Here is a 57671-nt window from a genome sequence, read left to right as displayed (position 1 = left end):
GTGGGGAATTTAGTAATGAAAATTCTAAATTTTCCACTTTATTTTTGTGAAAATATAAAAAATATTTTAAAAATTAATTCAATCATTATGGAAATGTTACTACTTATTTTACATATAATAGGATAAAAGTTTAATGTGATAAAGTGAATGCATAAAGAAAATGAAAGATTTAAATGATTTTCTTGCTAAAATTAATTATTCTAATAGGTTATATCTATACTGAAGTAGTAAAAATGAAGGATTATCTATAAGATATGTTAATTTATGGTATAGAAAAAAGCTATGGCAAAAGTCTGAATTATCAGATATAATGAAAAGTATAAAAGAGGTTGTAGAAAAAATAACATAGTTTCTGGATGAAGTAAGTAGGAGAGACTTTGAAATTTTCAAAGCGCCGAAGGGGTAAGTTAACAAAGTCCTTGTTAATGATCTTTCAGGCAAAGGGACTACTTATGGACACAGCTCTTAAATTTGAGAGTGTAGGCGATACATTCTCTTTTTTTATACACATCTTTATTAAATATAGGGGGGTGGAGAAAGTAGTTATTGAACCTAAAGTTATCACAAACAACAAGATAACATATGAAAATCTTAAAGTTCACTTTGATGTTGAGTTCATAGATGGTTCTCTTTCAGATGTAATGATTAAAGCTCGAGATTACATACATAAGGGGCATAAACTTTTAACACATCCTCTTATGGGAAGTATTAAACCAAATGAAACTCCCTACAAATCAGTTGCTATATCCTTAAAGCCGGAGGTGTCAGTAGACTTTAATTCTGTAATGCTTATTGAAAACAGTATAGAAACATCTAATAAGCTTATTAGAAATAAAGCGCCTAGACAGTGGCCTCAAAGTGTTTTGGAGGATTTTAGTATTATAGATTATGATTTAATTAAAAATGCACTTATTTAATTACGAAAGTTAAGCTAACAACACATCACGTAGTATCTCCCAATTACTATATGTGAATCTAAAATGACACACATGACAAATTTCTTATTACACATTTTACACTTTAGACAGAATATTATGACTTGAAGATTCAGAAAAATAAAAAAAGTTAATAAACTTCTACTTGTATATAATTTTAGGAGGTGAAGGCTTTGCGCCTTGAATTAGGAAATGTATTCATTAAGGATGTTCAGTTCTCTTCAGAAACTAAGATTGAAAATGGTATTCTTTATGTAGATAAGGAAGAGCTTTTAAATGAGGTATCTGGAGATGAAAGATTATTATCAGTTGATGTGGACATTGTTCACCCAGGTGATGAGGTAAGAATAATACCAGTAAAGGATGTTATTGAGCCAAGAGTAAAGGTTGAAGGTAATGGGGGAGTATTCCCAGGATTCATTTCAGGAGTTGATACAGTAGGATCAGGTAAAACTAATGTTCTTAAGGGAGCTGCTGTTGTTACAACTGGAAAAATAGTTGGATTCCAGGAAGGAATAATAGATATGTCAGGAGAGGGAGCTAAGTATACTCCGTTTTCAAAGACTCACAATATCGTTATGATTTGTGAACCAGCTAGTGGAATTGATCAACACCAACATGAAGAAGCTGTTAGAATGGTAGGGTTTAAGGTTGCTACTTATCTAGGAAAAGCTGCTAAGGAAGTTGCTCCAGATGAAGTTAAAACTTTTGAAACACTTCCTCTTCAAGAGCAAGTTAAGGCTTATCCAGATCTACCAAAGGTTGTATATGTGTACATGCTTCAATCACAAGGACTTCTTCATGACACATATGTATATGGAGTTGATGCTAAGAAGATAATCCCTACATTCATTTATCCAACAGAAATGTTTGATGGTTCTATAGTAAGTGGTAACTGTGTATCAGCATGTGATAAGAATCCAAGTTATGTTCACATGAATCATCCAATAATCACTGATCTTTATGAAAGACATGGTAAGGACTTTAACTTCCTTGGATGTGTTATTACAAATGAAAACGTGTACCTAGCTGACAAGGAAAGATCATCAAGCTACACAGCAAAACTTGTTGAGTTCCTAGGAGCAGACGCAGCTGTAATTTCAGAAGAAGGTTTTGGAAATCCAGACGCTGACCTTGTAATGAACTGTAACAAGATTTCAGAAAAAGGAATAAAGACTGTTCTTTTAACTGATGAGTATGCTGGAAGAGATGGTGCTTCACAATCACTTGCAGATTCAACTCCAAAGGGAGATGCAGTAGTTACAGGTGGTAATGCTAATGAAATAGTTATCCTTCCTTCAATGAAAAAGGTTATCGGACACCCTGAGGCTGTTGATGCACTATCAGGTGGGTTTGCAGGTTCTCTAAGAGAAGATGGATCTATAGAAGCAGAAATCCAAGTTATAACTGGAGCTACTAGTGAAGTTGGATTTGGATATTTAACAGCAAAAACTTTCTAAGTTTTCAATAGAATAAATTTAATCAAAATATTTATAAATTATTAGGAGGTATTTCTTATGATACTTAGTGGAAAAAAAGTCATAGCAATAGGAGATAGAGATGGTATTCCAGGACCAGCAATAGAAGAATGTGTAAAATCAGCAGGAGGAGAAATTCTTTTTTCTACAACAGAATGTTTCGTCTGAACTGCTGCAGGAGCTATGGATCTGGAGATCCAACAAAGAGTTAAAGATGCAGCTGAATCAGTAGGCAAAGATAATCTAGTAGTTATACTAGGTGGTGCAGAAGCTGATTCATCAGTACTTTCAGCAGAAACAGTAACAACAGGAGACCCAACATATGCAGGACCACTTGCTGGAGTTGAACTAGGACTTACAGTTTATCATGTTGTTGAAGATGAAGTTAAGGCTGAATTTGATGAAGCTGTTTATGATGAACAATGTGGAATGATGGAAATGGTTCTTGACGTTGATGGAATTAAAGAACAAATGAGAGGCGTTAGAGGTTAGAGAACGAGCGTAAATTAATTTTAAATTAATCCACCGAATAAGGAGGGGTCAAGTTAGATGATTCGTGTAGTACACTATATAAACCAATTCTTCGCTAATATTGGGGGGGAAGAAATGGCTCATGTTGCACCTGAAGTTAGAGAAGGTGTAGTAGGACCAGGTATGGCTTTAACTAAAGCATTTAATGGGGAAGCAGAAATTGTTGCAACAGTAATCTGTGGAGACTCATATTTTGCTGAAAATCAAGAACAAGCTGAAAAAGATATTCTTGAAATGATTAAAGCACAAAACCCAGATGTTTTAATTGCAGGACCAGCATTTAATGCAGGTAGATATGGGACAGCCTGTGGAGCTATAGCTAAAAAGGTTCAAGATGAGCTTAACATACCAGTAGTAACAGGTATGTATGTTGAAAATCCAGGTGCTGATATGTTTAAAAAAGATATTTATATAATATCAACTAAGAACAGTGCAGCAGGAATGAGAGAAGCAGCTCCTAAAATGGCAGCTTTAGCTCTTAAATTAGCTAAAGGTGAAGCTGTAGCTTCACCAGATGAAGAAGGATATCTTGAAAGAGGTATTAGAGTTAACTACTTTGCTAGCGAAAGAGGATCAAAAAGAGCAGTTGACATGCTTGTTAAAAAGCTTAAAGGTGAAGAATTTGTAACAGAATTTGAAATGCCTAACTTCGATAGAGTAGATCCTGCAACACCAGTAGCTGATATAACAAAGGCAAGAATTGCTATTGTTACTTCAGGCGGTATTGTACCAAAGGGTAACCCAGATAGAATCGAGGCTTCAAATGCTCAAAAATATGGTCAATATAGTATAGCAGGAATGAAGGATCTTACTTCTGCCGATAGTGAAACAGCTCACGGTGGATATGACCCAACATATGCTAATCAAGATGCAGATAGGGTTATACCAGTAGATATTCTAAGAGAAATGGAAGCGAATGGGCAAATTGGAAGTCTTCATGAGTACTATTATACAACTACTGGTAATGGTACAGCTGTTAAGAGTTCAAAGGCTTTTGGAGCAGAAATTGCAAAGAAGCTACTAGAAGACAATGTAACAGCAGTTATACTAACTTCTACATGAGGTACTTGTACACGTTGCGGTGCAACAATGCTTAAAGAAATTGAGAGAGTTGGTCTCCCAATAGTTCATATGTGTACAATAGTACCTATATCTAAAACTGTAGGGGCAAACAGAATAGTTCCAACAATAGCTATTCCTCACCCACTTGGAAATCCAAACCTTTCAGCAGCAGATGAAAAGGCACTAAGAAGAAAGCTTACAGAAGTTGCTTTAAAGGCGCTTGAAACTCCAGTAACAGAACAAACAGTTTTTGAAGTTAAGTAAAAGATAACTTGATTTAAGTGGAGGTGGATGTCCACCTCCATTTTTAATATTATCTACTATTTTTGGAGGTGTAATTATGAATCCTGTAATTAAGGGAGCTAGCTATGTACTGGTAAATGCTCCAGACATGATTATCCATAACGGAACAACTCAAACTCTAGAGAGAGAAACTCATCCTGATTCAGAGTACTTAAAGGAACTACCTAAGCATATTAGAGAATTTAAGGATGTTGTTGAATATCCTGCATCTCAAACATATATAGGAAACTATAGTCCAGAGGAACTTGGAAAGCTTCCAAAGCCTTGGTTTGAAAAGAACATAGAAGGAGCATCAAGATTCGGAAAGTTTGGAGAAGTAATGCCACAAGACGAATTCTATGGACTTATGAAGGTATCCGACGCTTTTGATTTAGTTCTTATTGAGAAAGCTGTAATGTCTGATATTAAAGCTAAGTTTGAAGCTCATCCATTACTAAAAGATTTAGTATCAAAGCTTGGGGAAGGTTTTGATATTGAGGCAATTGAAAAGGCTGTAAATGAAACACATGCTGAAGCTTTATATATAGACGGAAAACTAATTGGATGTGTAAAAAGAGCACATGAATTTGATAAGAATCTAACTTCTCATATTATATGTGAAAACCTTGTTGTTAAGGCTTCAGGTATACTTGCTGCACTTAACCTATTTGCTAAAAATCCAGAAATTAAAAAAGAAGATATAGATTATATTATTGAGTGTTCAGAGGAAGCGTGTGGTGATATGAACCAAAGAGGTGGAGGAAACTTTGCTAAGGCTATTGGTGAAATAGTAGGAACTATGAATGCTACAGGAAGTGACGTTAGAGGATTCTGTGCAGCACCAACACATGCTATGATATATGCATCAGCACTTGTAGCATCTGGTATGTTTAAAAATGTAATGGTAGTAGCAGGTGGAGCATCAGCGAAACTTGGTATGAACGGTAAAGATCATGTTAAAAAGGGAATGCCAGTTCTTGAAGAAGTAATAGGTGGATTTGCTGTATTAGTTTCAGAAAATGATGGCATAAATCCAATAATTAGAACTGATGCTATAGGAAGACATACTATATCTGCAGGTGCTTCACCTCAGGCTGTTATGGAAGCAATAGTTGAGGCGCCTTTAACTGCAGCAGGACTTTCATTTAATGATATAGATGTATATGGACCGGAAATGCAAAATCCAGAGATGACTGAACCAGCAGGGGCTGGAGATGTTCCTACAGCTAACTACAAAATGATAGGTGCACTTGCAGTTAAGAAAGGACAACTTGAAAAAGCACAACTTAAAGACTTCTTTACAACTAAGGGTTGGGTAGGATTTGCTCCAACTCAAGGACATATTCCATCAGGGGCTCCTGTTATGGGATTTGGTAGAGAAAGAATTCTTAGTGGAGACATTAATAGATTCATGGTAATTGGAAAGGGAAGTTTATTCCTTGGTAGAATGACTAGGCTATTCGACGGTGTATCATTTATAGTAGAAAAGAACCCAGGAACAGTTAAGGCTGAAGCTTCTATTTCAAGAGAAGAAGTAAAGAGCATGGTTGGAGAAGCTATGAAAGATTTCGCTTCATACCTACTACAAAAGTAAGGAGTGGTACCATGTCAAAGGATAATGTAAAAAAACTAATTGGTGACGTTTTTAATGAAATTGCAGATGCTATTCAAAGCGGAAGTTTTGCACCTAAGGTAAAGGTTGGATTAACTACTTTAGGAAGTGAACATGGATTAGATGAAGTAATTAAGGCTGCAGAAATGGCAACAAATAAGTATAATGACTTTGAAGTTGTACTCATAGGGCCAAAATCTAACACTTCACTTACTACCTATGAAGTGACTTCAGAAAAGGAAGCTCACGAGAAAATGGAAAGTCTTTTAGACTCAGAAGAAATAAAGGGATGTGTAACAATGCACTATAACTTCCCTATAGGTGTTTCAACTGTAGGAAGAGTTATAACTCCAGCTCTTGGCCACGAAATGATAATTGCAACTACAACAGGTACTTCATCTACTAATAGAGTAGAGGGTATGGTTAAAAACGCTATTTACGGAATCATAGCTGCAAAATCAGTAGGAATAAAAGATCCAAAGGTTGGTATTCTTAATGTTGATGGTGCAAGACAAGTTGAAAGAGCACTTACTGAGCTTAAGTCTAATGGCTATGATATTTCATTTACAGAGTCAATGAGATCAGATGGTGGAATTGTTATGAGAGGAAACGATCTATTAACAGGAACACCAGATGTTATGGTAACAGATTCATTAACAGGTAATATATTAATGAAGATGTTCAGTTCATTTACAACAGGTGGAAGCTATGAAGCATCAGGATATGGATATGGACCTGGAATTGGAGAAGGATATAATAGACTAGTTAATATTATATCTAGAGCTTCAGGTGCTCCAGTTATCTGTGAAGCCCTTAGATACTGCGCATCATGTGCTCAAAATAATATAATCGATATATCTAAGAATGAATTTGCATCTTTAAATAAAGCAGGATTTAAGGAATTATGCGAAAAGATTACTTCTTCAGATAAGAAAGCAGCAGCATCAGAAAATGAAGTTGTGGCACCAACAAAGAAGGTAGTAACAAATGACATCCCAGGGGTTGATATACTAGACCTTGAAGACTCTGTTAAAGAGCTTTGGAAAGCAGGTATATATGCTGAAAGTGGTATGGGATGTACTGGTCCTATAGTGCTAGTAGCAACTGAGGATAAGGATAAGGCTATAGAAATTCTTAAAGAAAAAGAATATATAGGATAATAAAAGGTGTCTCAAAATGATTTTTTAAGTCATTTTGGGACATTTCTTTTTTATTTATACATATAAAAATTTATAAAAAATAATACTCTACAAGTAAACCTTAGAAGTTTATCTTCTGAGGTTTATTTTTGTATAATCATATGTAAGTAATTAGAAAAAATGGTTTATGATGATAGAAACATCATTTCTTTGACGTATATGTTTAGTGAAGGGCTATTCAAAGGAGGCGGTAAAGTGAATATTGACTCAAATAACTTTATTAATGAGTTGAAAAGAAAAAACGAAAAGGCTTTAAATTATCTATATGAAAAATACCTTGGCCTAGCCTATAAAATTGCCTTTGATAATTTAAGGGATATAGGCACTAAGGAAGATGTTGAGGAATGTGTAAGCGATATATTTGTTGGGGTTTGGAACAACATAGATAAGTATAGTGAAGAGATCACATCCTTTAAAACATGGTTTTCAGCAGTCAGCAGGTATAAGGCTATTGATTATAAGAGAAAACTTAAATCAAAGGATGTTAATGTAGAACTTGACGAAAATGAACTAGTTGAAGAGTTAACTATAGAGGATAAGATAGTAATTGCAGAGGATGTGGATTCACTAAGGAAAATTATAGATTCGATGGGTGATGTTGATAGGCAGATTTTTATCAAAAGATATATCTTAAACGAGAAAATAGAAGATATATCAAAGGCACTAGGCATTGCTAGAAGTGTAATTGATAATCGATTGTCTAGGGGTCGAAGGGAAATAAAAAATAAATGGTTAGAAATCACAGGGAGGCAGTGCTATGAAGAAAAATAGTAAAAATGATGGATACATATACCACGCTTTAAACTATTATCAAATAGAAGAAGACACAGACATTGATAATGTGGATAAGATAGATGAAATTACATCAAAGAGAATAAAAAAGCTATTAGATAATAAAATAAAAAGAAATAAGCCAAAGTATAGAGGGTTTAAAGCTATAGGACTTGGTCTTTTTATAGCTATAAATGTCATTTTATTATCTAGTGGAGGGGTTAAGGTATACGCTAATATTGGAAAGAGTATAGTGGCTTCGTTTGCAAAGCTAATAGGAGATGTAGGAGAGTATGATAAATACACGAGTATGGTTAATGCATCTGTAACTGATAAGGGAATAAAATTTGTAATAAATGAAGTAATATCAGATGGCAATCACTTAGTTGTATCATATTCAATAATATCAGATGCTAGTTTAAAGGATAAGTTAAAGGATATTAGTGAAATAGGTTCTTGGCCTAGTATAAATGGAAAGCAGTTTTCAGGACTTACTAGAGAAGGAAAGATGATAAGTGAAAATAGGTATGATGGATGTGATTGGGTAAAGGATTCAGAAGGTATTATACCTAAGGGGGATTTTTACTTGGATATTCAGATGAAGGATATAGGAAAGTTAAAGGGTAATTGGGATATTAGTGTTAAGGTAAATAGCGATAAAATAAAGGAGAAAGTTAAAGAGTATAAAGTTAATAAAAATATAAAAACAGTTAAAAATCAGAATATCACTATTAAAAAGATTATTACATCACCACTATCTGTAGGTGTTAAGTGTACAAGTAGTTATGGGAGGGATTCTTATACATTATTTGATGATAAGGGAAATCAGCTTGACTTTAAAGGTGTTCACACCTCGGATGGGAATATTACTATGGACTACTCAGGTTTACTCTCAGAGGACACTAAGAGTCTTACTTTTGTACCTTTTAAGATTAAAGAGGATTATGAGCCTAGGTTTGAAATATATAGTTTAGACAAACTTCCTATAAAGATAGACCAAGGGAAATATGGAAGCTTTACTGTCAAAAAGGCTGAATGGATTGAAAAAGATAAGCTTAAGATTAGTTATGAAGTAGATAGTAAGTATCCACTTACAGTGTCAGCGGCTCCTATTTTACTAGACCCTAATAATAAAGAGATGGATTCTGATAAGCTGACTAATTATCAGGTCTCTAGAGGTGATTTGAAAAACTTCGAGAAGGTTTTTAGTGGGTTAGATAGAAGCAAGATATATAAGCTTGGTGCTCATAAAATGTATGAATGGCACATAATGTATGAAGACAAGGCATTTACAATAAATCTTAAGAAGTAGATTTGAAGAATAGATGTTGAAAGTATTTTTAATGCTTTTAGCATCTATATTTTCGTGCAACGTTCCCTTGAATTTGCGTTTATTTTCCAATAAATTTATAATAGTTATTATGATTTAAATTTTAAGTATTATATTAATGTAGAATTTTATTGAGATACAATGCTATGGAAGTTACATATATGATAAAAACGGGGGAATAATTATGTTAGGGACATTTGTAAATGTTTTGGCTATTATTATTGGAGCGATAATAGGTTCAACATTAAAAAGAGGAATGAAGGAAAAATACCAGAATAATATAATGGTAGGTGCAGGTCTTGTTGCACTTTCTCTTGGAATCTCATGGGTAGCTAAAAGCATACCTCAGAGTAAGTATTCTGTGCTATTTGTAGCTAGTATGATTATAGGAGCCTATATAGGTGAGGTTATTGACCTAGACTCTAAGGTGAATAGCTATGGTGCTAGATTTAAGGAGTCTAATCTACTAGAGGGAATAACAACTACAGTATTATTATTTTGTGTAGGAACACTATCCATTCTAGGACCTATTGAAAGTGCACTTAAGGGAGATAATACCTTACTATTTACTAACGCCATACTAGATGGGTTTACATCTATAGTATTTGCTGCGAACTTTGGTATAGGAATAGTGATTACAGCGGGAATATTATTTCTTTGGCAGGGAGCCTTATTTATGTCTGCACAGTTTATATCACCAATTATAACACCTGATATGCTTAACGAGATATCCATTATAGGTGGAATACTTCTTATAACTACAGGACTAAATATCTTGAATATAAAGAAGATAAAGACACTTAATTTACTTCCTGCACTTTTAATACCTATAGTATTTTTCACTATTAAGGGAATACTTAATTAGGTAATTAAATCATTAATAGGATTATACTAAAATATATTATAAATGATTATAATTATTGAAAAATTTTCATCAAAATGATATATTGGTGTATAAGAAAAATATATAATTTACTTATAAAGGATATTACATTATTAATATATAATGTAGCACATATAGAATATTCTACATAGATGTATTATTTTGATACATTTAAGAAAAACTTTGATAATTAATAAAGATAAATGAAAGAAAAAGATAATTTAACATAACTTTGTTATACAACACTTCGTTAATTTGACAAATGTTATATACTTTACGATTATATTAGTATAGCATATTAATAAAATTGATATATATTAATGAACTTTTAGGAGGTATTATCATGAGTATTAAAGTTGCCATTAATGGATTTGGAAGAATAGGAAGAAACGCTTTCAAAATCGCTCAAAAGAATCTTAAAGAAGGTATAGAAATAGTTGCTATAAACGATCTAACAGACGTTAACACTATAGCACATCTACTAAAGTATGATTCATGTTTCGGGAAGTTCGATGGAACAGTTGAAGTTCAAGATGGAAATTTAATCGTAAACGGAAAAACTGTTAAGGTTCTAGCTGAAAGAGACCCTAAGAACCTTCCTTGGAAGGAACTTGGAGTAGACATCGTTATGGAATGTACTGGTCTATTCACTAAGAGAGAAAAAGCTGCCCTACATATTGAAGCAGGAGCTAAGAAGGTTATAATCTCAGCACCAGCTACTGATGAAGATGTTACTGTAGTTCTTGGAGTTAACGAAGGAGACTACGTAGCAGCTGAACATAACATAATCTCAAACGCATCATGTACAACTAACTGTTTAGCACCATTTGCTAAGGTTATAGACGAAAACTTTGGTGTAGTTAAGGGTCTTATGACAACTATCCATGCTTACACTAACGACCAAAACATCCTAGACCTTCCACACAAGGATCTAAGAAGAGCTAGAGCAGCAGCTGAATCAATAATACCAACTACAACAGGAGCTGCTAAGGCAGTAGGTAAGGTTCTTCCAAACCTAAAGGGTAAACTAAACGGATTTGCGCTTAGAGTACCAACTCCTACAGTTTCAGTTACTGATATAGTATTTGAAGTATCAAAGAGCACAAGTGCAGAAGAAGTTAATGCAGCACTTAAGGCAGCAGCTGAAGGCCCACTAAAGGGAATTCTTGGATTCTCAGAAGAGCCACTTGTATCAATCGATTATAGAGGTGACGAAAGATCTTCAATAATAGATGGACTTTCAACTATGGTTATGGAAGGAAACATGGTTAAGGTTGTTGCATGGTATGACAACGAATGGGGTTACTCATGCAGAATAGTTGACCTTGTTAACTATGTAGTAGATAGAATGTAATTATTGATCTTTATGTCCGGTTTTATAAGCTTAGGCTATAGGGCCGGACTTTAACTTCGTATAAGCTTGGAGGGATATTAATGAACAAGAAAACAGTTAAGGATATAGATGTATCAGGTAAGAAGGTTATAGTTAGATGTGACTTTAACGTACCTCAAGATAAGGATGGCAACATAACAGATGATAGAAGAATAGTATCAGCACTAGATACTATTAAATACCTTTTAGATAATAACGCAAAGGTTATACTTATGTCTCACCTTGGAAGACCAAAGGAAGGATATGATGCTAAGTTTAGCCTAAAGCCAGTAGCTGAAAGACTAAGCAGCCTACTTGGAAAGGAAGTTGTTCTTGCAGCAGATGAAGAAGTTGTAGGAGAAAACGCAATAAAGGCAACAAGTGAAATGAACAGTGGTGATGTTGTTTTACTTGAAAACGTTAGATTCGTTAAGACAGAAACTAAAAATGACCTTGAATTTGCAAAGAAGCTTGCAGACCTTGCAGATATATTTGTAAATGATGCATTTGGTACAGCTCACAGAGCACATTCATCAACTGAAGGTGTAGCTAAGTTTATACCAGCTGTAGCAGGATTCCTTATAGAAAAGGAACTTGAATTTATCGGTGGAGCACTTATGAGTCCAGAAAAGCCATTTGTAGCTATTCTAGGTGGTGCTAAGGTTTCAGATAAGATCGGTGTTATAAATAACCTACTTGAAAAAGTAGACAGACTAATCATAGGTGGAGGAATGGCTTATACATTCCTAAAGGCTATGGGAGTTAAAATCGGAAGTTCTCTAGTTGAAGAAGAAAAGGTAGACTATGCTAAGGAAATGCTTGAAAAGGCTGAAGCTAAGGGAGTTAAGGTATATCTTCCAGTTGATCACGTTGTAGCTACAGAATTTAAGGCAGATGCTGATAGCAAGGTTGTTGAAGGAGATATAGAAGATGGGTTTATGGGACTAGATATAGGACCTAAATCAATTTCAGAATTTGAAGGTGCTCTAAAGGATGCTAAAACAGTTATCTGGAATGGTCCTATGGGAGTATTCGAAATGGAAAAATTCGCAGCAGGTACTAAGGAAGTTGCTAAGGTTCTAGCTTCAATTAGCGGAACAACTATTATTGGTGGAGGAGACTCAGCAGCAGCGGTTGAACAACTTGGATTTGCTGATAAAATGTCTCACATCTCAACAGGTGGTGGAGCATCACTTGAATTCCTAGAAGGAAAAGTACTACCAGGAGTTGCAGCACTAGCTGACAAATAGGAGGAAGAAACTATGAGAAAGCCAATTATAGCAGGAAACTGGAAAATGCACAAAACACCAGCTGAAGCAGTAAGTTTAGTTAAAGAGCTTATGCCCCTTGTAAAAGATGCTTCATGTGAGGTTATAGTATGCCCAACATTTACTTCACTTTACCCAGTGCTTGAAGAAGTAAAGGGAAGTAATATTGCAGTTGGTGCACAAAACATGTACTTTGAAGAAAGTGGTGCATTTACTGGGGAAATTTCTCCACTTATGCTTAAGGAAATGGGAGTTAAGTACGTTATCCTTGGACATAGTGAAAGAAGAGAATACTTTAAGGAAGATGACAGCCTTATTAATAAGAAGGTTCAAGTATCATTTGATTATGATCTAATTCCTATACTATGTGTTGGAGAAACGCTAGAAGAAAAGGAAGCGGGAAATACTAAGTCAAAGATATCAGGACAAATCAAAGCTGGACTTAATGGACTAACATCAGAAAAGGTTGCATCAATGGTTATAGCATATGAACCAATTTGGGCTATAGGAACAGGAAAAACTGCAACTTCAGAGGATGCAAATGACGTAATTAAGTTTATAAGAGAAGAAGTTAAGTCTCTTTATGGAGAAGTAGCATCTGATGCTGTACGTATTCAATACGGTGGAAGTGTTAAGCCATCAACAATTAAAGAGCAAATGGCTCAAAGTGATATAGATGGTGCACTAGTTGGTGGTGCAGCACTTAAGGCGGAAGATTTCTCAGGTATTGTTAACTTCTAAGGAGGAAACAAATGAAGAAAGCCACTAAAATGCTTCTTATTCTAGACGGATATGGAATAAGAAACGAGGAAAAAGGAAATGCAGTTGTAGATGCAAAAAAGCCTAATCTTGATAAATACTTTAATACATATCCTAAAACATTTCTAAATGCTAGTGGTCTAAGCGTAGGACTTCCAGAGGGACAAATGGGGAACTCTGAGGTTGGACACTTAAACATAGGTGCTGGAAGAGTAATTTATCAAGAACTTACAAGAATAAATAAAGAAATAAGTGAAGGTGGCTTCTTTAAAAACGAAGCACTTCTTAAGGCAATAGATTACTCAAGAAGAAATAACTCATCTATTCATCTAATGGGATTACTATCAGATGGAGGAGTTCATAGCCACATTGACCATCTAAAGGCTTTACTTAAGCTATGCAAAGAAGAGGGATTAACTAAGGTATATGTTCATGGGTTCTTAGATGGTAGAGATGTACCACCTCAAAGTGCCCTTGAATATGTAGAGTCTCTTGAATCATATATTAAGGAAGTCGGAGTAGGCTCTATTGCAACTATTTCAGGCAGATACTATGCAATGGATAGAGACAATAGATGGGAAAGAGTACAAAAGGCATATGATGCTATGGTGAAGTCAGAGGGACCTACCTTTGACTCAGCAGCTAAGGCTATCGAAAGCTCATATAAAGATAAGGTTCTAGATGAGTTTGTAGTTCCATCAGTAATTGTTAAGGACGGTTCTCCAGTAGCGTCTATAAGTAATAAAGATTCTGTTATATTCTTTAACTTTAGACCAGATAGAGCAAGAGAGATAACAAGAGCTCTTACTGAAAGAAACTTTGATGGATTTAAATCCGATTACATAGAAACTTACTTTGTATCTATGACCCAATATGATAAGTCATTTAAGAATTTAAATATAGCATATAAACCAGAGAATATCGAAAACACTCTAGGGGAAACCTTAAGTAAAAAGGGAAAAAGACAGCTAAGAATTGCAGAAACAGAAAAATACGCCCATGTTACATTCTTCTTCAATGGCGGAGTTGAAACTCCATATCAAGGAGAAGATAGAATACTAGTACCATCTCCAAAGGTTGCTACCTACGATATGCAACCTGAAATGAGTGCTGGTGAGGTTACTGAAAGAGTGCTTAAGGAAATATCAGAGGGTATATATGACTTTATTTTACTTAACTTTGCTAATCCTGACATGGTAGGCCACACTGGAGATTTAGATGCGGCTATAAAGGCTGTAGAGACAGTTGATGAATGTACAGGTAAAATAGTAGAAGCTATACTTCAAAATGGCGGTGCTGTATATATAACAGCTGACCATGGAAACGCAGAGCAAATGATTGACCCTGAAAACGGGGAAGCATTTACTGCACATACAATAAATAAGGTTCCATTTGTAGTAATAGGAGAGGGAGATGTACACCTTCGTGAAGATGGTAAAATCTCAGATATAGCTCCAACTATACTAAACTTTATGGAGCTTGATGTTCCAGTGGAAATGACAGGTGAAAGCCTTTTAACTAACTAAAGAATTTAAGGAGGAATAACAATGAAAAGATATGTTGAGATAATCGACGTTATAGGAAGAGAAGTACTAGACTCAAGAGCTAACCCAACTGTAGAAGTTGAAGTTGTTCTAGCTGACGGAACAAGCGATTACGCTATAGTTCCATCAGGAGCATCAACAGGAGCATTTGAAGCTGTTGAATTAAGAGATGAGGACAAGGACAGATACCTTGGAAAGGGAGTTCTTAAGGCTGTTGATAACGTAAACACAATTATAGCTGAAGAACTAATTGGAATGAATGCATTCGACCAAACTCTAGTAGACGAAACTCTACTATGGCTAGATGGAACAGAAAACAAGGGTAAGCTAGGAGCAAACGCTATACTTGGTGTATCACTAGCTGTAGCTAGAGCTGCTGCAAAGTCACTAGGACTTCCACTATACCAATACATTGGGGGGGTTAATGCTAAGACTCTACCAACTCCAATGATGAACATACTAAACGGTGGAAAGCACGCTGATAACAATGTAGATATCCAAGAATTCATGGTTATGCCAGTTGGAGCAGAAAGCTTTAGAGAAGCTCTAAGAATGTGTGCTGAAATATACCACTCACTTAAAAAGACTCTATCAGACAAGGGATATAACACAGCTATCGGTGACGAAGGTGGATTCGCTCCAAACCTTAAGTCAAACGAAGAAGCTATCACTGTTATTCTTGAAGCTATAGAAAAGGCTGGATACAAGCCAGGCGAAGAAGTTAAGATAGCAATCGATGCTGCTGCAACTGAGCTATACAAAGATGGTAAGTACCACCTAGAAGGAGAAGGAAGAGTTCTTTCAGCTGCTGAAATGGTTGACTTCTGGGCAGACCTTGCTGATAAGTACCCAATAATCTCACTAGAAGATGGTCTAGATGAAGAGGATTGGGAAGGATGGAAGCTTCTAACTGAAAAGCTAGGATCAAAGATCCAATTAGTTGGAGACGACCTATTCGTTACTAACACTAAGAGACTTGAAAAGGGAATTGATACTCACACAGCTAACTCAATTCTTATAAAGCTTAACCAAATAGGAACACTAACTGAAACAATAGAAGCAATTGAACTAGCTAAAACAGCTAAGTACACTGCTGTAGTTTCACATAGATCAGGTGAAAGTGAAGATACAACTATCGCTGATTTAGTTGTTGCTATGAACGCTGGTCAAATCAAGACTGGTGCACCAGCTAGAACAGACAGAGTTGCTAAGTACAACCAACTTCTTAGAATAGAAGAAGAACTAGGTTCTGTAGCAAAGTATGCAGGACATGATGCATTCTACAACCTAAAGAAGTAATTTATTTCATTAAAAACAGAGGCTGATAACTTTTGGGTTATCAGCCTTTTTTACAATTATTTATCATTATAAAAGTTGGAATTTAAAGTTATATGTGCTACAATTATTTTATTGGAAACTTTAGGCTAGGAGGTGGAAATTTTGAGTACAGCAATAACAGTTATACATATAATTATATGTATTGCATTAGCAATAGTAATACTTGCTCAACCAGCTAAGCAAGCCGGACTAGGCGCAGCACTAGGCGGAAGTGGCGGAGGAGATAGTGATAATTTCTTTAGTAAGAACAAAGGAAGAACCTATGAAGGTAAAATGGAAAAGCTAACAATATTCCTTACCATCTTATTTGTTATAACAACTATAGGATTATCATATGTTGCAAATCTATAGTCTTGAAGTATACTCCTATCTTTAGTTTTATACTATTAGGTAGGAGTTTTTGTATATACTTTTATTATTTATATATTAAATATGTATAAAGTATGTATAAAGGTATAAGAATAATAATATAGAATAAACTAGATTGAGTTTTATAAATATATAGCTTGCTATATTCGAGGTGATATAAATGAGTAAAATTAAAGAACAAATAATTGCATTTATGAGAGAAGAGGCATATAAGCCACTTAAGGCACAGGAAATTGCCCTTATATTTGATATTGGAAAGAAAGATATGCCTATGTTTATTGAGATTTTAGATTCAATGGAGGCAGAGGGACTTGTTATAAAGACAAGAAAGGAAAAGTATGCCTCACCAGATAGACTAGGCCTTATAAGAGGTAAGCTACAAGGAAATGCAAAGGGATTTGGTTTCGTTATTCCAGATAGTGAAGAAGCAGATGATTTATTCATACCACTTGAGAACATGAACGGTGCTATGAATGGGGATGAAGTTATAGCGAAGGTAGTTCGTGATGCTTCGGAAACAGGAAAGAGAACTGAAGGAGAAATCGTTAGAATAGTAAAAAGAGCTAACACTAAAGTAGTTGGAACATTCGAAAAAAGCGGTTATTTTGGATTTGTTGTACCAGATGACAAAAGAATATATCAAGATATATTCATATCTAAGAACAACATCCAAGGTGCAAAAACTGGAGAGAAGGTAGTAGCTGAAATTACAGTATGGCCTGAGAATAGACGTAACCCTGAGGGTAAGGTAGTTGAGATTCTAGGTCATAAAGACGACTTAGGAGTAGACATTATATCTATTATTAAAAAGTATAATCTACCTGAGGAATTCCCGAAGAAGGTTGAAGAGTATGCTGAGAATATTCCAGAGCAGATTCCAGCAGAGGATTACAAGGGAAGACGTGACCTTAGAGACCTTAAGATAGTTACTATTGACGGAGAAGACGCGAAGGACCTTGATGACGCTATATCTATAGAAAGATTAAGTGGTGGAAGATTCAAGCTTGGAGTTCATATAGCAGACGTATCACATTATGTTAGAGAAAATAACGTACTTGATAAGGAAGCATATAATCGTGCTACAAGTATATACCTAGTTGATAGAGTTATACCTATGCTACCAAGAAAGCTTTCTAATGGAATATGTTCACTTAATCCAAGAGTAGATAGACTTACTATGACTTGTATGATGATCATAGACGAGAATGGTAGAGTACTTGAACATGAAGTATTCGAAAGTGTTATTAAGACATCAGAGAGAATGACATATACAGACGTAACTAAGATTCTTAGAGATGATGATCCAGAACTTAAGGAAAGATATGATTACCTACTTGAAGAATTTAATATGATGAAGGAATTATGTGAGATTCTTAATAAGAAGCGTATGGGTCGTGGGGCAATTGACTTCGATTTTGAAGAGTGTAAGATTATCCTTGATGAAGAAGGCAAACCAATAGACATTAAACCATATGAAAGAGAAATAGCAAACAGAATCATAGAAGAGTTTATGCTTGTATGTAATGAGACTATAGCAGAGTACATGTTCTGGACTGGACTTCCATTTGTATATAGAATACATGAGAAGCCAAATGATGAGAAGCTTCTAGCATTTGGTGAATTTATATATAACCTTGGATATTATCTAAGACCAGGTAAGGAAGTTCATCCAAAGTCACTACAAAAGATTCTAGAAGAGGTTAAGGGTAAAGATGAAGAGCAAGTAGTATCAACACTTCTACTAAGGTCACTTAAGAAAGCTAAGTACTTTGAAGAGTGTATAGGTCACTATGGACTTGCAGCTAAGTATTACTGCCACTTTACTTCACCGATAAGACGTTACCCTGACCTTGTTATTCATAGAATAATAAAGTGGTTCCTACATGGTGAAATAGATACTAAGAAGGAATCAAAGCTTAAGAAATTCGTTGTAGATGCATCTAAGCAGTCAAGTGAAATGGAAAGACTAGCTCAAGAGGCTGAAAGAGAAACAGATGACCTAAAGAAGGCTGAATATATGCTAGATAGAATTGGTGAGGTATATGATGGAATCATATCATCAGTTACTAGCTTTGGTATTTTCGTCGAACTTGAAAACACTATAGAGGGGCTTGTCCATATAAGTCATTTATCAGATGATTACTATATATATGATGAAAGCAAGCACCTAATCATGGGAGAAGCTACTAAGAAAACATACAAATTAGGCCAAAAGCTAAAGGTTAAGGTATCTAAGGTAGACGTAGAGACTAGATCCATTGATTTCTCACTTGTAAAAGAGACTGTAGAAGAGTAGTATAAGTTTTAGGGATACACTAACATTTGGAGAAGTAGGGGATAGAGATATCCTCTACGAACTCCAATTAAATAAGTCTCAATTCTTTTGAAATCCTTACAGGTGATTGACAAAAGAGTAAAAAAAGTTTATAATAAGTTACTACGTAAGGATTGTAGGTGATGTAATGAAAGGTAAGAGTAATACACTTGCTGAAAATAGAAAAGCAAGACATGAATACTTCATAGAGGAAACATATGAAGCAGGCATAGAACTATTTGGAACTGAAGTTAAGTCTGTGAAACTTGGCAAAGCCAATCTTAAGGACAGCTATGCTACAGTGAAGAATGGAGAGGTTTTTCTTAATAACCTACACATAAGTCCATATGAAAAGGGTAATATATTTAATAAAGACCCATTAAGAACTAGAAAGCTTCTTCTTCATAAAAGTGAAATAAGAAAGCTTGAACAGAATTTAACCCAAGAAGGCCTAACACTTGTACCACTAGCACTATATGAAGTGCGTGGACTAGTAAAGGTTAAGATAGCAGTAGCTAAGGGTAAGAAGCTTTACGACAAACGTCAGGATTTAGCTAAGAAAGACGCCAAGAGAGATATCGAAAGATCTCTTAGAGAAAAGTTTTAGCATGTAATCAGCATAGCTGATTCATATATACATGGGGGCGTCAAGGCATTCGACGGGGGTAGTAGGAGCTTAGGAAGCGAGTCGAGGACCTGTACCTCGTTAAAAACTGGGAACTTAAATATAAACGCAAAAAACGAAAATTACGCATTAGCTGCCTAGTTGCAGCTCATCCTGCCTAGGCTTCCCACAGCTTAGGACCAGGGTGTCAAATAAGTGGGGAAACGCGCCTGTCAAAGCTTTGAGATAGGAACGGAATTTATGAAGCTACCGAAATCTATAGCCTGTTCTTGGGCGATAGATAGGGGGAATCTCAAAACAAGAACTGCACTCGGAGATGCTTAAGTTTTTATGCTTTCGGACAGGGGTTCGATTTGAAAAGAGTCGCCTTATGAAGTAATTCATAAGTGAAAACTTGGCTTTATCGGTGAAACCGTAGTAGGTAATGCTACCGGCAATACCGAGGGGTATGTAGGGAAACCTAACAGCTCCTTATCGACTTATAGGTCTCTAAATCTTATGATATGAGATACTAGGATAGAAGGTAAAAACTATATTATACTTCTATAATACGCCAAGTAGCTACAAGTAAATATTTTGGAGCTAAAGATATAGTCAGTGCCATTAGAGATAGTGGAAGAACATGTCCCCTCGCCTCCACCATGAAACCCTCGACTAATTAGATTAATCGAGGGTTTTTTCCCTATGTTTAATTATAGAATTATTCAGAGTGAGCCGTATCAAAAGTAACGGAGGTTTTTACTATTTGAGTATGCTGGTATATTAAAGTAATTGGAGTATACTGACTTTTTAGGAAAACTACATCCATTTATATATAAACTTAAGTGACGATGAAACTTAAAATACTATTCGATGTTCATTCAATGATTCCATTATGCGAATTTTAGTATTATAATGAGATATACAAAAATAAATATTTTTTGATAAATATGCACAAATGCAAAAGTCTGAGTTAGAGTTTAAGCAATCCAAACTAAAATCAGATGATATAGCTCAAATGGTAACCGGAGCAGATGTAAGAATGTTATTAAATAACTTCAAGGGTTATGTAATAAGTAGAAACATACTAGAATGTAAAAAGTTTATACAGGACTTCGTAAAAGAAGTAGTAGTGCATAAAGAACACATTGAAGTAATCTTCAATGTGTCTTTTAATATGCTGAAAAATTGTCAAGGTGTAGAGATTTTAAGTAAAATTGATAGGCATGGTTTATTTGAAAGATATAGTAATAGCTTCTATATTAAGGTTTATTAATGAATACTTTATTTAAGAATTATAGTAATAATGCATTGTAAACTACGCTAAAGTTGTCTTTAATGTACAAAATATATTTTATTTTGCTGTCGTTTAAAATTGGTTATTTGGATTTTATTTTCAATACAATAAAATTATTCAATATTTTGTTTAAATATGTAAAAAAGGAGGAGATTGATGTATAATTATATTATCAGATTAACATAATGAGGTGATACATATATGAGTAGAGGGTCAGAATGGAGAAAATGGGATTTGCATGTTCATACAGCATCATCATATGATTATAAATATAAAACAGATGATTGTGATGAATTATTAGTAAAGTCTTGGAGAGAAAAGGAATTAGCGGTTGTTGCTATTACAGATCATTTTTTAATTGATGCTGAAAGAATAAAAAAACTACAATTGTTAGCACCAGAAATTACTATTTTACCGGGAGTAGAACTAAGGTGTGATAAAGGAACTTCAAATTTACATGTAATTTTAATTTTTTCTAATCAGGATTTGGATAAGCTTTCAACCAGATTTAGTGTAATCATGAAAGATGATAAAGCAAGAAATAAGGATAACCATGATAGCATTTACTGGGACTACAAAGATATTGTTGAATTTGCTAGGACTAATAATGGCATTGTTAGTGTTCATGCTGGTAAAAAAGATAAAGGAATTGATGATGGTATAACAAATTCTCTAGAAGTTAATATGGCTATTAAAGCTGAAATTGCAGAATATGCAGATGTTTTTGAAATGGGAAAGATAAATGATATAGATAACTATAATAAATTCGTTTTTAAAACTGTTAGAAGAAAGCCAATGATAATTTGTTCCGATAACCATGATCCTAGGAATTATCAATTGAAAGAGAACTTATGGATAAAGGCAGATGCGTCATTTGAGGGATTGCTGCAAGCAATTAAAGAACCAGAGTTACGATTTTTTGTAGGAGACATTCCTCCTAAGAAGAAAATTGTTAATGATAATAGTCATAAATTTATAGATAGCATTAAAATTAAAGGAATAACACCTTCAGATAAGTGGTTTGATGATGAAATACCACTAAATTATGACTTAGTTACAATTATCGGTAACAAAGGTAATGGTAAAAGTGCATTAGCAGATATAATTGGACATGCAGGAAATACTCATAATAATAAATTTTCTTTTTTAAGTACTGAAAAGTTTAATCAAAAACCAGATTATTTAGGTAAAAATTATGGTGTAGTACTCAAATGGAAGAATGGAATTGAAGAGGAGAAGTTATTATTTCCTACTGATAATACATTATTAGTAGAGAAAGTCAAATATTTACCTCAACAATATATTGAATACGTATGTAATGATTTAAAGGATGGTTTTAATGATGAGATAGAAAGACTTATTTTTGACTATTTACCACAAGAGGAAAAACTAGGTATGGATTCTTTATTTCACTTAATGGAATACTTAACAAGTAATGTAGTTAAAGATATTGATTCCAAGCAAGTAAAGTTAAAGGAAATAAATGCTCAAATTATAGAGAAGGAAAATAAGAGTTCACTTGGTGAAAAGCGAATTTTGAATGAAAAGTTAAATGATTATCAAAAGCAACTGGAACAGGAAGCAAATAATAAACCTATAGATGTTGTAAAGCCTAATATAGACACTCAAGTAGAAGAAACATTAAATATGCTTAATGTTCAAATGGAGGATTTAAAAAAGCAATTTGAAATTAAAAAGCAAGATTTAGACAATTTGAGTAAAAAACAACATTTGATAGAAAGTACTTTAGAACAAATTGAAAAAGCAAAGAATAGTGTAGAAGAATGGTTCGATAAATTAAATAATAATTTGCTAAGTAATGGAGTAAAAGAAATAGTTGCATGCAAGGTAGACGTAAATTGTGAAGATTTACTATCTTTAAAGAAACAAGTTGAAAGTGGGATAAATAGTATAAAGTTAGAAATAAGTACTATTGAAAATGATAAGAAAGATGGTACATTAGTGCTCAAGTTAAAAGAGACACAGCAAAGAATTACCCAAATAACAAGTAAATTATCATTAGCAGAGGTGAATTATCAAAATTATTTACAGGATTTAATAAAATGGAGAGAAAAAGTTGCTAAAGTCTCTGAGAATATTACTAAAATAAGGGAAGAACTTAGAGTATTAGAAGAAGATATTCCTATAAAACTAAATGAGCTATATGAATCAAGGAAGTTGATATGCAAAGAAGTTTATTTGTTAAAAAAGAGTATTGTAGAAAAATATGCACAAAAGTATTCATATATAAATAGCGCAATAAGTGAACTTGATATAAAAGAATCAGAAAAGCCTAAAATAGAGATTAATTTTTATTTAGATAGTAATAATATGGAAAGAAAGTTGTTTAATCATATTAATCAAAATGTAAAAAGTATATTTAGAGGAAAAGAACAGGCTAAGGAAAATTTATCTTTATTAGTAGAAACAATAAAAATAGATGAATTTGATAGCGTATTTGATTCTTTAAAAAAAATAGAAGATGAATTAAAAAATTCATCATCAGATTACGATAAAGTGTTTTTAGATAAGGCAGAATTTTTTAACAATCTTTATGGATTAGATTATATAAAAACAAATTATCAACTAAAATTAGGGGATAAATTATTAAGTAAATTATCTCCAGGTGAAAGAGGATTATTATTATTAATATTCTATTTATTATTGGATAAGGAAAATTGCCCTTTAATAATAGATCAGCCAGAAGATAATTTAGATAACCAATCTATTTTTGATAGATTAGTGAAATATATAATTAGAGCAAAAGCTCAGAGGCAGATTATTATAGTTACCCATAACCCTAATATAGCAGTGGCATGTGATTCAGAACAAATTATTTATAGTAGTATGAATAAAGAAGAATTACATCTTAAATATACTTATAATAGTATGGAAGCTTCAGAAATGAGAAAGTATATTGTAGACGTTCTAGAGGGTACTATGCCTGCATTTGAAAAGAGGAGTAAGAAGTATACGGAATAAGTAGGAGAAAAACTTTAATAATAAATATATTTTATCATCCATATAATATATAAAGACAAAATTGGAGGATATTTTATATGGATGATATAAAGAAAAATGTTAGTACAAAAATTAATCTGAGTAAAAAAGAAATAATAGATAAAATTTTAAATATGGATTATAAAAGAATAGAGGAGAAGGTTACTTTATATAAAAGATACGAAAGCTTGAATCTTTTCCAAGAGTTGTTTTATATTGCATGTAAAAAGAGTTGTAAAAAGGAAGAGGAAATATACAATTTGTTTGTACAGCTAACTAGAGATTTTGTTGATAGCTGTAAGGTACACCAAATTAATGAAAAATCTAGTTGGGGGATTCATATGGATACTTATGAAAAACTTAATCGAATTATTAAAATAGAAACTTCAAGCTATAAGTAGGAATTTATATATGTAATTTTGTTTATAGTTATCTATAAATTTAATTTTGGTGGGTTTTAAAGGTCGCGCTTCGCCTCCACCATTGAAACCCACGACAAAAATGTCGTGGGTTTTTTATATGAAAAATATAATATTATGTATAAATGTGGTATAATTACCATATTGAGTTATAGTGTATTTTTGTTTTGAAGGCATATATGGGGAGAGGTAAAAAAGAAGAAAAATGAAACAAAAGATAAAGAGAATGGAAGAAATTTAAAAAAGGTTAGTAAGATTTAATTTGCCTGCTTCTCCAGTGAAATATAAGGGATTTTAAGATAAATATAATTATCAAACCAATATACATAATTTAATTTGCAAAAATGCTAGTTTTGAAAACGTTAGATATCATGATTAGTCCTCTTGTCACGATGTTGAATTTACCTAAGGACGATATTACATACTTATCTGACTATATAAATCAAGTAGTATTAAAGCCCAAACAAGTTATGGTAATATATAGCTTAGAAAAAGATTTGAAATGCAACAAAAACAAATGGAGGGATGACTGTGGATACAAGCTTGTTAATAGGGGTAATACTAGGAGTAGCTGGGATATTAATTACTATTATTTATTCTGCAAAGCGATTTAATAATAAAAAAGTAATTAATTTAAATAAGAGTAACTTTAATATTATCAAAGATAATAATTTTGGTGATCAGAATGAGAGAAAATAAATATTTATTTAGACATATTATTGGAAACTTATTTGGGAGAATTAATAATAAAAAAGTTATAAACTTTGAGGATAGTAATTTTAACACTGTTGAAAATTGTAATTTTGGAACACAAGAAAATCACAGGCAAATAAATATAAACAATGGAATATATATAGAAAAATATATATATGGAAGTTCTATCAACCAAGATACTTCAAATGATGAACAAATCTTTTTTGTACCGCAGATAAGAAATATGAAATGCTGTGGAAGAGATAATGAACTATGGGACTTGAAAGATAGGTTATTGAAGAATAAAATTCAAGTAATAACTGGACTACCCGGGGTAGGAAAGTCGAGACTTGCATTAAAGTATGCTATTGATAATAAGCAACATTATAAGTTAGTTGCATGGATAAAGTGTAGCTCAAAAGAGGAAATTCTTAAAAGCTTCTTGGAGTTAGCTAAATATCTAAAGCTAGGCTATGAAAATAAAACTGTGGATACTATTATACAAGAGGTTATTTTCAAAGTATTAGATACAGAACGAGTATTGCTTATATTTGATGATGCAATTGATTATAAAATGATATATGATTACTTGCCTATCGAGTATGATAATATGCTAAGTATAATTATTACATCAAAAAATTCTAATTGGAATGAACTTACACCTCCTATGAAAATTAATCCGTTTGACGAAGAAACAGCGATAGATTTTTTATTAGAAAGAACTCAATTAGAAGATAGAGAATGGGCTAAGATTGTCGGGAATTTACTAGGAAATTTGCCAATAGCACTAGTACAAGCTGCATCATATATTGAATATAACAAAATAGGCTTTAGGGACTATGTAGAACTATATAATAAGTATAAGATGGATGTATTAGAAAGTGGAGAACCAAGTAAAGATTATGAATATACAATAAAATCTGTAGGACAAATTGGACTAGATGCTATATCAAAAGAGAATAATCTTAGCAAGAATTTGATGTATATATTTGCTTTTTTATCTCCAGACAGTCTCCCAAGAAGAATCGTTGAAAACAAGATTACTATCTTAGAAGAAGTGTTAGATACAAATGTAGATATTTTAAATTTAAATAATGCACTTGCTAACTTGAATAAGTATTCATTAATAGAATTATCTAAGTCCAATATATCTATACATTGTTTAATAATAGAATCAATAAAAGCTATTTTAAGAGATACTAATGAAAATAATGAGACTATGTTACTAGCCTTAAAGCTTTTTTGTAACATCTTCCCAAATAATTTTTTAGATGAAGTAAAAATTATAGATAGTTTTAGTCTAATTTCTCATTTTGAAGCTTTAGTGGATAATATAACAATATATGGAGATTGCCTGCAAGAAAAAAGACTTATTGCAGAGCTTTTATATAAAGGAGCAATTGCTTTTAAATTACTTTTGCAAACAGAAAAAGCCATGTCATATGCTCAAAAAGCATATGACATATTTAATCACTATGGTGATAGTGAAAATAATCATTTAAATATGGCTTCAGTACTTCTTGCAGGTATTATGATAGAATTAGGAGAAGATGATAAGGCTCAAGATATTTATCTAGGAACATTGGATAGATTAAGAGCGGATAACGATGAAAGAAATGTTTCTATAATATTAAATAATATTGCGAACTTATTCAAAAAAAGAGGAGATTACTTTCAGGCTATTATATATCTAAAGAAAAGTCTTAAAGAATTAGAAAAGTTCGATGATATGGAAAAATCCAAAATAACAATTTTATGTAATATTTGTGATTTAGAAACTAAAAGTGGGCAATATGAAGAAGCACGATCTCATATTGATGAGGCTATTAGTTTAGCAGAAAAGATCTATACTAAGAAAAGTCTACATTATTCAAAAGCTATAAACAATAAGGCTGTTCTTTTAAGTTCATTGGGAGAACATAATGAAGAATATAATTTATATATGGAAGCAATAAGTATTGATGAATCATTTTATCCTAAATCACACAAAGAATTACTAGTAAAAAAGATTAATCTAGGGATATGTCTACTTAATCTTAACGAGATAGATCAACTGGAAAATTTGATAGATAAGATAGAACCTTTAGTAATTAAGCATTATGGGACAGAAAATAAGCTATATGCAGATACATTAGAATTAAAAGCATATATTGCACTTAAGAGAAAGAGAGAAGATAAGTATATAATAAATATTAACGAAGCCTATCATTTAAGAAAAAAGCTATATGAACCAATGCATCCTATCATCATTGATAGTGAGTTCAATCTTGCAATTGCGCATGAAAAGGTTGGTAATAAAGGTGATGCAATACAGAATTATAAAGAAGCTATTAAGAAATATAAAGATATATATGGGAATAATTCTAAACTTACTATAGAAAAGACTAGAATTGTAATTGACGCACTAATTGATCTTGAAGAATATAGTGATGCTATTAACTTTTGCAAGGAGCTATTGTCTTCTAGTTCAAGTACTTTTGGAGAAAAGAGTATCGAGGTATCATGGTGCTACATGAAAATGGGATACATATATTATAAAAGTTCTAATTATAACAAGGCGCTTGATAAGTTAAACAAAGCTCATACAATTAATAAGAGCAATAAAGGAAGGAATAATGCAATAATTACTGAGAATTTGTTTTTAATCTACAAAACATTGGGGGATAACGGTAATATTATTAAAGCAATGGAATACTTAGGTAAAGCATTCCATGAAAGTCTAGAATTAGATAATGAACATATAGAGTTGAAAATGTTTGTGGAAAATGAATATTACAATTTTACCACGGAATATAGTAACTATACTGGTGAAGTTGTGAGTAGGCTAGATAGAAAGCGAATGAGTCAAGTCTTGAAAGATATAAATTTGATAACCTACAACATAGGAGACACTTTAATTATTGATGCTAGAAAAAATAAATCTTAGCAATGTTTAAAGACTTCTACAATAACTTCAAATATACTACTAATAATATTAAAGTTTTAGTGGATTAAGCCAGTCACGAGTCGTCTCTACCAAATAAGAACTAAGATTTTGATACAATGCAAACCTACTGATTTTAGTAGGTTTCGCTGTTTTTAGAAATTTTTGAGTGGTTAAGAATGAGCTGATAAGAAAACACAGTTAGAACCTTAAAAAATCAAGGTTCTTTTCTTATACCAAAAATCAAGGGTTTTTACTAATGTAATGCAATTTCCTTTGTTTTGAGATATAATTTTATTGTAAAAATATTAATAGACAATTGTTATTTTGAGATCTATGTTAAATAAACATCCAAAACAGAAGAAAAGATAAAGGATTTGAAATAGATATGAAAAAAATAGTCATTGGAATATTAGCTCATGTTGATTCGGGCAAGACAACCTTGTCAGAGGGTATGCTCTATATGAGTGGTAAGATTAGAAAATTAGGAAGAGTAGATAATAAAGATGCATATTTGGATACCTATGAGCTGGAGCGGGCAAGGGGTATCACTATTTTTTCCAAGCAGGCAATATTTGAAACCAATGGGTATCAGATAACCTTGCTGGATACTCCAGGACATGTGGATTTTTCCGCTGAAATGGAGAGGACACTGCAGGTATTAGATTATGCCATACTAGTTATAAATGGTGCAGATGGTGTTCAGGGACACACAAGGACTCTCTGGAGGCTTCTGGAACTGTATGAGATTCCTACTTTTATTTTTGTGAACAAGATGGATCAAAGTGGCACGGATAAGGATAGGTTAATAGAAGAATTGAAAAAGAAACTAAATGACGGATGTGTTGAATTTGAACAGGTAAAGACAGAAGGCTTTTACGATCAGCTGGCCATGTGTGATGAAAGCATGATGGAAACCTTTCTGGAAACAGAACATATTGAAACTGTTCAGATTAGGGAAGCTATTAAGGGTAGAAAGGTATTTCCATGTATTTTCGGGTCAGCTTTAAGATTGGAAGGCATTGAGCAATTGATACAAGTTATTGTTGATTATACTATAATACCTTCTTATCCAGATGAATTTGGGGCTAAGATATTCAAAGTAACCAGGGATGACCAGGGAAATCGCCTTACTCACTTGAAGGTTACCGGTGGAAAGCTAAAGGTAAAGGATGTTCTATCCAATCATGGCTGGGAAGAGAAAATAAATCAGATACGCATATATTCTGGAAATAAATTTGAAGCAATAAGTGAGATAGAAGCGGGCTCTATATGTGCAGTTACAGGGCTAAGTCAGGCCAGACCAGGAGAAGGCCTAGGGGTAGAGGAAGCTTCAAATGCTCCGGTGCTTGAACCTGTATTGTCCTATCAGATGATACTGCCCGAGGGATGCGACCCAAGAGCAATGATTCCTAAACTACGTCAGATTGAAGAGGAGGACCCAGAACTTAATATTGTGTGGGATGAGCAGTTGCAGGAGATTCAGGTTCGTATTATGGGTGAGGTTCAGATCGAAATCCTTCAGAACATGATACAAAGCCGTTTTGATGTTGATGTATCCTTTGATGCAGGAGGAATTGTATATAAGGAAACAATTGCAAATATAGTTGAGGGAGTAGGGCATTTTGAACCCCTTAGGCATTATGCTGAGGTTCACCTTTTATTGGAGCCAGGCGAGATAGGAAGCGGTTTAGTGTTTGAAACTAAATGCAGTGAAGATATACTAGGCAAGAGTTGGCAGAACTTAGTTATACACCATCTTGAAGAAAAAGTTCATAAAGGAGTTTTAACAGGTTCGGAGATTACTGATATGAAAATCACTTTAGTCTCTGGCAGAGCACACAATAAGCATACTGAAGGCGGTGACTTTAGAGAGGCCACCTGGCGTGCAGTACGTCAGGGCTTAATGGAGGCTAAATCTGTTTTGTTGGAGCCTTACTACTCCTTTCAGCTTGAATTGCCTGAGAAAATGTTAGGAAGAGCCATGACTGATGTTGACAAAATTCATGGTACCTGCGAAATAGCTCATTCAGACGGTGAAACCGCAGTTTTAGTTGGAAGTGCCCCAGTTAGTGGTATGAGAAATTATCAAAAAGAAGTGATTGCTTATACCAAAGGTACTGGCAGGCTCTTTTGCAGTTTAAAAGGATATGAGCCCTGTCATAATTCTGAGGATGTCATAGAGCGCATAGCATATGATCCTGAAAGAGACATTGGAAATACGGCTAGTTCTGTATTCTGTGCCCAAGGTTCAGGTTTTATTGTTGAATGGAATAATGTGAAGGATTACATGCATTTAGAAAGTTATTTTGATAAAAAAGAAGAGTTATCCTGCTCAGGAATGCAAAAACAAGCTGCATATACAGAAGAGAGTTTCATTAGCCCTGATGAGATTGATAAGATAATCAATCAAACCTACTATGCCAACCAGGGAAGGAAATCTGCATGGAAAAGTTATAAGCCAGCTAGGGCAGCTTATTACAAACCTGTTACATCAAACTTTGTTTCTAGAGATTATACAAATAAAGAAGAATATCTTCTTGTGGATGGTTATAATATTATCTTTGCATGGCCAGAGTTAAGTGAACTGGCAGAGGATAATATGGATGGTGCCAGAATAAAATTACTTGATATCCTAAGTGATTATAAAGGTTTTCACAATAAAGAAATTGTTGTTGTTTTTGATGCTTACCGTGTTGAGGGTCATCGTGAGGAAATAGTGGACTATCACAATATACATATGGTATTTACTAAAGAGGTAACCGAACAGTTACAAAATATCTATAAAAATCTAATAAAACATATAGATTTTTATAGATATTAAAATTGTCAACAGCCTCCCATGTTCATAAAGAGCATGGAGTGGTGGCAATGGCCATCCAAAATCCCTTGAATTGCTGGAAACCCTTAAAGCTTAGTACACTACAAAGTAATCTGAAAAGATAAGCTTGAATGTTGCGAAAGCAGAAAAAAGTACTAAGATAGCATAAGGTTAAATCCTAAGTGCTTTAAATAATAGGCAATCAGCAGGTAAGATTCTAAGTCCAATGGATATGAATAAACTTCAACGACTATTCCGAAGGGAAGTACACTATAAGTCAATAATGATAGTGGAAGTGGGGGATACCTAGAAATAGGTAATGATATAGTCTACGCTTATGTGAAAGCATAAGAAGTTCATAGGAGAACTGGTAGTATATGACGAATACTATTGAATAAAGTCAAAAATCTATAAATATATATAAATAACTTGTTTAAAAAATGTCTTTGTATTTTATAAGTAATCTAATATTAGAGATAATTTTATCACCTCAAAGTATTTATTACAAAAATTGGTTGTCAATAATGTGATAACTATTTGGTACAATAAGTATGCAAGGAGGTGAGATAATGATAAAGGCCATAAAAATTAGATTACTACCAACAAAAGAGCAAGAAGAATTAATGTTTAAATCTGTTGGTATAGCTAGATTCGCATATAACTGGGGACTTAACAAGTGGAGTGAATTATATAATCAAGGTTCAAAACCATCTAAGTCTACAATTAAGAAAGAATTTAATAATACAGTTAAAAAGCAACCAGAATATAAATGGCTTTATGAAGTAAGCGCTCAGGTTACTGCACAAGCATTTGGTGACTTAGATGATGCTTTTAAGAAATTCTTTAAAAAGGAATCTAACTATCCTAAATTTAAATCTAAGAAAAAATCCAGAAAAAGCTTTTATGTTAGATATGATGCTATTAAATTTGAAGATAATAAGGTGAATTTAGAGAAAATAGGTAAGGTAAATTATAAAACTAATTATAAGATACCTAGTTTATCTAAATATAATAACCCTAGGTGTCATTTTGATGGTAAGTACTGGTACCTAACATTAGGCTTTGAACAAGGTGAAAACCAAATCGAGTTAAATGAGGATTTATCAATAGGAATAGATTTAGGAATTAAAAACTTAGCTTTCGTTAGCTGTTTAGATAAACCAATTAAAAACATTAATAAATCATATGAAGTTAGAAGATTGAATAAAAGACTTAAAAGATTACAAAGACAAGTTTCGAGAAAGTATGAAATGAATAAAAACGGTTCTAATTTTATTAAGACTAATAACATTATTAAACTTGAAAAAGAAATAAAGTTAATATATAGAAGGCTAACAAACATTAGAAACAATCATATTCATCAAACAACGAATAAGATAGTTAAGTTAAAACCTTACAGGGTTGTTATGGAAGATTTAAATATTAAAGGTATGATGAAAAACAAACATTTATCAAAAGCTATTGCAAATCAATGCCTATATGAATTTATACGTCAAATGAAATATAAGTGTAAATTTAACGGTATAGAGTTTATTCAAGCTGATAAATGGTATGCATCATCTAAAACATGTAGTTCATGTGGAGCCACTAAAAAAGATTTAAAGCTTTCAGACAGAACTTATAGCTGCATAGACTGCGGATTAAATATAGACAGAGACTTAAATGCTGCTATTAATCTATCTAAGTATAAATTAGTAAGTTAATCACAAAAAAGATATTACTGATATGTACGATTCGTTGTATCGGAATTTACGCCCTTGGACTATTACATCAAACTAAAGTAGAATATTTTCGGATATTTGAAATAGGGTAGGTTGAATAGGGAATTAAACAGAATTTATAGATTTTTATAGATTTTTGGCAACGGCCCAGACAGCTGACCAATATATTGAAAAATTCGCTCATGACAATAGCAAAAAATACAATATAGTGGTTGCAACCTCAGACGGCTTGCAGCAAGTAATCGTCAGGGGCGAAGGGTGTTTGTTGATGTCCGCCAGAGAACTGAAGGCCGAGGTGGAGAATACAAATAAGAAGATTAGGGAGGAGCAAGAAAAAATTCAGGGAGTAAGCCGGAATTATCTTAGCGATGCATTATCTCAGGAATCGAAAAAGCAAATGGAAAACTTGTTTACAGAATAAGGCTAATTGAAACCCACGGCAAAAATATCGTGGGTTTTTACTAATGTGTTGAATTTTTTATAGGCCTATCAATATAGGTTTATATTTTTAGCTTTTGCAATATTAAAGTGTTATAATTAATTGAACTTTTATGATCTATGTTTTTTTATACAATAGATGTGAAGACAGTAATCTTATTAAAAAGCACAGTAAGAAGACTTGAATTGAGTCTTCAAGAGAATTAATTAATGGAGGATATATTATGAAGATTTCAAAGAAAGATGCATTGATATGGTTTGAATTTTTTTCAATGTTGCCTGAGGAAGAGGAACTGATGACAAAACAACAAGAAATCATTTACTCTACCTTTGCACAAATTGAGGCAGCTATCGATCATAGAAATGATATGTTAATATCGGAAATAAAAGGTTTCAAAACTTTGAAGAATAGAACTTATTTTGTGGGAAATGAGAGTAAATTCCCAAAGGGATGTTGTTCTTGTCTGTTAGGTACTGGTTTAAGTGCAATTAGGAAAACGAACAAATGTAACATAGAGTGTAATTTTTGTTACAATTATGGACAACTAGAAGATGTTCCACCAATTGGAGAAGGTATGTGGGAAATTGGAGGCACAAAATTTTATGAGAAGGATATTGATTTACTTCTTTCCACCTACCAGAAACCTACTGGCATTGCCTACGTTTATTTAGAGCCATTTATGGAAATTGAAAAGTACTATTCTGTAATAAAGAAATTTAGTGATGCTCAAATTCATCAACATCTATATACAAATGGCATTTTAGCGACTGAAGAGACACTAAAAGCATTAGGTGAAGCTGGTCTTAACGAGATACGTTTCAACCTAGGGGCTTCTAAATGTTCAGACAAAGTTATTGAAAATATTAGAATAGCGAAAAAATATATTAAAAATGTAGGTATCGAAACTCCGATGACTCCTGAGTTTTTCGAAGCTTTTTTAAAGAAAAAGCAAGCAATCTTAGAGACAGGGCTAGATTTTATCAATTGTGCAGAATTACATTTAAATGAGAATAACATAAACAATTATTATGGAGAAAATATGTATATTTCTAGACATGGCTATATATCTCCAACTTGGAGTAGGGAGTTAACTCTAAAATTTATGAAAATAGCCGATGAAGAAAAATGGGATTTAGTAATTCATGATTGCTCAAACCATACAAAATTTGCTAGAGGTTTAAATTTAAGTAGCAAAGAGGGTAAGGGGTTCGGAGTTAGTAATTATGCCTGTGAGTTTGCTAGGATTCCATATGAAGTATTTTTACCTATACTACGTGACGATAATTTCAAATTCTTATGTGAAGAAGAATTGCCTGATGGTTATAAACCAGGGGAGATGATGTTTTAGAGGATTTGTCTTTAATATGTAGTAGAATGTAGATATTAGGAAGTAGCGAAGGAATTATTTTTTAAAAGACACATTGAAGTAAATTTCAATGTGTCTTTTTCTATTATTAGATTTACTTGACTCTACGTAACGTTTATTGAAAAGTGAATTTATCAAAGCTTATAATAGATATGGAAATAAGAGTATGGGTTTTAATAAAGGAGTTAAATTAAATTTCATGTGTATTCATCTTATAAGAAATAATATAAATATAACCGAAATAATAAAAATTAATAGGATGTAATAAAGGAGGAAGTATGAGTAAACTATATTTGATTTGTGGAAATACTGCAGCAGGGAAAAGTACATACACTAAAAAGCTAGCAACAGAAAAAAATGCAATAAGTTTTTCAATTGATCAATGGATGCAAACTTTATATGGTGACGATTATAATAGCAAAGTTCATGATATGAAGTGGCTATTAGAAAGATGTGAAAGATGTAAGAACCAAATAAAAGAAGTTGCACAAGGATTATTAAATAGTGGAATTGATGTAATATTTGACTTTACATTTGGAGACTTTGAATCAAGAGAGTTTTATCGGAATTGGGCTAAGTCATTAGGTATAGAGGTGTCACTTCATTTTTTAGATATTCCTGTAGATGAAAGAAAAAGGAGATTAAGAAAAAGAAATAAAGAAAAAGGAGAAACTTTCTCTTTTGAAGTTACAGAGGAAATGTTTGACTATGTAGAAGGCTTGTTTAAGCCTCCAACTGATAAAGAATTAGAAAATGGAACTGTTATAAGATATGAAAAGGAGAAAAATACTTTATAAAGGGTTTAGTGTATAGCTTTATTAATATTGACTTTAATTTTATTAGAAAATTATATTAAACGGGTAAAAGGATTCTAATTATTTTATAGCTAGAATTCTTTTGTTTTTATAATCAAAAGGTAAAAAAAAATAAGAAAACTCTACGATACGTTTATTGAATAAAAGATATACATAGTTTAAATTAAAAATAAGAGGTGACACTACATGGACTGTAAGAAAATTGGTGAATTAATATATAAATTAAGAAAAGCAAAAAATTTAACTCAAAAGCAAGTAGCTGATGAAATGAATATAAGTGATAAAACAATAAGTAAATGGGAGCGAGGTCAAGGGTGTCCAGATGTTTCTTTACTTCTAGAGTTATCAGAAATATTAGAAGTAAGTATAGAGAGAATATTATCAGGAGAAATAAATACAAATGATTTGGTAGGAGGAAATATGAAAAAAATAAAATTTTATGTATGTCCTAAATGCAATAATTTAATGACAGCTACAGGAGAGGCAAGTGTTTCTTGTTGTGGTAAGAAGTTAGAGCCTCTAATTCCAGAAAAGTTTAATGATCAACATATGCTTGATATAAAGCCTATAGAAGAGGAATTGTTTGTAACATCAAAGCATGATATGAAAAAAGAACATTACATTTCTTTTATAGCTTATGTTAGAGGGGATACGGTTATTATTTCAAAACAATATCCTGAATGGAATTTAGAATTTACATTTAATAAACAAAAACATGGAAAACTTTATTTTTATTGTACAGAGGATGGATTGTTTTATCAAATGTTATAAAAATAATGATTTAAGTCATAGCTAGTGAAAGAAGTTACCTTCAATGGTAGACCTAGTGCGAATTAAAGTAGCACAAATATAATAGGTGAAGCATTTTTAAAAGTCCCATTTTAATAAATTAAAATGTTGATTTTGATTTAGAAGATAGAGAACTAAAAACACAAAGGTTTCTAGTTATATCTAATAGTAGATTTTACCCACTGTATTTCACCTCCACCAATTAATAACCTCACCATTTTGGTAAGGTTATTTTACGTTTATAAACTCTTTATAAAGTTTTTAGCTTTTCAGCTAGCAATTCTTCAGAATATCTTCCATTATTATCAGAAAGTAAAAAGCTTAGCAAGAAAGGAATAAATGATATTGAATATAAATATATTGATACTGTAGGTCTTAGTAAGTTTAAAAAGTCATACATATAAACTTTCAAAAGGTATGTAGCAAAGAGCTGCAATTGTTATAGATTTAGTAGTTGATTCCGAAGTTATATTCATCGATGAACCATTTACAGCATTAGAACTTTAATTAGAATGAAGATACAAGATGAAATATCTGTTATTTGTAAAGAATAGAAAAACAAAGTATTTTATTTGGAGGATAAAAGAATGCATATGGGAGATGCTTTAGTATCACCAGCTGTAGGTGTGGGAATGATGATTGCTACAGCTGGAGTTACTACTTATTCAGTAAAAAAATTAAAATATGATGAGAATATTGAAGAAAAAATTCCTCTTATGGGGGTTATGGGTGCATTTGTATTTGCTGCACAAATGATTAATATTACAATACCTGGGACAGGCTCAAGTGGACATATTGCAGGTGGAATATTATTATCAGCTATATTAGGTCCCTATGCAGCATTTTTGACAATGACATCAATACTAGTAATTCAAGCTTTACTCTTTGGAGACGGGGGGCTTTTAGCCTTAGGTTGTAACATTATAAATATGGGATTCTTTTCTTGTATAATAGGCTACAAGCTAATATATAGTAAGGTTGTAAGTAAAGGATATTCTAAAAAGAGAATATTTACAGGATCTGTACTCGCAGCAACTGTAGCATTGCAACTTGGTTCACTTGGGGTAGTTTTACAAACTTTATCATCAGGTATAACAGAGTTACCATTTTCAACTTTTGTAAGCTTTATGCAACCAATTCATTTAGTAATAGGAATTGGTGAAGGGATAATTACTGCTGTGATATTAGATTTTCTTTGGCAAAAGAGACCAGACCTTTTAGAAAGGGTTGGTGAAAAGGAGAAGATAAAAATTTCTAATAAAAAAGTTGTAAATGTATTGTTAGTATCATCTTTAGTACTTGGGGGATTCCTTTCATGGGCTGCATCATCAAATCCAGATGGGCTTGAATGGTCTATGTTAAAGACTTCAGGAATTGAAGAATTAGAAACAAAAGGAGAAGTATATGATGTAATTTCAAATATTCAAGAAAAAACAGCAATATTAATGGATTACAATTTCAAAATAGATAAACCCTCTGAAATTTTAGAAAAACTAGGTACTTCAGTATCTGGTATAACTGGAGTTACATTAACCATAGGAGTATTCTTAGGTATAGGAAGCTTAGTTGAAAGACGAAAGAAGTTGAAAATAAGGATTGAATGATATGGTGGATATAAATAATAAGCTTTATAAAATCAGACTTATAGATGATTTAGGTACACAGGAAAGTGTAATACATAGAATAAATCCAATAATTAAGCTCATAACTACATTTTTGTATATAATAAAGGTTCTGTAATTAAAAGATTTTGTATTATTGGACATGGCTGTAATAATGGCATGTCCAATAATATTATTTATTATAGGAAAAATCCCTGTAAAATTAATATTTGGAAGATTAATTCTGATATTGCCAGTAATAATAGGGGTTATAGGGGTAAATTTGATTATAGATTTCTCATATAATCAAATGATTTTATCATTACTATTATTTTTCAAGTGTGTATTTTCAGTTGTTATAACATTACTTTTTATAACAACTACAGGTATGAATAACATCACAAGAACACTGAGAAGATTAAAAGTGCCAAAGATACTTGTGATTCAAATATCTATGCTTTATAGGTACATAGTATTAATGATGGAAGAGGCGTATAAGATAAAATGTGCATACGAACTTAGAACATTAGATAAAAAATCAATGGATATTAAAAACTTTGGACAGATAATGGCTCATATGCTTTTAAGAAGTATAGCAAGAGCAGAAGATATATATAAGGCTATGAAGCTTAGAGGTTTTGAAGGTGAATATTACACTAATACAGAAGAAAAATTAAAAGTTGCAGATTATATGTACTTAGGTATATTTATAGGTATTTTTTCTTGTACAATTCATTTCTAGAGAGGGGAGAGTATCATAGGTAATTCACATATTTGTGTAGATAAAGTTACATATAAATATCCAGATGACTTTAAAGCTATAGATGAGATATCATTTTCTGTTAATGTGGGAGAAAAAATTGGAATTATTGGAGTAAATGGTGCTGGTAAATCTACAATTCTACAACTTCTAACTGGCTTATTTACTGCAACAGAAGGAAAGATATTCATAGATAATATAGAATTTACAAAAAAAACATTAAGGGATATAAGGAAGAAGATAGGTTTTATATTCCAAGACTCAGATAATCAACTATTCATGAATACTGTGTATGAAGATATAGCTTTCGGACTTAGAAGTGGAGGATTAGAAGAATACATTGTAAAAGAAAAGGTAGAAGATATAATAAAGCAAATGAACATTGAACACTTAACTGATAAATCCATATACAAATTGTCTGGTGGACAAAAGCGAATGGTAGCTATAGCTGGAATTCTTGTTATGAATCCTAGGATATTACTTATGGATGAGCCAACTGCAGCGTTAGATCCAAAGTCAAGGAGAATACTTATAAATACATTAAAAGAATTACCACAAACTAATATAATAGCTACTCATGACTTAGATATGATAATGGATTTATGTAGTAGAGTTATTATTCTAAACAATGGTAAAGTAGTGGCTGATGGAATTGTAGATAACCTGCTTAGGGATAAAGAATTAATGGAAAAGTGTAATTTAGAATTACCACTTTCTTTGCAAAATAAAATCTAGAGAATTTTAATTTTTGTATTTGTAACAAAGATTTTAGACGTTCATAAAATGGTAAGATAGAGTTTATTTTGGAGGATAATATTGAAGGTAAACAATATTAAAGAAATGGCACTTTTTGAACATCGTTTTTGGCTTCAAATTTTAGGAGATCATTCTAGGTTTATTCTAAATGCGCTTTCACCAAAGGAGACGACGAATATTCAAAAGGCTAATGAATTTATTAATTTATTTGATAATTTATTGCAAAAGTCCCGTAAACAGCTTTCTTTGGAAGAGGTTACAGATTTAAATCATGAAGCATATGATGCTGCAATGAAACTTAGGGAATTTAAATTATCTATTCTTACTAAACAGATTTCAGGCAAAATTAATTTTGATCTTCCTCCTACATTTGTAAATCATATGCTAAATGAGTTAGATAGCTACATTTGCATTTTAAAAGGATTAATGGCGGGTAAAACCTCTTTACAAAGAGATATGCAACTTCACTTGTTATGGCTTTTAGATGGAGCAGGACACGCTAGAGCCATATCAGCTAGATTAGATGATACAGAGAAAGAATTGATTAATAAAAGCAATATATATGAAAAAGTATTTACGAACCTTTACTTAAAGTCAATAGAGTTTAACGGGTATAGGAGAACCGGTCTTTGTGACTTCCCAGCACTAAGAAAGCTTAATGAAGATGCTGATGAGAAAATGACATTATTTAAGAAGTTCTTAAAGGAATTAGAAGAAGGAGTAACTGAAAAGAAAGTACTTAGTTCTCTTTCTCCTTTAGTACCAGACCATATGTTTAGGGAAGAATGTTATTACCTGACGAAGCTTTCAATGGTTGCTAATATAAATAAACCTGGCTGTAATCCAGGGAAACCAAGAGTTGAAGTATAAAATTAATAACCTCACCAGTTTGGTGAGGTTATTTTACATAATTTTAGAAAGTATTGTTCTTAAAATCTTTATTCGTGGTGACACTCATGACCATGGGCATGGCAATTATCACTAGAATCTATAAGAGATCCTTCTAGCCATTTTAAAGCTACTGTCTTTACATCCCCAGAGCAACCACGTAATACTTCTATTCCTGAGTTGTTAAGGGCATTTACAGCACCTTCACCCATATTACCTGCAAGCATAACTTTAACACCCTTATCAGAAAGAACGGATGCAATATTTGACTTGCAACCACAACCTGATGGTGATGGAACAGTATCAGAAGATAGTATTTCTTTATTTTGTGTGTCAACTGTGAAAACAGTGAAGTATTCACAGTGTCCAAAGTGATCATCAATTTGGTTATTACGAGATGGTAGTGCAATTTTCATAATATAAACCTCCAGTAAGATATATTAAAGTAGTGTAGATTATAGGAATCATCGCTATAAACTCTTTATATGTCATAAAGAATACACATCAAAATAGTTAATTTTACTTCTCACTTATTAAATGTATCCCTTCTTTATAATAATTATACTGCCTTTTCTATGTATCTATTTAATTGAAGTTTTAGATAGGTAAAAAAATATAAGTATGTGATAAATCTAGCAATAAAAGATTTTACTGATTATTCATTTAAATGAATTTAGAGATCGAGTATAATTTTAATATAGAAAAACATTTTATAGACAAAATTGTATTAAATAGGAGAAAGATAAAGTGATATTTGACAGTATAGATGTTAAAGAGAATATGCAAGTTGATTTAGAAGGAGCTATTTACGAAGAAATAAAGAGTACAGAGTTTTTAGTTAACAATAAGCTAATTGTAAACTATGAAGATGGGAATTTATTAAATGAACTTAAAAAGTGTTTAAGTGAATGTGAAAGATTCTATTTTAGTGTAGCTTTTATTAATTTTAGTGGACTTCAGCTGTTATTAGATTCTTTTAAGGAGCTTGAAGAAAGAGGTGTTCATGGAAAGATAGTAACATCAACCTACCTCAACTTTACTGAACCAAAAGCTCTAGAAAGAATAAAAAGGTTCACAAATATAGATTTAAAGGTTTTTATAGCTAATAAAAATAAGGGGTTTCATACTAAGGCTTATATTTTTGAAAATAAGGAAGATTATAAGATCATTATAGGGTCTTCTAATATAACTCAAAGTGCATTAAAAAGTAATGTTGAATGGAATGTTAAGGTTATTTCTAAAAAGGATGATAGCTTTACCCGTGAGGTTTTAGAGGAGTATTTAAGCCTATGGGAAACTACCACCATTGTAAATGACGATTTTCTTGATAGTTATAGTACTTTCATAAAAGAGCTTAAAAAAATAAATAAAGCTAGCACTTTAGAGTTTAGTGATTATGAACTTATATCCCCTAACGATATGCAAAAAAGAGCAATGGATAATTTAAATAGATTAAGAGCATCAGGAGAGAGTAAGGCATTAGTTATTGCTGCAACTGGTACTGGGAAAACCTATATGTCAGCTTTTGATGTTATAAATTACAATCCTAAAAAGATGCTATTTATAGTTCATAGAGAGGAAATTTTAAGAACAGCAGAGAGAACTTTTAGAAAGCTTGTGAAAAATAAAAATAAAACAACGGGATTATTAACAGGTTCAAGTAAAGATTTTAGTTCGGATTATTTATTTTCTACTATACAATCAATGAATAATAGTTTAGAAAGTTTTTCGAGAGAAGAGTTTGATTATATTATTATAGATGAGGCACATCATGCTGCAAGTTCTTCCTATGAAAAAGTAATTAGCTATTTTAAACCAAAGTTTTTACTAGGTATGACGGCTACTCCAGAAAGGTGTGATGGAGGAGATATATTCGATATATTTGGTAACAATGTGGCTCTAGAAGTGAGACTTAGAGAAGCTTTAGGATTAGAATTAGTTATTCCTTTTCATTACTTTGGAATAACTGACATTGAAGGAATTGACTTAAGTGATGTAAAGATAAATGACGTAGATGAGATAGTTAAAAGACTTAAGGTTAATGAAAGAGTTGATTTTATAGTAGAGAAAATGAACTTCTATGGTCATGATGGAGAGAAGCTTAAGTGTGTAGGTTTCTGTGCGAGTATTGAGCATGCTCAGTATATGGCAGAGGAATTTAACAAAAGAGGGATTTGGAGTGTATGTTTAACAGGCGCTAACTCTGCTGATGAAAGAGAGCATTTTATAAAGAAGCTAGAGTCAGATGAAGATGATCTAGATGTTATATTTACAGTAGATATTTTTAATGAAGGTGTGGATATACCATCTATTAATCAAGTTCTTATGCTTAGGCCAACTAGTTCACCTATAATTTTTATACAGCAACTTGGTAGAGGGCTTAGAAAGTATAAGGATAAAACTTTTCTTACTGTATTAGACTTTATAGGTAATCATAAGAAGGCATTTTTAATAGCAATAGCTTTAAATGGTGCAAGATTCTATGACAAGGACAGCTTAAAGATAGCTGTGGCAACTGGGTTTGGAAATATACCAGGATGCACTAATATTCAAATGGATAGAATTATTCAAGAGAGGATACTCGATCAGTTAAATGAAGAAAATTTTAATTCTATGAGATATTTAAAGGAAGAATACCTTGAGTTTAAGAAAATGAATGGGGGCAAGGTTCCATATCTGCTTATGGACTACATAAAATATGATGGAGCTCCAAATCCTTTAAAGTTCCTAAATAAGGAAAAGACGTATACTAATTTTGTTGCTAAAGTTGAAAGTGATAATGAGTTAAAGTCTCTATTAGATGATGAAGTTTTCTTTAAAATTCTAAAGGAGTTAACAGATAGATTGCCAATAAAAAGACCATATGAATTTAGTATAATAAAATATCTTTTAAAGCATGAAACTATAGATATTAATCAAGGTAAAATTGAAGTATTAAAGTATATTGATAGCTGCGATGAAGAAAGTATTCTTCATGCATTCCAATGTCTAAATCAAAATTACTATGATTCATCTCAAGTGAGAAATAATATTAAATGCTTTAATTTGAATGAAGGCATTTTAAGTTGTACTTCAGATTTTAAGAATGTTATTAATAATATAAATTATAGAAGATATGTTGAAGATATTGTAAATTATGCTCTTATAAGATATGAAAAGGAATTTGGAAGTAAAAACTTTGGAGTTCCATTCTTTAAGTTATATGAACAGTATCAAATGGTAGATGCTGCATTACTTTCAAATTATACTAAAATTCACAGTTCTTTTAGAGGAAGTGGACTTATAACAAATGGAAATGAATATTTTATTTTTGTAGATTTACATAAGGAAGAGGGAATTAAAGAGAGTATAAATTATAAGGATAAATTTATAGATAAAAAATACTTTCAATGGCAAAGTCCAAATAATACTGCTCAAAGTTCTGAAAGAGGTAAGAATATTATCTATAATAAAGAGAGAAATATTAATTTACACATATTAGTAAGAAAGTATAAAGAAATTGATGGAGTAGTAGAACCCTATATTTATATAGGCAAAGGTGATGTTGATAGCTTTGAAGGGGAAAAGCCTATAACTGTTTTAATGAAGCTTGAAAATGAAATGCCAACAGGCATATATACAGAGTTTACAAAAAAGGTATAGCAAGTTTTGCTATACCTTTTCTGCTACTAACTGCTTAACTGCAGGAATATCTGCTGGGGCCCATTTTAGTGAAAGTAAATTTTCTCTATGTAACCATATTAGTTTTGAGTGTTCCTTTGCGACAGGTGTACCAGAGATTAATTTACACTTAACAGTAATTAAGTTCACTACAAAGTTATCATATTCATGAGTATTATCATTAAAAATATCAAGAAATTCTATATCACAAGCGAGCTCTTCTTTAATTTCTCTTTCTATAGCTTGCTTTAATGATTCCTTATCTTCTATTTTTCCACCAGGAAATTCCCAGCTGTTCGGAATGGACATTTTAGGAGAACGAAGAGCACATAGTATTTCGTTATTTTCATTTTCAATAATTGCACCAACGACTTTTATTAATTTCTTCATAACTATACACCTCTAGATAAGTTTAGCATAAAAGCATAGTAGCATAAAGGACAGAAGTAAGTTTTACAGTATTACATTGGGAGTCAATATAGTTAATATGTATTATTTATTTAAATCACGACGAAAATGTTGGAGTTTTTACTTTGACTTAATGTTTTAAGATTTGTTAAACTATATGTATATATCTTAAAATATAGATAAGGTTTAATAGGGGAATATATGTAGATAAAAATAGAAGGTAAAATAAACATCGGGAGGGGTTATATAGATGAGATTAAGACCTTGTATAGATATACATTCAGGACGTGTAAAGCAAATAGTTGGGGGGAGTTTATCAGATAAAGGAGAAGGGCTAATAGAGAATTTTATATCTGATAAGGAACCATCATATTATGGTGAGATGTTCCAAAAGGATAATCTTACTGCTGGACATGTAATTATGTTAGGGCCTGGGAATACTGAGGCAGCTCTTGAAGCTTTAAAGTCTTATCCAAGTGGTCTTCAAGTAGGAGGAGGCATAAATTCAGATAATGCTAAGTTTTATTTAGATAACGGAGCAAGTCACGTTATAATTACCTCATTTGTATTTAAAGATGGGGAAATAAACTGGGAAAACTTAAATAAAGTAGTAGAGGTTATCGGAAAAGAAAAGCTTGTTCTAGACTTAAGCTGTAGAAAAAAAGACGGAAAGTATTATGTAGTAACTGATAGATGGCAAAAGTACACTAACTTTGAGTTAAACAAGGATAATATAGCTAAGCTCGAAGGCTATTGTGATGAGTTTTTAGTGCACGCTGTTGATGTTGAAGGACAGTGCAGAGGAATACAAGAAGACTTAGTTGAATTATTAGGTGAGTGGGTTACAATACCAACTACATATGCCGGTGGAGTGCATACTTTTGAAGATATAGAAACTATAAAAAGATTAGGTCAAAATAAAATTGATGTAACAATAGGAAGTGCCCTTGATATTTTTGGAGGGAATTTATCCTATAGTGAAGTTGTAGAATACTTTGAAAAGCTTAATAAATAATATAAATTAAATGCACACTCCTAAACTTTTAAAAGTTAGGTGTGTGCATCTTTTATAAATAATATATTTCAATTAAAGGCAGTGTAGATATAATCTATTTTTTATTAGACTTATTTTTGCAATTACAATTATCTTCATCAGTTAGTTCCTTGGAGAATTCTGTTGTGAAATTCTCATTATATCTCCTAAGATTTATACTTCTATTAGAGGTGTTCTTCACTTTTGAATTAGCGAAAAATCTAATAGCTCCATAGGCTAGTGAATATACTGCTATCATTATGATTCCAGCTACAAGTCCGGATCCTTGCCCTGAGATAAAAGGCATGCTCGCGATAATAATAACCATACTTATCAAGGCGAACCAAGAGGTGTATGGGAATCCAGGCATCTGACATTTTCCTTCTGGGGGACAACCATTCATTTTACGGAATCGAATATGTATAGCTAAAATTACTATATATGTAAAGAGTAGAGCAAAACCACCTGAACTTATGAGAAATAAATACATTCTAGGGAATAAAAGACCTAACCAAAATGCTAATAACATTGAAAAGCCAGAAAAGAGTATTCCGCGATAAGGGACATCTTTCTTATCTTTTAGCCATGCTGGAGCCTGACCTTCATCAGCAAGAGATCTCATCATTCTTCCAATTCCAAACATAGCTGCTAGGGAAGCTGATAGTATAGCTGTAATAAGTACAAAATTCATTACACTACTGGCCCAACCCATTCCCCATCTATTAAGAGTAGCTACCAAAGGACTCATATTTTCATTAAGCATAGATGTTGGAGTTAGTGGAAGTAGTACAAGTATAGATAATATGTATAAGCTTACCAGAGCAAAAACAGTGTTTCTAATTGCTTTAGGGATAGTTTTTCTAGGCTGGGCTGTTTCTGAGGCAGCTAATCCAATTATTTCAAAGCCAGCATAGGCAAACATAACTATAAGCATACTGCCTGCAATCCCTTTTATTCCTCCTGGTGCAAAGGGCTCCCTAGTTAACTCTCCAATGCCAATCGGTGTTGTTTTATTAATTATTCCCAGAATTAGTAGTATAGAAATAACAATAAAGGAGACTATTGCGATTAACTTTACTGCTGCAAGGCTACTTTCTAGCTTGCTTAACTTAGTTGCTCCTAAAAGATTAAGTAAAGTAACAGCAATGATTATTAAGCTTCCTAGCAAGGAGATAGGTATATTAGGAATCCAATTACGTAGCAATATTGATACAGCAGTAGCTTCACTAGACATAGATAAAACCATTCCAGTCCAATATACCCAACCTACAACAAACCCAATTCCTGGACCAAAGATTTGTGCCGCAAAGGTATGAAAAGAACCTGAATGGGGATTTGCTACAGTTATTTCGGATAAAGCATAAAGTATAAAATAAACTAATATTCCTCCAAGTACATAAGCTATAAGAATAGAGGGTCCAGCGGCATTAATAGCTACAGAGGAACCTAAAAAAAATGAACCACCTATAACGGTGCCTAGTGCCATCATTGTAAGATGTCCTGCGGACAAGCCTTGTTGTTTTTTGTCCATAATATTATCCTCCCAAATCAAACCAGTGTGTTGCGATTAGTAATATTATTCCTAAATTTTATAAATGTATTCTTAAGAAAGTGTTGATTAAAAGAGAAAAAAGAAGTAGTAAAATATTAATTTAAAATATATTGAAGTTTATTTGTTGATTTTTTAGAAAATTATGAATAATATTGTATTATTTAGGAATAAGGTGTTGATTTATTGCACTTTATTTAATTATAATGATTGTATACTATAAAACACATGAATGTTAATGAACCCACCTGGGGTGTTTTAGAAAGAATAAATAAAAGGAGTAGTATCCTTAGTATTAATTTTTTAGTAGACAAATACACTACTTTAACTATAGAAGATTCCTTTGAACTAATTAAATATTTAAAGATTGTGATAGTATTCTAAGATAGAGTTGGTAGTTGATTTTGTTCTTAAGGAGGTATGCAGTAATATGTTGCAAAATATACAGGAACAAGAAGCAAGTTATATTTTAGAATCAAAAAAGAGATGTAGAGATTTAGGAATGGATCCTGATAAGCCGTTAATGCCTCAAAATATTATGTCGGATTTAGAGCTTGCAAGGAAAAAAGAAGATTATAAAGAGATTTTAGAGGTTGTAAACTATTTTGGTAAGAAAATAATTAAATCACTAGAGGGTACCCCTATACTAGTAGGTATTTCAGATGAAAGTGGATATGTGCTAGATACCTTTGGAGATGAAACTATAAGGTCAACAGTTGCAGAAATGGGAATTAAACCTGGTGTTCAATTTATTGAGGAGCATGTAGGTACAAATGTGGTTAGTTTAACAGTTAAGCAAAACCACCCGGTACAGTTAATAGGAGCTAATCATTATCATACACATTTACATAACACTGCTTGCTATGGGGTGCCATTCCATTATTCAGATGATAATAATCTTTTAGGCACTATATGTATAATGACTGCAGTGATACTTCACAATCCTTTTTTCCTAATGACATTAACTACAGTAGTCGATGCAATAGAGCGTGAACTATTACTTAGAAGACAAAATCGTAAAATTAATAAACAACAGGAATTGTTATATATATCTGAAAAAAAGCAAAGAGAACTGCTTGAAAAAGATCTTATTATGAAAGATGAGTTTATAACACTTATTACACATGAGTTCAAAACACCAATAAATGTTATTTATTCTGCTATTCAATTAATTGAACATTTATATATGGATAATATTCCTGAGTCTGTTAAAAATCTTATAGCAAGCATTAAGAGGAATGCATTTAGGCAATTGCGTCTCGTTAATAATTTGCTTGATATTACAAGGCTAAATTCAAAGCAGTTTAAATTAAATTTAAAAAATATAGATATTGTATTTTTAACAAAGTCAATTACAGAATCAGTAAATATTTATGCAGACCAGAAGAAAATCAACTTATGCTTTAAATCTAATATTGATAATAGAAATACTATAGTAGATGATGAAAAATATGAACGTATAATTTTAAATCTTTTATCAAATGCTATTAAATTTACACCTGAGGGTGGCGTTATAACAGTTGAGCTTAAGGAAAATGCTATGGACAATACAATAGCTATTTCTGTAATTGATACTGGGATAGGAATCCCAAGAGAAAAACATGAGAAAATCTTTCAACGATTCGGACAAGTTGAAAGTAAGCTTTCTAGACAAGCTGAAGGTAGTGGTATTGGTTTAGCTCTTGTAAAAATGCTAGTGACCATTATGGGAGGGAAAATACAAGTGTACAGTGAATTAGGCACTGGTAGCACATTTACTATAGTACTTCCAATAAAGGAAGGTAAGATAGAAGAAGAAAATAAGATTTGCTTAGATTCTGATAATAGACTTATAAATGCTGTTAATGTTGAGTTTTCTGATATTTATTTTTAAGAATATATTAATATTGAAAAATCCAGGATAATACGAGTCGGAATGTATATCCTGGATTTTTTATATATAATAATTAAAGCTAAGTTTAGAAATAATACTATTATATAAAAGCTTATAACAAGGAGAGTTTAAGATGAAAAATATTTTAGGTTATTATCTAATGCCCCATCCACCAATCATAATTCCTGATATAGGAAAAGGAGAAGAAAAAAAGATACAGAAAACCATAGATGCCTGTGAAAAGGTAGGAGAAGAGATAAAAGCTCTTAAGCCAGAGACAATAGTAGTTATAACTCCCCATGCAACTATGTTCTCAGATGCAATAGCAATTTCCAATGAAGATAGAATTACTGGAGACTTAAGTCAATTCGGATGCAGTAATATTAAGATGGATATTGCTATAGATAGAGAGTTTAATGAAAGACTTAACCTTGCTTGCCATCTAGAGGGAATACCAGCGGCTACTGTAAATGCAGATTTGTTAAGTAATTATAATTACGAATTTAAGTTAGACCATGGGACAATGGTTCCCTTATATTTCATAAATAAGTATTACAGAGACTATAAGTTAGTTCATATTACATACTCAATACTTGGAAATATGTCATTATATAAGTTTGGAATTGAGATACAAAATGTAGCTAAGGAATTAGGTAGAAATATAGTAATAATAGCAAGTGGAGATCTTTCACATGCCCTTAAGGAAGAAGGAGCATATAAATATTCACCATATGGAGAAAAGTTTGATAATGAGTTTTTAGATAGCCTTGAAAAAGGTAATATAGATTCATTATTTAGTATGGATAATACTATGATTGAAGAGGCAGCACAATGTGGGCTTAATTCTGTAAATATACTTCTTGGTACATTAGAGGGTAATAATTTTAAAGGTGAGCTATTATCCTATGAAGGACCTTTTGGAGTTGGATATGGAGTTATGAAGTTAAATAGAGAAGAGAAAGAAAGTAGTGCTTTAGATTTTCTTATAAAAGCTAGGGAAGAGAAATTAAAAAAGAAGCTAAGTGAAGGGAATCCATATACTAGACTTGCTAGGGAAAGTCTAAATTATTATTTTACTAATGGTAGTAGGATGGATGATACATCAAACTTACCTAGTGAACTTTTAAGTCAGAAACATGGAGTTTTTGTATCCTTAAAGAAGTTTGGAGCTCTAAGAGGATGTATAGGGACAATTTCACCAGTTACTGATTCTGTTGCTGAAGAAATAATAAGAAATTCTATAGAAGCTGCCCTAGAAGATCCAAGGTTCTCTCCTGTAAATGAATTTGAACTAGATGATATAGATATATCTGTAGACGTACTTATGGATGCAGTGCCAGCAAGTATAGAGGAGTTAGATCCGAAAAAGTATGGAGTTATAGTAACTAGAGGATATAAAAGAGGACTACTATTACCTGATTTAGAGGGTGTAGATAGTGTCGAAGAACAATTAAGTATAGCTTGTAGTAAGGCTGGGATAAATAACAATGAAGATTATGAGATAGAAAAGTTTGAAGTTATAAGATATAAAGAAGGTGAATAGTGGATGGACACAAAAGTTTTATTCTATGAGAAAAAAGAAGAAAGAAATAGATGCGGAGTATGTCCACATAACTGTTTGATAGATGAAGGAAAGTTCGGAGTATGCAAAGTTCGCACAGTTAAGGATGGAGAACTTATAGCAATAAACTATGGAGAGGTATCATCCTCTGGAGTTGATCCTATAGAAAAGAAACCTTTATACCATTACAAGCCTTCGAAAAACATATTGTCTATTGGAAGTTTTGGCTGTAATATGACCTGTAGTTTTTGTCAAAACTATGAGATATCTCAAAATAGGCCATCAACACAGTTTGTTAGTGCAGAGGACTTAATAAGAATTATACCTACAATAGAAAATAATGTTGGGGTTGCTTTTACATATAATGAGCCGATGATGTGGTATGAATATATGTGCGATGCCTCTAAGAAAATCAAGGAGGATAATGAGGATACAAGTGTAGTAGTAGTATCTAATGGTTATATAAATGAAGAGCCTCTAAGGAAGCTTTTACCCTACGTTGATGCTATGAATATTGATTTAAAGGGATATACTAATAAGTACTATAACAAGGTATGTGGTGCGAATTTGAATCCTGTACTTGAAACTATCAGAAGATGTAATGATCATTGTCATGTTGAGATAACAACATTACTTGTAAGTGATGAAAATGATTCCTTAGAGGAAGCTAAGGAAATAGCTCAATTTATAGCAAGCGTTAATGAAAATATACCTCTACATTTAAGTAGGTATTTTCCTAGGTACAAAATGGAGAATGAGGCAACAAAGATAGAGAGAATAACTGAAGCTCAAAATGAAGCTAAAAAGTATTTAAAGCATGTGTATATAGGTAATGTAGGTGGCGTTGATAACAATACCTACTGTAGTAAGTGTGGAGCACTTCTTATTAATAGAAATGGTTATAGTACAAAAGTTCATATTAGTGAAGGAAGATGTAATGAATGTAAAGAAAAGATAAACATTATAATATGATAATTTTTTAGGTTGTAATTTTAAATACAAAAATAATTTATAAGAGGTGAGATAAATGGGAACAAAATATAAAAACACTAAGAAGAAAATGGCATCTTTAGGTCTCATGAAAGGCGAAAATGGAGATTATACTTATATAGACCCTAGCGAAAAAGCTTCAAAATATAAACCGATAAAAAATAAATAATAGTTATATATGTATCTTTTAAAGATAGTCTTTTGTCTTGATAAGCTAAGCCCTCGACAGTGATGTTGAGGGTATTTTCATATTCGATTTTCAAAATAAAAGAGAAATGTAAATTAATAAAAAAGTTAATGGGAATATTTAGTTAAAGATAGAAGAAAATATATTGACAAAAAAGCCTTCAAGATGTAATGTTAAGTGGTGTAAATTTACGGAATAAAAAAAGGTAATTTTATGTATAAAGTTTAATAAAAATGTCTGATTAAATTACGCAAGTTCAGAGGCAAATTCGAGGTGTGGTTTATGTAAAATTTGGCACATTGAAAAGGCAGAAATACAGCTAGAAATGATAAAAGTATAGATAATAAATTAAGAGTTATAATAAAATGTATACATCTGTTCATTATACTAGTTGAAGGTTTTTAAAAGAATATAATGCTTATAATATTTTTCATAAGATAATACGGAGGAATAATTAATGCTTAAAAAGTTTTTGGATGTCTTAATAGGAGAACCCTTGGCAAATGAGCAAGGTAGTCACGAAAAGTATAATATTCCTTTTGGACTAGCGATTATGGCCAGCGATGCAATATCATCTGTGGCTTACGGAGCTCAGGAAATTCTTTTTGTACTTATAGTTTTAGGGGCATCAGCTTATAAATGGTTAACTTGGACTTCATTTATGATTATTGGATTATTGTTCATACTAACAGTTTCCTATATTCAAATTATAAAAGCTTATCCTCAAGGAGGAGGAGCTTATAAGGTAGCTAAGGAAAACCTAGGTACTAAGGCAGGTTTATCCGCTGGTGCAGGATTAATAATTAGTTACATACTTACTGTTGCAGTTAGTGCAAGTGCTGGTGCGGATGCTATTGTTTCTGCATTTAGCGGATTAGCAGAGTATAAGGTTATTTTCGTTGTAGTTATAATTATAGTTTTGACTATTTTAAATTTAAGAGGGATAAGTGAGTCCTCAAAGATTTTTGCTATTCCTACTTACATTTTTATTTTTAGTATGATTTTTATGATTCTTTATGGATTATTTAAGTATTTTGTACTTAATATCCATCCAGAACCGATGTATTCTATTCCTACAAAGGCAACTGAAAGTCTATCGATATTTATTATATTAAGGGCTTTCTCATCAGGATGTTCTGCCTTAACAGGTGTAGAAGCTGTTAGTAATTCAGTACCGAATTTCCAGGAGCCTAGCCAAAAGAATGCTAAAATTGTTATGCTATTATTAGCAGGTTTAATATTCTTCATATTTGGTGGAACTTCAGTACTCGCTATATTCTATACAGCAGTTCCAATTGTAAATGGACCTACAGTTGTATCGCAAATAGCATTTGGTATTTTCAATAATGGAATAATGTACTATGTAATTCAGTTTAGTACAGCTGTAATTTTACTTATGGCATGTAATACAGCATATACAGGGTTCCCAATGCTTATGTACGTAGTTGGAAAGGATGGTTTTGTTCCTAGACAATTTACTACTAGAGGAAAGAGACTTAGTTTTTCCTTTGGGATAATTGCATTATCATTTATAGCCTGTGTCCTAGTTATTATATTTAAAGCAGATACACATAGGTTGATTCCATTATATGCAATAGGTGTATTTATATCATTTACCCTAGGACAATTTGGTATGGTAAATTACTGGAGAAAAAAGCGAAACAAGGGTTGGATGAAAGGTGCTGCAATTAACGGGTTCGGTGCTTTAGTTACTTTAATAACAACAATAATAATTCTAGTAGAGAAATTTAGTGAAGGTGCATTTATAGTTGCAATTTTAATTCCTATTATAATTTTAGTTCAGCTAAAAATTAAAGCTCACTATGATAAAGTTGCTTGTGGTTTAAGTATTAGTAATCTAAATTTAAAGAATGTGGACCTTAGGGTACAGTACTCTCACATTGTAATAGTTCCGATTTCTACACTGAATAAGGCATCTATAGGTGCACTTCAATATGCTCAAAGTATAAGTAAAAATGTTATTGCTCTTAACATATCAACGGATAAGGAAGCAATGGAAAAGTTAAAATATAGATGGAGTGAACTTAATACAGACATAAAACTTGTTACAAAGTACTCTCCATATAGAGCTGTAGTCACTCCACTACTTGAATCTATAGAATTAATTGCGAATAAAATAAATAAAGATGAAAAAATAACAGTAATTGTACCACAATTCGTTACGCATGATAAATGGAATGAGGTCCTACACAATAATACAAGTTTCTTTATTAGAGAAACTTTACTTAGAAACAATAATATAATAGTTTCTACTTTCCCTTATCATTTAGTAGATGAAGAGGAAAACAATTGCGAGTGTCATAATTAGTTTGCTGATTGTATATAGTAATTAGCAATACAGTTATTTAAAAATTGTTTTTAAATTGTTACGATTTGAAAACAATTTTTCTTTATAACAGATATTTAATATAGTTTATAAGCTGCATTTTATGTGGCTTATTTTCTTATTCAGACTTTCTTGGTAGGATAATCTACTATTAATAGTTTGAAAGCTTTTTATATTTATAGAAAGATAGAATATTAATATAGTATAATTAAAATTAATTTTTATCATGTGTAATGCCTAGAAACTAAGTAACTAAATATAAGCTAGGAAAAAGATAAATATTTAAAAGGAAATGTTTATCTTTTAGGTTATAAAGATATTAAATTAGTATTATATTTAAATATATTTTGATAGTTACAAAGAAAAGTGTTTTTGCAATTAATATTTAATAGAGGTAATGTATAGTATGAATGAAGAATTAATAAAAGATGCAGATGCATTCTATCGGCTGGCTGAGCAGAAGGCTGCTCATTATTTTGAATCACTTTATATAGACGTTATGAAAAAGACTTATGTCTCTACATTAATAAACGATATACAATCATGGAAACACAACCATATTCGTCATTATTCATTATCATCACTTTTTTCACGTAGAAAGGGAAAAGCTGATTCAAAGGGGTACCATAGTTATATAAAATGGTTAGATTACACAGGTAAGTTAGATAATTACTTAGATAGAAGCATCTCATATATTTTCATGAGAGATCTTGGCAAAACTCTAGAATCACCTGACACAAAAACTAGAGTTCAGAGAGTAGTTGATAATTTGAAAAATCGATTAACTCAATCTATAGAAACAGATCAAGGAGAAAAATCAGATATGTTTACTATGGCAAGTTTATATAGAAAGGCTCAGGAGGATGGTATCGAGAGTAGTTTTGTTTGGCTTTTAGATAAACTAAAGACTGTGTCATCTAATATTCCAGAGGGTATGGATGCTGAACATGCCCAGCGTAAACTTATAAAAATCATTGCCGGGGTAATTATGCATCAGCTTGAGGAAATGGGGGATGAGGTATCCTCTAAAGAGCGTTCTCATAAACTTGACGTAGCTATTAGACTAGGCTATTCCTATGGTCTGACCTACCCATTTATTGATGATCTTCTAGATGCAAAAGTTCTATGCCCTGAAGAGGAAGAGCAATATTCAGATTTAATACGTACCACACTTATCACAGGATCTGTACCGGAACTAGAAGAATGGACTGGAAGTAATGGAGATTTGATTCGATATATTCATTCAGAGCTTAGAGAAGCCTTTGAATATATTAAGGGCCATCAGGGACAAGATACAATTAAATCATTTTTGCAGCAGGCCTATGTGTTTTTTAATTCTCAGGAAGTAGACCGTTTAAAGGATTTATCAAATTCAAATTACACAAATGAAGAAATATATATACCGGTTATCCTAAAATCTTCATCTTCAAGATTAATTACTCGTTCTATAATAAATACCACCGAGGATGAGGGATTTGATAGTAGAACATTTTATTATGGAATTTATAATCAGCTAGCAGATGATTTTGCAGATATGTTTGATGATATGAAAGATGGTGCAGTAACACCATATACCTATTTTATCAAATATCATGATAAGCGCTCAGATCTTATAAACCCATTTGAATTATACTGGACGGTTATATCTAATTTAATTCATAGAGTATATAATTCAGATTCTAAGACCTGTGAGGTAATTCTAGATCGTGCAATAAATGGTTTAAAGCGATTTAAAGAGAGAGTTGGAACTGAGAAATATAAAGAAGTTATGAAGCTTTTTGCTTCTGGTAACTCTAATTTCAATGATTTAGTTCAAAATATGGTTAGAAAAGCAGATGATGTAGATTTCTTTGATAAGCTGCTTCGAGATCATATGATTACTAGTCTTAGAAATGAACGTAAGGAGCAAGAAGAATTCCTAGATACTGTAGAAATTCTACGAAAAGATATAAATAGCATATTAAATATCCCTAAAGATGAAAAGTTCTCTTTATCAATTAAGGAGCCAATAGTTGGTGCTGCAAATTACAGTCTGGAAGGTGATGGAAAGAGATTGAGACCTATAATGACTTGGGTTATGGGGGTTAAGGAATATGGTTTAAAAGAGTCTTCAATTGAACCACTTCTTAGATCACTTGAGTATATGCATACTGCATCTCTAATATTCGATGATTTACCATCCCAGGATAATGCATCTACCCGAAGAGGGCGTAAAACTCTACACCAGGTATATAATACTGCTGTGGCTGAATTAACAGGTCTTTTTTTAACACAAAAGGCTATCGAAGAACAATCATGCCTTGAGAATTTTGATGCAAAAACTGTGCTTAAATTAATTAAGTATTCTGCTCAAATGACAGGGGATATGTGTAAAGGACAGGCTATAGACCTAGATTCCAAAGGGAAACAATTGACACTTCAGCAGTTGAACATGATGTGCTTTTATAAAACAGGAAAAGCATTCGAAGCTTCCTTAATAATGCCTGCAATTCTCGCAAATGCTAAGGAGAGTGAAATTAAAGCGTTAAAGAAGTTTGCCTATCATGCAGGAATTGCCTTTCAGATTAAAGATGACATTCTTGATGTTGAAGGGGACCAGAGCTTACTAGGAAAGTCACCTGGCAAAGATGCTGAAAACAACAGTTCAACTTTTGTAACAATTTTAGGCTTAGATGGTGCCAGAAAAGAAATGTGGGAACATTATTGTCTTGCAATGGAAGCACTGCAGGAAGTGCCACTTAAAATTACTTTTTTAAAACATTTATTAAATTATATTGTAAATCGAGACTATTAATTAAGGGAATTATTATAATGATTAAGGACTCTAGAATATTCTAGGGTCCTTTTATATGATTTTTTAGCTTTGTTTATACTATAGGTTATTTACTTTATATTTTAGAATTAACCCAATAAACTCTTATTAGTGTAATTTACTAGAGGCCTAAGGGAATTTAAAGCTGCTTTGAGATACTTATTAATTGAGATTTAGGTAACAACTAAACCTGGTAAATCATAATGTTTAAATAGAAGATACAAATAGATATTCAAAGCATTATTAACATAATCTGATTAAAATAGATTGCGTAATAACATTATATATTAATAGTCATGATAAGATATGTCTTGTCGGAGCGAGAGCAAAGACAACTAAAATAAATTAAAAAAGTTTAAAAGTAACTGTTGACAAGCAAGTCAATTACTGATAAACTAATCAAGTACTTTGGTCATTGAAAACTAAACAGTAACTATAGCGAGCGTACAATAATTTTGTGTGTTTTATGAAAACACTCATACTGAGATTAAGGATTTTAATTTGAGAGTTTGATCCTGGCTCAGGACGAACGCTGGCGGCGTGCTTAACACATGCAAGTCGAGCGGGAGAATCTGGTGCTTGCACCAGAGGATCTAGCGGCGGACGGGTGAGTAACACGTGGGCAACCTGCCCTAAGGAGGGGAATAACAGGCCGAAAGGTCTGCTAATACCGCATAAGACCTTAGCTTCGCATGGAGCATAGGTTAAAGATTTATCGCCTTAGGATGGGCCCGCGGCGCATTAGCTAGTTGGTAAGGTAACGGCTTACCAAGGCGACGATGCGTAGCCGACCTGAGAGGGTGATCGGCCACATTGGGACTGAGACACGGCCCAGACTCCTACGGGAGGCAGCAGTGGGGAATATTGCACAATGGGGGAAACCCTGATGCAGCAACGCCGCGTGAGCGATGAAGGCCTTCGGGTTGTAAAGCTCTGTCTTCGCTGAAGATAATGACGGTAAGCGAGGAGGAAGCCACGGCTAACTACGTGCCAGCAGCCGCGGTAATACGTAGGTGGCAAGCGTTGTCCGGATTTATTGGGCGTAAAGGGTGCGTAGGTGGTTTTTTAAGTGGGATGTGAAATCCCTGGGCTCAACCCAGGAACTGCATTCCAAACTGGAAAACTAGAGTGCAGGAGAGGAAAGTGGAATTCCTAGTGTAGCGGTGAAATGCGTAGAGATTAGGAGGAACACCAGTGGCGAAGGCGACTTTCTGGACTGTAACTGACACTGAGGCACGAAAGCGTGGGGAGCAAACAGGATTAGATACCCTGGTAGTCCACGCCGTAAACGATGAGCACTAGGTGTAGGGGA

At 32.5% G+C, this 57671-nt stretch carries 43 protein-coding genes, 1 rRNA gene, 1 other RNA gene and 1 riboswitch; of the genes, 42 read left to right on the top strand and 3 right to left on the bottom strand.

Going from position 1 to position 57671, the window contains the following annotated elements; translation table 11 throughout:
* Positions 1–356 precede the first annotated feature (356 nt).
* Positions 357–459, top strand: a riboswitch (glycine riboswitch).
* 71 nt (positions 460–530) lie between these two features.
* From CLCY_RS11090 to CLCY_RS10935, 33 genes are all read left to right on the top strand, one after another.
* Entirely contained in the window at positions 531–917 is a 387-nt protein-coding gene (locus tag CLCY_RS11090) for a GrdX family protein (RefSeq protein ID WP_048571615.1), read from the top strand.
* Between the two features lie 191 nt (positions 918–1108).
* Positions 1109–2395 (top strand): glycine/sarcosine/betaine reductase component B subunit, encoded by a 1287-nt coding sequence (locus CLCY_RS11085; protein WP_048571216.1) that lies wholly within the window; start codon positions 1109–1111, stop codon positions 2393–2395.
* A gap of 57 nt (positions 2396–2452) precedes the next feature.
* On the top strand, positions 2453–2905 hold the full coding sequence (gene grdA / locus CLCY_RS11075) for a glycine/sarcosine/betaine reductase complex selenoprotein A (protein WP_082141801.1): 453 nt from the start codon (positions 2453–2455) through the stop codon (positions 2903–2905).
* Positions 2906–2962: 57 nt separating this feature from the next.
* Positions 2963–4270, top strand: coding sequence for a glycine reductase complex selenoprotein B (grdB, locus tag CLCY_RS11070; RefSeq protein WP_082141800.1), 1308 nt, complete (start codon positions 2963–2965; stop codon positions 4268–4270).
* A 76-nt stretch (positions 4271–4346) separates the two neighbouring features.
* Positions 4347–5882, top strand: a complete 1536-nt coding sequence (gene grdC / locus CLCY_RS11060; protein WP_048571211.1) for a glycine/sarcosine/betaine reductase complex component C subunit beta — start codon at positions 4347–4349, stop codon at positions 5880–5882.
* A gap of 11 nt (positions 5883–5893) precedes the next feature.
* On the top strand, positions 5894–7060 hold the full coding sequence (gene grdD / locus CLCY_RS11055; RefSeq protein WP_048571210.1) for a glycine/sarcosine/betaine reductase complex component C subunit alpha: 1167 nt from the start codon (positions 5894–5896) through the stop codon (positions 7058–7060).
* Between the two features lie 234 nt (positions 7061–7294).
* Positions 7295–7870, top strand: a complete 576-nt coding sequence (locus CLCY_RS11050; RefSeq protein ID WP_048571209.1) for a sigma-70 family RNA polymerase sigma factor — start codon at positions 7295–7297, stop codon at positions 7868–7870.
* On the top strand, positions 7857–9182 hold the full coding sequence (locus tag CLCY_RS11045) for a DUF4179 domain-containing protein (RefSeq protein WP_048571208.1): 1326 nt from the start codon (positions 7857–7859) through the stop codon (positions 9180–9182). Before CLCY_RS11050 ends, CLCY_RS11045 begins: the two co-directional genes overlap by 14 nt.
* 202 nt (positions 9183–9384) lie before the next feature.
* Complete coding sequence (locus tag CLCY_RS11040; RefSeq protein WP_048571207.1) at positions 9385–10065, top strand: DUF554 domain-containing protein; 681 nt, start codon at positions 9385–9387, stop codon at positions 10063–10065.
* A gap of 361 nt (positions 10066–10426) precedes the next feature.
* Complete coding sequence (gene gap / locus CLCY_RS11035; RefSeq protein ID WP_048571206.1) at positions 10427–11437, top strand: type I glyceraldehyde-3-phosphate dehydrogenase; 1011 nt, start codon at positions 10427–10429, stop codon at positions 11435–11437.
* Between the two features lie 74 nt (positions 11438–11511).
* Entirely contained in the window at positions 11512–12705 is a 1194-nt protein-coding gene (locus CLCY_RS11030; RefSeq protein WP_278336157.1) for a phosphoglycerate kinase, read from the top strand.
* 12 nt (positions 12706–12717) lie between these two features.
* Positions 12718–13464 (top strand): triose-phosphate isomerase, encoded by a 747-nt coding sequence (tpiA, locus tag CLCY_RS11025; protein WP_048571204.1) that lies wholly within the window; start codon positions 12718–12720, stop codon positions 13462–13464.
* A gap of 11 nt (positions 13465–13475) precedes the next feature.
* Positions 13476–15008 (top strand): 2,3-bisphosphoglycerate-independent phosphoglycerate mutase, encoded by a 1533-nt coding sequence (gpmI, locus tag CLCY_RS11020; protein WP_048571203.1) that lies wholly within the window; start codon positions 13476–13478, stop codon positions 15006–15008.
* A gap of 21 nt (positions 15009–15029) precedes the next feature.
* Positions 15030–16325, top strand: a complete 1296-nt coding sequence (gene eno / locus CLCY_RS11015) for a phosphopyruvate hydratase (protein ID WP_048571202.1) — start codon at positions 15030–15032, stop codon at positions 16323–16325.
* A 141-nt stretch (positions 16326–16466) separates the two neighbouring features.
* Positions 16467–16715 (top strand): preprotein translocase subunit SecG, encoded by a 249-nt coding sequence (gene secG, locus CLCY_RS11010; protein ID WP_048571201.1) that lies wholly within the window; start codon positions 16467–16469, stop codon positions 16713–16715.
* Positions 16716–16893: 178 nt separating this feature from the next.
* Entirely contained in the window at positions 16894–19029 is a 2136-nt protein-coding gene (gene rnr, locus CLCY_RS11005; protein WP_048571200.1) for a ribonuclease R, read from the top strand.
* A gap of 166 nt (positions 19030–19195) precedes the next feature.
* Entirely contained in the window at positions 19196–19654 is a 459-nt protein-coding gene (gene smpB / locus CLCY_RS11000) for an SsrA-binding protein SmpB (RefSeq protein ID WP_048571199.1), read from the top strand.
* Between the two features lie 42 nt (positions 19655–19696).
* Positions 19697–20028, top strand: a transfer-messenger RNA (tmRNA) gene (gene ssrA, locus CLCY_RS13535).
* Between the two features lie 581 nt (positions 20029–20609).
* Complete coding sequence (locus CLCY_RS10995; RefSeq protein ID WP_053083318.1) at positions 20610–20927, top strand: hypothetical protein; 318 nt, start codon at positions 20610–20612, stop codon at positions 20925–20927.
* 222 nt (positions 20928–21149) lie between these two features.
* Entirely contained in the window at positions 21150–23930 is a 2781-nt protein-coding gene (locus tag CLCY_RS10990) for a TrlF family AAA-like ATPase (protein ID WP_048571198.1), read from the top strand.
* 77 nt (positions 23931–24007) lie between these two features.
* Complete coding sequence (locus tag CLCY_RS10985) at positions 24008–24349, top strand: hypothetical protein (RefSeq protein ID WP_048571197.1); 342 nt, start codon at positions 24008–24010, stop codon at positions 24347–24349.
* Positions 24350–24898: 549 nt separating this feature from the next.
* The gene (locus CLCY_RS13815; protein ID WP_161797127.1) at positions 24899–25066 is read left to right on the top strand and encodes a hypothetical protein; all 168 of its coding nucleotides are present in this window, start codon (positions 24899–24901) and stop codon (positions 25064–25066) included.
* Entirely contained in the window at positions 25053–27986 is a 2934-nt protein-coding gene (locus CLCY_RS10980) for a tetratricopeptide repeat protein (protein WP_048571196.1), read from the top strand. Before CLCY_RS13815 ends, CLCY_RS10980 begins: the two co-directional genes overlap by 14 nt.
* Positions 27987–28371: 385 nt before the next feature.
* A complete protein-coding gene (locus tag CLCY_RS10975; protein ID WP_082141799.1) occupies positions 28372–30807 on the top strand; it encodes an NYN domain-containing protein in 2436 nt (811 codons plus the stop codon).
* 566 nt (positions 30808–31373) lie between these two features.
* Entirely contained in the window at positions 31374–32507 is a 1134-nt protein-coding gene (locus CLCY_RS10970) for an RNA-guided endonuclease InsQ/TnpB family protein (protein ID WP_048571195.1), read from the top strand.
* Positions 32508–32661: 154 nt separating this feature from the next.
* Positions 32662–32946 (top strand): NYN domain-containing protein, encoded by a 285-nt coding sequence (locus CLCY_RS13530; RefSeq protein WP_479723120.1) that lies wholly within the window; start codon positions 32662–32664, stop codon positions 32944–32946.
* A 241-nt stretch (positions 32947–33187) separates the two neighbouring features.
* Positions 33188–34312: a radical SAM protein gene (locus CLCY_RS10965; RefSeq protein WP_048571194.1), complete on the top strand. Its 1125-nt coding sequence runs from the start codon at positions 33188–33190 to the stop codon at positions 34310–34312.
* A 296-nt stretch (positions 34313–34608) separates the two neighbouring features.
* Positions 34609–35127 carry a P-loop nucleotide/nucleoside kinase family protein gene (locus tag CLCY_RS10960; protein WP_048571193.1) on the top strand — a complete coding sequence of 173 codons (519 nt, stop codon included), beginning with the start codon at positions 34609–34611 and terminating at the stop codon, positions 35125–35127.
* A gap of 204 nt (positions 35128–35331) precedes the next feature.
* Positions 35332–35916 (top strand): helix-turn-helix domain-containing protein, encoded by a 585-nt coding sequence (locus tag CLCY_RS10955; RefSeq protein ID WP_048571192.1) that lies wholly within the window; start codon positions 35332–35334, stop codon positions 35914–35916.
* 605 nt (positions 35917–36521) lie between these two features.
* Entirely contained in the window at positions 36522–37538 is a 1017-nt protein-coding gene (locus CLCY_RS10950; protein ID WP_048571191.1) for an energy-coupling factor ABC transporter permease, read from the top strand.
* A 160-nt stretch (positions 37539–37698) separates the two neighbouring features.
* Positions 37699–38277, top strand: a complete 579-nt coding sequence (locus CLCY_RS10945) for a CbiQ family ECF transporter T component (RefSeq protein ID WP_152668161.1) — start codon at positions 37699–37701, stop codon at positions 38275–38277.
* 12 nt (positions 38278–38289) lie between these two features.
* Positions 38290–39030, top strand: coding sequence for an energy-coupling factor ABC transporter ATP-binding protein (locus tag CLCY_RS10940; protein WP_341372107.1), 741 nt, complete (start codon positions 38290–38292; stop codon positions 39028–39030).
* An 81-nt stretch (positions 39031–39111) separates the two neighbouring features.
* The gene (locus CLCY_RS10935; RefSeq protein ID WP_048571188.1) at positions 39112–39921 is read left to right on the top strand and encodes a DUF2935 domain-containing protein; all 810 of its coding nucleotides are present in this window, start codon (positions 39112–39114) and stop codon (positions 39919–39921) included.
* A 68-nt stretch (positions 39922–39989) separates the two neighbouring features.
* On the opposite strand, the gene CLCY_RS10930 is transcribed toward CLCY_RS10935, so the two are convergent.
* Positions 39990–40355: a NifB/NifX family molybdenum-iron cluster-binding protein gene (locus tag CLCY_RS10930; protein WP_048571187.1), complete on the bottom strand. Its 366-nt coding sequence runs from the start codon at positions 40353–40355 to the stop codon at positions 39990–39992.
* 331 nt (positions 40356–40686) lie between these two features.
* On the opposite strand from CLCY_RS10930, the gene CLCY_RS10925 reads away from it, so the two are divergent.
* Positions 40687–43581, top strand: a complete 2895-nt coding sequence (locus tag CLCY_RS10925) for a DEAD/DEAH box helicase (protein WP_341372105.1) — start codon at positions 40687–40689, stop codon at positions 43579–43581.
* A gap of 9 nt (positions 43582–43590) precedes the next feature.
* Here the strand turns inward: CLCY_RS10925 and CLCY_RS10920 are convergent, their stop codons facing one another.
* A complete protein-coding gene (locus CLCY_RS10920; protein ID WP_048571186.1) occupies positions 43591–43989 on the bottom strand; it encodes a (deoxy)nucleoside triphosphate pyrophosphohydrolase in 399 nt (132 codons plus the stop codon).
* Between the two features lie 268 nt (positions 43990–44257).
* Between CLCY_RS10920 and hisA the strand changes: the two genes are divergently transcribed.
* Positions 44258–45022: a phosphoribosylformimino-5-aminoimidazole carboxamide ribotide isomerase gene (gene hisA / locus CLCY_RS10915; protein ID WP_048571185.1), complete on the top strand. Its 765-nt coding sequence runs from the start codon at positions 44258–44260 to the stop codon at positions 45020–45022.
* 94 nt (positions 45023–45116) lie between these two features.
* On the opposite strand, the gene CLCY_RS10910 is transcribed toward hisA, so the two are convergent.
* Complete coding sequence (locus CLCY_RS10910) at positions 45117–46571, bottom strand: amino acid permease (RefSeq protein ID WP_048571184.1); 1455 nt, start codon at positions 46569–46571, stop codon at positions 45117–45119.
* Positions 46572–47019: 448 nt separating this feature from the next.
* Between CLCY_RS10910 and CLCY_RS10905 the strand changes: the two genes are divergently transcribed.
* From CLCY_RS10905 to CLCY_RS10880, 7 genes are all read left to right on the top strand, one after another.
* Positions 47020–48462 (top strand): ATP-binding protein, encoded by a 1443-nt coding sequence (locus CLCY_RS10905; RefSeq protein ID WP_048571183.1) that lies wholly within the window; start codon positions 47020–47022, stop codon positions 48460–48462.
* Positions 48463–48595: 133 nt separating this feature from the next.
* Entirely contained in the window at positions 48596–50005 is a 1410-nt protein-coding gene (amrA, locus tag CLCY_RS10900) for an AmmeMemoRadiSam system protein A (protein WP_048571182.1), read from the top strand.
* Positions 50006–50008: 3 nt separating this feature from the next.
* Entirely contained in the window at positions 50009–50995 is a 987-nt protein-coding gene (gene amrS / locus CLCY_RS10895; protein ID WP_048571181.1) for an AmmeMemoRadiSam system radical SAM enzyme, read from the top strand.
* Between the two features lie 55 nt (positions 50996–51050).
* Positions 51051–51182, top strand: a complete 132-nt coding sequence (locus tag CLCY_RS14095) for a hypothetical protein (RefSeq protein ID WP_278336156.1) — start codon at positions 51051–51053, stop codon at positions 51180–51182.
* 475 nt (positions 51183–51657) lie between these two features.
* Positions 51658–53529, top strand: coding sequence for an APC family permease (locus tag CLCY_RS10890; RefSeq protein WP_048571180.1), 1872 nt, complete (start codon positions 51658–51660; stop codon positions 53527–53529).
* 424 nt (positions 53530–53953) lie between these two features.
* A complete protein-coding gene (locus tag CLCY_RS10885) occupies positions 53954–56341 on the top strand; it encodes a polyprenyl synthetase family protein (protein ID WP_048571179.1) in 2388 nt (795 codons plus the stop codon).
* A gap of 515 nt (positions 56342–56856) precedes the next feature.
* Positions 56857–57671, top strand: a 16S ribosomal RNA gene (locus CLCY_RS10880); the annotation flags it as partial.

Origin of the sequence: Clostridium cylindrosporum DSM 605 (assembly GCF_001047375.1) — a bacterium.
Taxonomy (GTDB): Bacteria; Bacillota; Clostridia; order Clostridiales; family Caloramatoraceae; genus Clostridium_AB; species Clostridium_AB cylindrosporum.
The sequence above is the reverse complement of the archived record's forward strand: the minus strand, read 5'-3'. Positions and strand labels throughout refer to the sequence as shown.

Bases quoted from the DNA above. Each gene is read 5' to 3' on its own strand.
- CLCY_RS10955 (WP_048571192.1), top strand. From the start codon at position 35,332: ATGGACTGTAAGAAAATTGGTGAATTAATATATAAATTAAGAAAAGCA.
- CLCY_RS10990 (WP_048571198.1), top strand. From the start codon at position 21,150: ATGAGTAGAGGGTCAGAATGGAGAAAATGGGATTTGCATGTTCATACA.
- smpB (WP_048571199.1), top strand. From the start codon at position 19,196: ATGAAAGGTAAGAGTAATACACTTGCTGAAAATAGAAAAGCAAGACAT.
- CLCY_RS10975 (WP_082141799.1), top strand. From the start codon at position 28,372: ATGAAAAAAATAGTCATTGGAATATTAGCTCATGTTGATTCGGGCAAG.
- CLCY_RS10980 (WP_048571196.1), top strand. From the start codon at position 25,053: ATGAGAGAAAATAAATATTTATTTAGACATATTATTGGAAACTTATTT.
- CLCY_RS14095 (WP_278336156.1), top strand. From the start codon at position 51,051: ATGGGAACAAAATATAAAAACACTAAGAAGAAAATGGCATCTTTAGGT.
- amrS (WP_048571181.1), top strand. From the start codon at position 50,009: ATGGACACAAAAGTTTTATTCTATGAGAAAAAAGAAGAAAGAAATAGA.
- tpiA (WP_048571204.1), top strand. From the start codon at position 12,718: ATGAGAAAGCCAATTATAGCAGGAAACTGGAAAATGCACAAAACACCA.
- hisA (WP_048571185.1), top strand. From the start codon at position 44,258: ATGAGATTAAGACCTTGTATAGATATACATTCAGGACGTGTAAAGCAA.
- grdC (WP_048571211.1), top strand. From the start codon at position 4,347: ATGAATCCTGTAATTAAGGGAGCTAGCTATGTACTGGTAAATGCTCCA.
- CLCY_RS10970 (WP_048571195.1), top strand. From the start codon at position 31,374: ATGATAAAGGCCATAAAAATTAGATTACTACCAACAAAAGAGCAAGAA.
- grdD (WP_048571210.1), top strand. From the start codon at position 5,894: ATGTCAAAGGATAATGTAAAAAAACTAATTGGTGACGTTTTTAATGAA.
- CLCY_RS10985 (WP_048571197.1), top strand. From the start codon at position 24,008: ATGGATGATATAAAGAAAAATGTTAGTACAAAAATTAATCTGAGTAAA.
- CLCY_RS10965 (WP_048571194.1), top strand. From the start codon at position 33,188: ATGAAGATTTCAAAGAAAGATGCATTGATATGGTTTGAATTTTTTTCA.
- amrA (WP_048571182.1), top strand. From the start codon at position 48,596: ATGAAAAATATTTTAGGTTATTATCTAATGCCCCATCCACCAATCATA.
- CLCY_RS10885 (WP_048571179.1), top strand. From the start codon at position 53,954: ATGAATGAAGAATTAATAAAAGATGCAGATGCATTCTATCGGCTGGCT.
- CLCY_RS10890 (WP_048571180.1), top strand. From the start codon at position 51,658: ATGCTTAAAAAGTTTTTGGATGTCTTAATAGGAGAACCCTTGGCAAAT.
- CLCY_RS10905 (WP_048571183.1), top strand. From the start codon at position 47,020: ATGTTGCAAAATATACAGGAACAAGAAGCAAGTTATATTTTAGAATCA.
- gpmI (WP_048571203.1), top strand. From the start codon at position 13,476: ATGAAGAAAGCCACTAAAATGCTTCTTATTCTAGACGGATATGGAATA.
- CLCY_RS11040 (WP_048571207.1), top strand. From the start codon at position 9,385: ATGTTAGGGACATTTGTAAATGTTTTGGCTATTATTATTGGAGCGATA.
- CLCY_RS11045 (WP_048571208.1), top strand. From the start codon at position 7,857: ATGAAGAAAAATAGTAAAAATGATGGATACATATACCACGCTTTAAAC.
- CLCY_RS10945 (WP_152668161.1), top strand. From the start codon at position 37,699: ATGGCTGTAATAATGGCATGTCCAATAATATTATTTATTATAGGAAAA.
- eno (WP_048571202.1), top strand. From the start codon at position 15,030: ATGAAAAGATATGTTGAGATAATCGACGTTATAGGAAGAGAAGTACTA.
- CLCY_RS10950 (WP_048571191.1), top strand. From the start codon at position 36,522: ATGCATATGGGAGATGCTTTAGTATCACCAGCTGTAGGTGTGGGAATG.
- rnr (WP_048571200.1), top strand. From the start codon at position 16,894: ATGAGTAAAATTAAAGAACAAATAATTGCATTTATGAGAGAAGAGGCA.
- CLCY_RS10910 (WP_048571184.1), bottom strand. From the start codon at position 46,571: ATGGACAAAAAACAACAAGGCTTGTCCGCAGGACATCTTACAATGATG.
- CLCY_RS10960 (WP_048571193.1), top strand. From the start codon at position 34,609: ATGAGTAAACTATATTTGATTTGTGGAAATACTGCAGCAGGGAAAAGT.
- CLCY_RS10930 (WP_048571187.1), bottom strand. From the start codon at position 40,355: ATGAAAATTGCACTACCATCTCGTAATAACCAAATTGATGATCACTTT.
- gap (WP_048571206.1), top strand. From the start codon at position 10,427: ATGAGTATTAAAGTTGCCATTAATGGATTTGGAAGAATAGGAAGAAAC.
- CLCY_RS10995 (WP_053083318.1), top strand. From the start codon at position 20,610: ATGCAAAAGTCTGAGTTAGAGTTTAAGCAATCCAAACTAAAATCAGAT.
- CLCY_RS10920 (WP_048571186.1), bottom strand. From the start codon at position 43,989: ATGAAGAAATTAATAAAAGTCGTTGGTGCAATTATTGAAAATGAAAAT.